This is a genomic window from Pseudomonas morbosilactucae (assembly GCF_023241665.1).
GTDB classification, from domain to species: domain Bacteria; phylum Pseudomonadota; class Gammaproteobacteria; order Pseudomonadales; family Pseudomonadaceae; genus Aquipseudomonas; species Aquipseudomonas morbosilactucae.
On record NZ_JALQCX010000010.1, the window covers coordinates 57,279 to 112,537 of the forward strand.

The following is a 55,259-nucleotide window of genomic DNA, read 5'->3' on the forward strand; positions in this document are numbered from 1 at the left end:
ACCTGATCCAGTCCGAGCTGTTTGGCCATGAAAAAGGCGCCTTTACCGGGGCCCACCAACGCAAGGTGGGGCGCATTGAAGCGGCCCACGGCGGCACGCTTTTCCTCGATGAAATCGGTGACCTGCCCCTGGAGCTGCAAGCCAACCTGCTGCGTTTCCTCCAGGAAAAACACATCGAGCGGGTCGGTGGCAGTCAGCCGATTCCGGTGGATGTGCGGGTGTTGGCGGCCACCCATGTGGATTTGGAGGCGGCCATCGGCAATGGGCGTTTCCGTGAGGACCTGTATTACCGCCTGAACGTGTTGCAGGTGGCCACCGCGCCGTTGCGCGAGCGCCATGGCGACCTGGGCATGCTGGCCAACCACTTTTCCCATTTCTACAGCCAGGAAACCGGGCGCCGGCCGCGCAGTTTCAGTGAGGACGCTTTGGTGGCGATGGGTAAGCACGAGTGGCCGGGTAATGTCCGTGAGTTGGCCAACCGCGTACGCCGTGGCCTGGTGCTGGCCGAGGGGCGGCAGATCGAGGCCCGTGACCTGGGCCTGCAAGGGCAGCAGGGCAGCAGTGCGCCCATGGGCACCCTGGAAGACTACAAGCACCGTGCCGAGCGCCAGGCCCTGTGTGACGTGCTCAACCGTCACAGCGATAACCTCAGCGTCGCCGCCCGGGTATTGGGAGTCTCACGCCCGACGTTCTACCGTCTGCTGCACAAGCATCAGATCCGTTAGGTTTCCCCAGGCCAACGTACAAGGCCCGCCGCGAGGGTGATCGCAGCGGGCCTTGTGCGTTGTAGCGCGAGCGTTAGAAGTAGTAAGGGAATTTCAGGCTGAAGGTAAAGTCCGGGGCATCCTCGGTGAGCCCGATGGACAGGTTGGGCACGATGGTCAGGTTGTCGCTGGCAGCGATGGTCATGCCGACGTTGAAATAGCCGGCGTTGGCGTCGCTGGACACCACCGATTGCCAGTCGCCACCGTCTGGCTTGAGCTTGCTGCGGCGCTGGATCAGGTCAGAGACCGAGAACGACATACTCATCTTCTCGTTGAGGGCGAAGGCTACGCCGGCGCCGATCTGATAGCTGTCGCCCAGTTGCACCTTGCCGCCGACCTTCTGGTCGACCCGGGAGCTGATGTCGTCGAAGGACTCTTCGAGGTTGTGGGTGTAGGACAAGGTCCCGAAAAGCACCGCCGGGTCGAAGGTCTTGACCAGGGAAATGCCCGGGGTGATGGACCAGACGCCGTTGCCGGTGGGTAGGCTTTCCGGCACGTAGAGGTTGGTGTTGGCAGCCGATTGCACCAGCTTGATGCCAAACGGCTCCTTGCCCGTCGGCGCCTTGATGCGCAAGGTGACCACGGCATCCGGCAGGTACGGGGTTTCGTCGAGGAACTTGTAGGCCACCCCAAAGTTGACGTCACCCAAGGTTGGATCGCGGGTCACGGTTTCTTCGGTGGTGGCGCCATCGGCCCCGCCGCCCGACTGATAGGTCGACTCGCGGTAGATCACCGGCGCGTTGATGTCGAACTGCCAACGGTTGTCGAGGTTGTAGCGACCGGTCAGGTCCAGGGTCCAGTTGTCCGCCTTGATGCGGTCCAGGTTGATGCTGCCGAGGAAGATCGAGTCCAGGGCCAGGAAGCCGTTGACCGTCAACTGGCGAGCGTCGTAGCGGGCGTAGGTAATCCCGGTTTCAAAACTGAACTTGCCGCCGCCAAAGAAGCCGCTGGCCTCGTCATAGAGGTTGCTGACGCTCTGCGCCGGTTCCGAGTCTTCTTTGAGCGACTGGCCGTAGCCGCCACCCCCAGCAGCGCCCCCGGAGGCCGCAGCAGCACCGGTGCCGGCGACCGGCTGATAGCCTTTCATGTCTGCTGGCGACTTGGCCAGGCGCTTGGGCGGCGGTGCGGCAGGCTGATCTTCGACCTGACGGACTCGTTGTTCCAGTACCGCAAGGGCTTTCTGTTGTACTTCGTAGCGTTGTTTCAACTCCAGAAGTTCCTGTTTCAGGGTCTCCACGTCCGGGTCAGTGGCGGCTTGCAGCGCCACTGCCGGAAAAAGAGTGCTCAAACACACGACTGCGCGTAGTGGAACAGATCGATACATGAAATAAACCGTCCCTTGTGAACCCAATGGTCGAGAGTCAGCGTAGTTCAATATCCCAGGTTGCGAAGGCCCTTCAGGCTGGTCAGGTTGCAGTCCAGAGCGCCGGTGCTGGGGCCGTTATTGCCGAGCACTACATTGAGCTGGGTGATGTTGTTCACCATGTTGCTGTTGCCCAGCAGGCTGGTGTTCTGCATCAGGTTGCCCTGGGCGACTTGCTGCAGGGTGTGGCCCTGGTTGTTGTTGGCCAGGATGGCCATCTGGATCCCGCCGTTGACCGCCGATACCGCCACGCTGCCCGCGGCACTGGTGCCGGTGACGGTGCCGCCGTTGAGCAGGACCTGGCCCACTTGCGGCCCTTGGGCCGGTGCATGGTTGCCTTCCGTGACGTTGATGGCGATGTCGTTGTAGGCGCTGTTGCCGTCACCGGCCGCACGCACCGTTTGGGTAATGCCCTGGGTGGTGCCCAGGCCTGCGCCACCCACTACGTTGCCGGTGCCGGTCGTTGGCGTGCTGCCGTTACCGGTCTGGCTGAAGGTGGTGACGTAGAATTGCGGCTTGACCGTGGATTGCTGCACCTGCAGGGAGGTGCTGGCACCGATCACGTCGCCGCTGGCGTTGCGCCAGGTGCTGCTCATGACGATGCCGAAACTGATGATGCGTCCCGGCATCACGTAACGGCCGCGAAGTTGCGACAGTTCGTCGTCCTGAATTTCGATGGGGTTGAAACCAGCATGGGCTGGAAGAGCTGCTACCAGGCAGGCGGCTGCCAGCCAGTATGAGGTTTTCATCTGCTGCTCCCGGGGCATCCAGCCCCATTATCATTGTTTGGCTGCTAGAAAAAGTCGCTCTGGATAAATCCAAAGTCCAACAGTTCTGCGTCCTGGACCGGGCTGAAGGAATCCAGCTTGTTACGTGCGGTCAGGGGATCTGGCGGGGCGAGCAAGGCATTGGTCTTGTCGTAGCCAGGGCCGATGATGGCAAACACGATGCCGTTCCAGCCTTTGATAAATTCATCGTGGGTGTAGCGTTTGTGGCCCAGTACCGGGTCAGCGATGTAGACCCAGTCTTTCTTGGCGCGCTGCATGACCACGAAGTGCTTATAGCCGCGAATTTCCATCAGAACCACCACCGGAATGGTCACCGCGTCCAGTTTTTCCGCTGGAATTCGATAACCCCGGGCCCGCATGCCGATGCTTTCGATGTAGCGCTTCATGTCGAGCATGGAGAAACCCTGGGTGCGGACCAGATTGTGGTCGGCGTTAACCAGCATGCCCTTGATGACGTGGTCCTCATCGACATCCAGCCAATAGGCTTGGCGCAGCACCGTGGCCAGTGCGGCGGCGCCGCAGCTGAAATCGGTTTTCTGCTCGACGATGTCGCTGAACTTGCGCTCGCGCACGCTTTGCACCTTTTTGTAGATCAGGTTGCCGCCTGGAAGGCCGGCGACCGCCATCTGAGCCGCTTGGGCCTGGCCGGTGAAGCCGGGCAGGCCAAAGAGGCACAACACTAGGGTGTAGAGAGCGATACGCATGATCGAGACGCCTGGTGAGCCTGTGGAAAAGCCCCGTTTCCGGGGCTTTCGTTTCGATCGCGATTACATGCAGACTTTGCAGCCGGCAGCGATGGACAGCGAGTTGCTTTGTTGGTTGCCCACACCTGCCGAGACGTTGGCTCCGCCGTTGCCGGAGAAGTTGTTCATCGAGCTGCTCATGGTGGCGTTGTTCACCACTGGGTTTTTCCAGCCGTCTTTGGTCAGCACTTGCTGGGTCCAGTAGCCGGCCAGTTGGACGGTGCCTTGTTCGGTGAAGGTGAAGCTTTGGTCGTCGTTGCCGCCGCCATTGCCACCACCGTTGCCGCCGCCATGACCGCCACCGTTGTTGCCACCGCCGTTACCGCCGAAGCTGTTGCCGTGGTTGTTGCCGCCACCGCTGTGGCCGCCACCGCCATGACCTTCATCGCCTTCGATGGTGCCTTGGCCACTGCCGCTGTAGCTGCCGTAGGCTACGAAGCCGCCCGACAGGGTGTCTTTTTTGTAGGCCTGCACGCCTTTGTTTTGCACGTTCAGGTTGGTGGTGCTTTGGTTGGCCGACGCGGCAGCGGTGGCTACACGGCCCCCGGAGACAGCGATTGCCAGGTTGTTTTTCTGTTGGTTGAAGTTGCCGGCGGTGACGTTGATCCCCATGTTGCCGGAACCGTTGTTACCCGAGTTGTTGAGGGTGGCGTTGTTCTGGGTCGAGTAGTTTTTAACGGTGTTGTTGGCGTTCACTTGGGTGGCGCTGGACGCGGCCACGGCGCTGCCGAAGATGAAGCTTTCGTCGGCGGTGGCCAGGGCGGCGGCGTTGTCTTGTTGGTTGCCGTCACCAGCAGCCACGTTGGCGCCCATGTTGCCGTTGGAGCCGTTCAGCGAGTTGTCAGCCTTGGCATTGTTGTTGGTGCCTTGGTTTTTCACGTAGTTGCCGGTGTTGGTCTGGACGTCGATCACTGCAGCACCGGCCCCAGCGGTGATTTGCAGCAGAGTACCGAGGTCTGGGCCTTGCTGGTGGCCGCCATTGCCGCCGCCATGGCCGTTACCGTTGCCGTGACCATTGCCATTGCCATGGTCGTTATCGTTGCCATTAGCCTGTGCAGCCATTGCCATTACGGCGGCCAGGGCGAAAACCAGTGGTTTGAGAGCCATTGTAGGTTTCATGGTGTTTCTCCGGTGCTTATTAGTTGGTTAAGTGTTGGTACTTTCTAATCGCACTACGTGTTCGGGTCAGTCTGCGACCCGGATGCTCAGGGTGTTAGCCATGCGGTTCCCCACCCCAGCACTCTGGTTCACCTGAATCACTCCCCGGCTGCCGGTGAAGGCCTGGTCGCTGGTAACGACCTGGCGGCTGCCTTGTTGAGCGTCAGTTGCTCCTGAGCTTGGTACCAGCGTCACGTTCTGTTGGGACAGGACGCTGTCGTCGATGCTTTGCGGTTTGGCACTGATGCTGATCCGCATGGCATTGACCATTTGATTGTTGGCCCCGGAGGACTGGTTGACGCCCAGGACCCCATTGCCGTTGCTGAACGAGTTGCCGCCGATGGTGCTGCTGGCGTTGACCGAGCGGTCGGCGGGTGTGTCGAGTTTCTGGGTCACGCGGGTCACGGCCTTGGCTTCAGTGCCGATGGCAATGGCGCGAACGTTGGTTTGCTGTTGCTGGTCGCCGGCTGCCTGGTTGAGGTTCAAGCCACCGGTGTAGCCGGCGCCGGAGTTGACGATGGTCGAGGTGTCGGTCACCGGGCCGGCGCTGTCGGCCATGGCCGAGGAGCAAGCGAGCAGGGCGAGCAGCAACAGGGAAGGTTTCATCTCACTGGCCCCCAATGTTATTCAGTGGCGCCAAGCCGGTGCTCAGCGAGCGATTGATCGAGCCGGAGATCGAGCCGCCCGAGCCACCGCCGTGACCGCTGGCCATGCCGGGCAAGCCATTGGGATTGGTCACCACATTCATGCCTGCACTGGAGCCGCCGGGAATCACTTGGTTGCGGATCAGCGCGCCGCTGCTCACCCCGGCAATGTCGCCGTCGCTCAGTTCATTGCCGGTGCTACCGGTGATCCGGCTGGAGGGGTTGGCGTTGACAGTGATCGGATTGGGGTCGGGTTGCAGCGCTGAGCGGCCGTAGGGGTGAGCTTGCACGGTACGGTTGAGGACAATCACACCGTTGCCTTCGGCCTGGGCCGTCAGGCTGTACATCGCGCTGACGGCACAGCCGATCAGCAGGAGGCGGGTCAAACCTTGATTGATGTTCCCCACGGCGTTGTTCCTTATTCTGTTCGTTGGCCCTAGCCAGCGATGAACAAGAGAGAGCAGAAGCCGTGCCGCTTTTTGTTTTCATATTGAATTCAACACGTTGCAGAAATAGATCGGAGGGCAGGGGGCGAACTGTTTCAAATCTGAGACGCGGTTCGCGGGTGGCAACCGGGGGAAGGCGAGCGAATGCTTTAAGTCATGGGCTTGCGGCAAGCTGTATCAGCCGCGTAACAGATTGCCGGCCAGGGCCGATCACCCCGGTAGCTAGAGCGTTTTGAGCGTCAATGAGTGTTTCAGAAATGGACAGTTTTGCCCCGGAACCGGGTTAAAGCGGGGCAAATGGCCCATCAGCGATCAAGCAGCGCTGTCACCTGGGCGAAGGCCAGTTGCCGACGTTGCGACCAATCGCCGGCGACCACCTGAAACGGCTGGTGGTGAGCTTCCAGCCACTGCCGGGTGGCGCTGAAGAATGCCTGGCGTTCGCTCAGGTCCGGCTGGCAACGCTGGCCATCGTCGCACCAGCCCACGCCTTCGGGCGCCAACAGCAGGTGCAGATCGTAATGACGGGCCAGCAACGCCTGCTCGATCCAGGCCGGGCAGGCGCCAAACAGGGTCTGGCTCCAGAGGATATTGCTCAGCAAGTGAGTGTCGAGGATCAGCAGTGGCGGCTGCTGCGCCCGGGCAGCGTCTTCCCAGGCCAGTTGCCCCTGGGCGATCTCGGGGATGTCCGCCAGGGTGGTGTCGCGGGGGTTCTGCTCGATGAAGTGACGCACGTATTCGCCGACCTGCACGCCACCAAAGTGCGCTTGCAACTCGCCGGCCAGCCAGCTTTTACCGCTGGACTCGGGGCCGGTCAGGACCAGGACCTTCATGCCCGCAACGCCGGGTCGGCGCGCCATTGGCGCCAGCCCTGGATCGCCAACAGGGTGAACAGGGCATACAGCGCGGCGGTCAGGTGCAGGTCTTTATAGATAAACAGGCCGACGTAGATCACATCCACGGCGATCCACAGCGGCCAGCATTGCACGCGTTTTTGCGCCATCCACCATTGGGCCACCAGGCTGAAGCCCGTGAGTGCCGCGTCCAGCCAGGGTTGCGCGGCGTCGGTCCAGTGGGCCATGGCGGCGCCGAGCAACAGGCTGCCAAGGGCCCCCAGGCTGAGGCCCTTGAGGATTGCCGGCAGCGGCAAGTGGCTGACTGTGCGGCCCTGATGCTGGGCGCCACCCCGGGTCCATTGCCACCAGCCATAGACTTGCAGGCCGGCGTAGATCACCTGCAGCAGCATGTCGGAATAGAGTTTGACCTCCAGGAAGACCCAGATGTAGAGCACCACCATCACCAGGCCGATGGGCCAGCACCAGGGGTTCTGTTTGACGGTCAGCCACACGGCGATCACGCCGAGGGCGGCGGCGAACAGTTCAAGCCCGGACATGGAGAATCCTTGGGGAAGTGCAAAAGGGCGCCGATTGTAACCACAGTGGCGCGCCGCGCGTTAGTCCGCGGCGAGCCCTGGCCGGGGCTTGGAACCCCGGCTCGGCACGGGTTTAGACGCGGAACTGACGCAGCAGGCTGTTGAGCTGCTCGCTCAGTTGTTTCAGGTGGCGGCTGGCGACGCTGGACTGCTCGGCCGCCAGGGCCGTGCTGTGGGACAGACCGGCGGCCTGGGTGACGTTCTGGTTGATGTCTTCCACCACGTGAGCCTGTTGCAGAGTGGCGCTGGCGATGGAGGCGTTGAGGCCATTGAGGTTGCGCAGGGCCTGGCCGATGGCGTTCAGGCTTTCTCCGGCCAGGCCGGCCTGTTCGATGGTCAGTTGGGACGCGCGACTGCTGTCGCCGATGACTTTTACTGCGGCTTCGGAGTGGGTTTGCAGGCGTTCGATCATCGACTGGATTTCCGCAGTCGATTGCTGGGTGCGCTGGGCCAGCAGCCGCACTTCGTCGGCGACCACGGCAAAGCCACGGCCTTGCTCGCCGGCTCGGGCGGCTTCAATCGCCGCGTTGAGGGCCAGCAGGTTGGTCTGTTCGGCAATCGAACGGATCACTTCCAGCACGCTGCCGATCTGGGTGCTTTCGGCGGCCAGGGTGCGGATTACTTCCACGGCCTGGTCGATGGTCCCGGAGAGCCGGTCGATCTGTTGCAGGCTGCCGTCGATGTTGACCTGGCCCTGCTCGGCCTGGCTCTGTGCGTCGCGCATTTCACTGGCGGCGTGTTCGGCGTTTTTCGCCACGTCCTGCACGCCGTAGGTGACTTCATTGATGGCGGTGGCCACCAGTTCCATCTGTTGCGATTGCTGCTGGCTGCGCTCCTGGGCTTGGCTGGCATTGTCGCCCAGGTCCGCCGAGGACTGTTCGAGGGCCGTGGCGCTGACCTGCAACTGGCCGACCACGCCGCGCAGTTTGGCGCTGAAGGCATTGAAATGCCGGGCCAGCTCGGTGACTTCGTCCTGGCCGTGGGTATCCAGGGCTCGGGTCAGGTCGCTTTCGCCGCTGGCGATGTTAGCCATGGCGTGCACGGTCTCGCGCAGCGGGCCGACGATGCTGCGGGCAATCAACACCACCAGCAGGGCCATGACCACGGCAATCACCAGGCCGAAGGACGAGGCCTTGATCAACTGGCCGCGGAATTCGGCCTGCAGGTCGTCGATGTAAACCCCTGACCCGATGATCCAGCCCCAGGGCTGGAACAGTTGCACGTAGGAGGTCTTCTGCACCGGTGCTTCGGCGCCCGGCTTGGGCCAGCGATAGTCGACCATGCCGGCGCCCTTGCTTTTGGCCAGGGCCACGAACTCGTTGAAGATCTGGACGCCGTCGGGGTCCTTGATCGCCGAGAGGTTCTGCCCGTCCAGCTTGGGGTTGGTCGGGTGCATGATCATCACGGGCGTCAGGTCGTTGATCCAGAAATAGTCGTCCTTGTCGTAACGCAGGCCGCGGATAGCGCTCATGGCCTGGGTTTGCGCGGCTTCGCGGCTCAGGGTGCCGGCGGTTTCCAGGCCGTGGTAGTACTTCAGCACCCCGGCGGCGGCCTGTACCACGTGCTGGGTTTTCTGCGCCTTGGCGTGATAGAGGTCCTCATGAATCTGCTTGAGCATCAACACGCCCAAGGTCAGGAGCATCAGCACAGCCACTATCAGGATGAGCCACAGACGACGGCTGATCGACACATTGCGCAAGCTGTTCATAACCCGTCACTCCGATTCTTGTTCTTTTTAAGCGCCGTTGCCGGCGTGCAGCCTGCTGATCCCTGGCGGCCCAATGGCCTGTCACCAATAACGCAGGGCGTTATCCGGGACTGTCTGATAGGATTTCGGCCCGGTTAGGGAAAACCTGAGTCGAAGTTGAAATTTCACAGAATTTTCATCGGTTTGTGTTGATCTTATGGGCGCTGAAATTTCAGTTGTGCTCGTTGCAGCGAATAAAAAATAGTCAATAAGGCATGCCCGGCGCATGGCTTTATGGGGGATTGATGGATCTTTGGACCGCCGCTCAGGCATTGATACTTGGCGTTGTGGAAGGGCTGACAGAGTTTTTGCCCATCAGCAGCACCGGGCACCAGATTATTGTGGCCGACCTGCTGGACTTCGGTGGTGAACGGGCGATGGCCTTCAATATCATCATCCAGTTGGGGGCGATCCTGGCGGTGGTCTGGGAGTTTCGCCGGAAGATTTTTGATGTGGTCGTGGGCTTGCCGACCCAGCCTGGCGCCCGGCGCTTCACTGCCAACCTGTTGATCGCCTTCCTGCCGGCCGTGGTGCTGGGGGTGATTTTTGCCGACCTGATTCATGCCTACCTGTTCAACCCGATCACCGTGGCCACAGCGCTGGTGGTGGGCGGGATCATCATGCTCTGGGCCGAGCGCCGCGAGCATGTGGTGCACGCCGAAAGCGTCGATGACATCACTTGGAAGGACGCGCTGAAGGTCGGTTTTGCCCAGTGCCTGGCGATGATCCCCGGCACGTCCCGCTCCGGCTCGACGATTATCGGCGGCCTGTTGTTCGGCCTGTCGCGCAAGACCGCCACCGAGTTTTCATTCTTCCTGGCGATGCCGACCATGGTCGGCGCAGCGGTGTATTCCGGCTACAAGTACCGTCACCTGTTCCAGCCTGATGACCTGCCGGTATTTGCCCTGGGGTTCGTCACGGCCTTTATCTTCGCGATGATCGCGGTCAAGGGCTTGCTCAAGTTCATCGCCAGCCACAGTTACGCGGCGTTCGCCTGGTACCGCATTGCCTTTGGCTTGTTGATCCTCGCCACCTGGCAGTTTGGCTGGGTGGATTGGGCGGCTGCCCAGTCGTGAGGGCGACGCGGGGCAAACCGGAGGCCACAGGCCAAACCGGCGGTGGCGTGCGTCACCTGCGCTTGAAGCTGGTGCTGTGGCTGCTGCTGTGCAGCGTGCCGCTGTACGGTGCACTGTCCATGGGCTGGCAGGGCATTTCGCTGATTCCCCTGGCGGCCTATGGCGCAGTCAGCCTGTTGACCCTGCTGCTGTACTGGCACGACAAGCGCCAGGCCCGCAATGGTGGGCAGCGCATTCCGGAAAAGGTCCTGCACGCCCTGGAGCTGGCCGGCGGCTGGCCCGGGGCACTGTTGGCGCAGCAGGGGTTTCGCCACAAGACCCGCAAGGTGTCCTACCAGGCCCTGTTCTGGCTGATTGTGGTTCTGCACCAGGTGTTCTGGATCGACCGGCTGTTTCTGCAGGGCAGTCTGTTGGCGCTGGTTTAAAGCAGCAGGCCGACTTGCGTGCGTTTCGGCAGCTTGCTCACCACCAGTTGGTGGGAGCGCTGCAGCAAGCCCCGAAGCTCGTCGGCGGCCAGCGGGTAGGGCACCTGCACGATGACCCAGTGGGCCCGGGCCAGGTAGGGCGCGGGGCCGATGCCCGGGCGGTCGACGTGGCCCAGAAACAGCTCTTTGTCGACCTTGAACGCCAGGGAGTCGCCCCGCAGCCCCTGTAGGGCAAACATCTTGTTGCCGGCGATGGAGAACACCCGCACACCGCCCCATTTGTAGTCTTCCCGGGCCCCAGGCAGGGCCAGGCAGAATTGCGCCACATCGTCTTCGCTCAGGGTCTTGGGGTTCACAGCAGTCGGTCTCCACAACGATTGAAAGATTCGGTCAGGTGTTCGATCCAGGCCCGCACTGCCGGCAACACGCCGCGCCGGTGCGGGTAGACCGCTTGCAGCCAGCCACCGGGCAGTGACCACTCTGGCAACAGTTGGAGCAGTTGGCCGTTCGCCAGTTCTTCCTCGCAATACATCATCGGCAGCACGGTAAAGCCCAGGCCCGCGAGGGCACAGGCGCGACGCACGATAAAATCGTCGATGCCCAGGCGCGCTTCCAGGCTCATTTCAATGGCGTTGCCGTCGCCGTCGAGCATGCGTAAATGAACCAGGCGATCAGCCTCCAGGGCCCCCAATACCGGCACTTGGCGCAAGTCTTCGGGGTGCTGGATATGGCGCTCGGCAAGGAATCCCGGGCTGGCGACGATCACCGTTTGCGCTTGGCGCAGGCGGCGGGTGACCAGCAATGGGTCCTCGTCCCCTAGCTCGCGAACCCGCAACGCCACGTCAATGCCCTCGGTAATCACGTCCACCCGACGGTTGAGCAGTTGCAGGTCCAGTTGCACCTGGGGGTACTTTTCCAGGAAGCGGCTGATCACTTCCGGCAGCATTTGGTGGGCCAGCCCCACCGGGCACGAGACCCGTAAGCGGCCCCGAGGTTCGCTGGACATGCTGGCCACGGCTTCGTCGGCCATTTCCGCCTCCAGCAGCATGGCTTGGCAGTGGCGCAGGTAGCGTTCGCCCACCGCCGTCAGCTTCAACTGCCGGGTGGTGCGTTGCAGCAAGCGGGTATTGAGGCGTTCCTCCAGCTCGGCAATACGCCGCGACAGGCGCGACTTGGGAATGCCCAGCAAGCGCCCGGCCGCCGCAAAACCGCCGGCTTCCACCACCTTGGCAAAGTAATAAAGATCGTTGAGGTCCTGCATGAGCTGACTCGATTGTTCTACTGGTGGGACGAACTATCGCATTTATGCCGACTAATCAGCTATTGATTTCATCGGTAGGATTGCACCCACTTGATCGCCTGGTGGCGGTCCTCACTTGGAGATCCCCCCATGAAGCTTTTGCACATCGATTCCAGCATCCTCGGCGACAACTCGGCTTCCCGTCAGTTGAGCCACAGCGTGGTTGAAGCCTGGAAAGCCGCCGAGCCAGAAGCCGTGGTGACTTACCGCGACCTGGCCAGCGACGCCATCAGCCATTTCTCCGCCGCGACCCTGGTGGCCGCCGGCACCGCCGCCGACCTGCGCAACGCCGCGCAACAGCACGAAGCCGACCTCAGTGCATCGACCCTGGCCGAGTTCCTCGCTGCCGACGCCGTGGTGATCGCCGCGCCGATGTACAACTTCACCATCCCGACTCAGCTCAAGGCCTGGATCGACCGCATCGCCGTGGCCGGCCAGACCTTCCGCTACACCGAAGCCGGCCCCGAAGGCCTGTGCGGCAACAAGAAAGTGGTGGTGGTCTCCACCGCCGGCGGCCTGCACGCGGGCCAGGCCAGCGGCGTGGCCCACGAAGATTACCTGAAGCTGCTGTTCGGCTTCCTTGGCATCACCGACATCGAGTTCGTCCGTGCCCAGGGCCTGGCCTACGGCGAAGAAGTGCGCAACAAAGCCATGAACGATGCTCAGGTACAGATCAGCGAGCAGTTGTTCAGCGCCGCGTAATACTTATGTAAAGACGCCGCGCAAGCACCGTCAGCGCTTCTAAACTCTGTATTCTGTTCACCGTTAAAGGTGAGTGGAATACGGAGTTTTTTGTTGTTGTCTTTCAATGTTCTGGCCCGGGTTATGCAGAGACACGAGCACTGCTCTGATTCTGTGCGCCCTGCAATGCGTGGCCAGAGGTGCTTCAAGGCCTTGGTGGCAAGGGATGGCAGGTATCAAGGGCTTTGCCGATCCAGCCGCAAAGGTGGGCGTGTCATGAAACGTCTCTGTGCACTGTTACTGATTTGCCTGCTCAGCAGCCTGATTTCAGTGCACGCCGCGCCTGGGCCACACCCTCACTGGAGTGTCGGCTTTCATGAACTGAGCTTTCTCGATCCCCTGGATTTGCAGCCGATGCACGCCATCGCCTTTTATCCTTCAACGGGCATCGAACACAGCAGCAAACTCGAGGGTTACCAGATTGCCGCGTCCAAGGATGCGAAGGTCGCCATCGGTCGTTTCCCGATGCTGATGCTGTCCCACGGCAACACCGGCACGCCCCTGGCCCTGCACGACCTGGCCACGTCCCTGGCCCGCCAGGGGTTTGTCGTGGTGGCGGTGATTCACCCCGGCGACAACTACAAAGACCACAGCCGCCTCGGCACCTTGAGCAACCTCTATGGGCGGCCAATCCAGATTTCCGAAGCCATCACCGCGACCTTGAGCGACCCGATGCTCTCGCCCTTCGTCAACGCCGAACAGGTGGGGGTGATCGGCTATTCCGCCGGCGGCGAGACCGCGCTGATTCTCTCGGGGGCCACCCCGGACCTGGATCGCCTGCGGCGTTATTGCCAGGAGCGGCCGGATGACCACGACGCCTGCAACACCCAGGGTGAACTGGTGGTGGACCGTGACGACCTGCAGCCGGTGCCCGATCCCCGGGTGCATGCACTGATGCTGATGGCGCCCCTGAGCCTCAAGTTCGGCCGCCAGACCCTGGCCGATGTGCATGTGCCCGTGCTGCTGTACAGCGGTGACGGCGATCAGTTGGTGGCGGTGGACAAAAATGCCGCCGCCCTGGCGCGCAAGTTGCCGGTGGCGCCGAACTTCAAGCTGTTGGCGGGGGCCGGGCACTTCGTGTTCCTGGCACCGTGCAGCCCTGAACAACTGACGGCAATGCCCGCACTGTGCACCGATGCCGATGGCGTTGACCGCGTAGACATCCATCGCACCCTGATTTCCGAAGCCGGCAAGTTTTTCGCCAGCACCCTGGGCAAGCCGAGCCGCGCCGGCATGCAGACCGCCGATCAGTGACTCAGGCGCCGGCCCGCTGCTTGAGCAGCAGGGTCAGGCCCAGGCCGGTGATCGACAGCAAGGCCGCGCAGAAAAAAATCCACGCATAGCCCAGGTTCAGCGCCACGGCGCCCATCAAGGGCCCGGCAATCGCCAGGGCCAGGTCGAAGAACACCGCATAGGCACTCAAGCCGGCACCGCGACTGCTGCTGGGCACCTGTTTGATCGCCTCCACGCCCAGGGCCGGGTACACCAGGGACAGGCCGACACCGGTCAGTCCGGCACCGAGCAGGGCGAAAGCGGTGGAGGGCGCCAGCCACAGCAGGGCCAGACCCAGGGTTTCGATGATCATGCAGGCGATGGCCGCGCGAAAACCGCCAAAGCGGCTGATGCTGGAGATAAACAGCAGGCGAGCGCAGATAAAACACACGCCGAACATCGTCAGGCAGTACGCCGCACCGACCCAGCCGCGGTCCAGGTAGAACAGGGTAATAAAGGTGGTCAGGGTGCCGTAGCCGATGGAGGCCAGGCTCAGGCTCACGCCGAAGGGCGCGATACGCCCGAACACTGCCCAGAACGGCAGGCGCTCGCCGCGCACCACCGGCACCGAGGGCTTGTTGCGGATCAACAGCAACGCCAGGGCCGCCAACAGCGACAAGGCCAGGCCCAGGCTGGCAAACCCCAGCGTATCGACCATCACCACACCCAGCGGTGCGCCGATGGCAATGGCGCCGTAGGAGGCGATGCCGTTCCAGGAAATTGACCGGGCCGTGTGCTCGGCACCCACCTGGCCCATGCACCAACTGATGGTGCCCACCCCGATCAGGCCCTGGGCCACGCCCAGCAACAGGCGGCCGCCGATCAGCACCGTCAGGCTCAACAGCGGCAGGCTGTCGAGCAGGGTGGAGAGCAGGGTGAGCAGGCCGCTGAGGAAGATGCCCAGTAGCCCATAGATGATGGCGCGCTTGGTGCCGACGTTATCCGACATGCGCCCGGCCATGGGCCGGCTGAGCAGGGTCGCCAGGTATTGGGAGCCGATGACCAGCCCGGCCACCACCGCGCTGAAGCCCAGTTGCTCATGCACATAGCCGGGCAGCACGGCGATCGGCAGGCCGATGCAGATAAAGGCAATAAAGGTATAGAAGACGATAGAGACGATCTGCAGGGTGATCGTCATGGAGTTGGGCACGGGCTGTTCTTGCGCAGACATGGGGGCTCGTTCGCGGGCGGGCGGTCCCGCATCATGGCGCGCCCGGAAAACAAAAGAAAGCAGGCTAACTATTTATCTGCGGCCTTGTTTCATTCCTTGGCAACCCCCTCACCTGGCTACCCGTACGGCATAAAAAAGCCCCGTCACCAGGACAGGGCTTTTACTTACCGCTTGCCGCTAACCGCTCGCAACGCCCTTAAAACACCACGCCTTGACTGCGCAGGTAGTCGTCATAGGTGCCGCTGAAGTCGATCACACCGGTCGGGCTCAGCTCGATGATGCGCGTGGCCAGGGAGGATACGAACTCACGGTCGTGGCTGACGAAGATCAGCGTGCCCGGGTAGTTCTCCAGGGCCAGGTTCAGCGCTTCGATGGATTCCATGTCCAAGTGGTTGGTCGGTTCGTCCATGATCAGCACGTTGGGCTTTTGCAGGATCAGCTTGCCGAACAGCATGCGGCCTTGCTCACCACCGGAGATCACCTTGACCGACTTGAGAATCTCGTCGTTGGAGAACAGCATCCGGCCCAACGTGCCGCGGATCATTTGCTCGCCCTGGGTCCACTGACCCATCCAGTCGAACAGCGTGACGTCGTCTTCGAAGTCGTGGGCGTGATCCTGAGCGTAGTAGCCCAGCTCAGCGGCGTCGGTCCACTTGACGCTACCGGCATCCGGGGTCAGTTCGTTGACCAGGGTGCGCAGCAGGGTGGTCTTGCCGATGCCGTTCGGGCCGATGATCGCTACGCGCTCGCCCGCTTCAACCTGGAAGCTGAAGTCCTTGAACAGCGGCTTGCCGTCGAAGCCTTTGGCCATGCGCTCGACGATGACGGCCTGGCGGTGCAGCTTCTTGTTCTGTTCGAAACGGATGAACGGGCTCACACGGCTCGAAGGCTTGACCTCGGCCAGTTGGATCTTGTCGATCGCCTTGGCGCGGGACGTGGCCTGCTTGGCTTTCGAGGCGTTGGCCGAGAAGCGGCTGACGAAGGATTGCAGTTCCGAGATCTGCGCTTTCTTCTTGGCGTTGTCCGACAGCAGTTGCTCGCGGGACTGGGTCGCCACGGTCATGTACTCGTCGTAGTTGCCCGGGAACAGGCGCAGCTCGCCGTAGTCCAGGTCAGCCATGTGGGTGCACACGCTGTTCAGGAAGTGACGGTCGTGGGAGATGATGATCATCAGGCTGGAGCGCTGGGTCAGAATGTTTTCCAGCCAGCGGATGGTGTTGATGTCCAAGTGGTTGGTCGGTTCGTCGAGCAACAGCACTTCAGGATCGGAAAACAATGCCTGGGCCAGCAATACACGCAGTTTCCAGCCTGGCGACACTTCGCTCATCGGGCCGAAATGCTGTTCCAGGGGAATACCCAGGCCCAGCAGCAGCTCACCGGCGCGGGATTCGGCGGTGTAGCCGTCCATCTCGGCGAACTCGGTTTCCAGCTCGGCCACGGCCATGCCGTCTTCTTCGGTCATTTCTGGCAGCGAGTAGATACGGTCGCGCTCAGCCTTGACCTTCCACAGCTCCTCGTGGCCCATGATCACGGTGTCGAGCACAGTGAATTCTTCGTAGGCGAACTGGTCCTGGCGCAGCTTACCCAGACGCACATTCGGCTCCAGCATGACCTGGCCGCCGGACGGATCGAGGTCGCCACCGAGGATTTTCATGAAGGTCGACTTGCCGCAACCGTTGGCACCGATCAAACCATAACGGTTGCCTGCGCCGAACTTGACCGAGACGTTCTCGAAGAGCGGCTTGGCGCCGAACTGCATGGTGATGTTAGCTGTGGAGATCAATTACGTTACCTATCAATAGCTTAGAGTGCGCGTATTTCGGCTGGGATCCGTTTTTGGCCCATTTGAAGCGTTTCGATTTCGCTCCAACCTGAGCTTGAGCTGATCCATCGCGCATAATTCGAGAGCAGCATCTGCACACTATGGCCGAGCTGCTGGGAGATGAATGCGGGGGTTCATGCCAGAACTGGCGCGCATTGTCGCATAGGTGTGACGACAGTTGTATGGCGGACGGTGATGGATACCCAGCTTTCGCAGGGGCGGACCTCAATGTATATGCATGCCTGACGTCTGTTTGATGCGTTCGATCATCGGGGTAGGAGAGGATGCGCCGATCTTCGCGGCCCCACGGTTCTGCGTTTTTCAGCCCTGACCTCGTTCTTGGCCGCTGCCGTGTTGGCCTTCATGATTAAATAGACGTCATTTTTAAAGGGAGTGTTCGCGTCATGGAAAACACATTCAAGCAGCCCCTGTTTGTAGTAGGCATGCCTCTATTTGTTATAGGTATTTGCATTGCAAGCCCTGGCTTCTGGATCCCAGGGCTGGTCTTTATGGTGATCGGTTTTTCGCAACGCACGAAGGGTTGAGGGTTGCTTCCACGACGACATGTCAGTGGCTGAGTCCTGGTTTCTGACTGTTCCGGGCCTGCGCCGTTAGAGTCGAAGTGCGTTAAAGGTGGGCAATCAGTCGCTGGCAATATCCGCTTTCTTCCATCAGGGTCGGGTATCTGCTGTCATCGATCAGTGAGCGCAATTGCTGTGAGTGACTGGATTGCCGAAATGCGACCTGGCATTCGGCGGCATCAAAAAAAACGCCTCAGGTGCGGCAGAGCCAGCGGGAGTAGGCCGAGCTCAACTTTCAACGAGGCGGTCACAATATCCAGTTGATCGTCCAGGTCCCTGTACAGATTGATCACCAGGAAACTTTCATTTTCTGCCGACGCGTAGAGGTGTACATCACCCTCGCCGACGGGCGTGTCGTCGAAGTAGGTGTTGTACAGCTCGGTAATATCGAGCGCGATTCCCATGGCGTTCAACGCCGCTTCCAGATCAGCATTGGGTGTGTGTTGGTCTTCTACCCATTCGACGAAGTCAGGCATTGAGACGCAGATGTCGAACTCATTGGCGCAGATGATAGGCGTCACTGAAAAGAGATCCTCGCGGTGTCAGTTGGATGTGGGTGTGTATCACTCAAAGGTTTGTTGCATGGCGGTGCGCACAAGTTCAATGCAGCGTTTTAGTTCGGCGGCTCTCGCCAATTCTTATCCGGTCCAGGGCTCGATTGAGCGCGTCCAAGGCGCTGAGCAAGGCCTGGGCCTCCGCTTCACGGCCCTCTCCCCAAAGACGTTCAGCCATCTTGTTCAAGGCCAGGATGGATTGCTCGATATCAGCAGCCGTTGCCGTCTTGGTATCCGCTGGCTGTTTCTTGGTCATTGAATCTCACTTTCGCAGCGTATTGGTTGGATGCTGGGCGATCAGGTCGTTGTCGTCGGCATGATCTCAGGTATCAAACAGCGTGGTCTCGATTGATTCAGTACGCCGACAAAATGCTTCAAAGCCTGGGGCCAGGCAGCGGGCGTCCTCAAAGCCGAGGTTGCCAGCGGCGGCACCGACAATCGGGTACTCACCGCCTTGCAACGGCTGGCGAACGTCGAGCAGGGCGAAGTTACCGGCGCCATCCAGCCCCAGCGGGATGGCCAGGGGCATGTATTCGGGAATCTGGTAGGCCAGCAGGAACTCCCGGATATCAGCCGCGCCAAAAAAGCAGAATTCCATTTCACCGTTCGTCACCAGGCCGCCGTTGGACCACGCCAGGAACTCCAGCCAGCGGGGTGGCAGTGTTACGCCGGGCATGGGCCAGGCCGTGGGGTCGATGGGTGACCAGCTTGCGTGAAGCGTGTGCTGGGTTGGCCAGGGGTTGCTTTGCGAGTCGATGATCGAGCGGCATTCGCTGGGCTGTACGGGCCGTGACAAATCCTCGATCAAGCGTTCGATGTCATCGCGAGTCGCCGGGGCCTGACGTTCGCAATGGGCAAATAGGGTGTTCCAGTCGATTGTCATGGGGGGCTAAACCTGAGGTCGGTTAATCAAGGGGGGCGTTACTGTTCAGCCCAGGGCTGCGGGCGCCTCAGGTAACTGACTGCACAAAACGCAGCAACTGGTGCGCCGCCTCGTTCGGGGCCGCCTGCAGCAGGCAGTGTGGGCCGTCGAGGGTGACGACTTGTGCATCCGGTCTAAGCCTTGCCACCTGTTCGCCGGCACTGGCTGGCACCAGCACGTCCTGGCGGGCTCGCAGGTACAGCAGGGGCATGCGGCTGGCGAGCAGTGGCTGGCTGACGTCCACGGCGACCACCGCCTTGAGCCGGGCCTGCATGACCCGCGGTGCGACTTGGCGCACCGCATGGGCCAGGGATTGGCGCAGGGCCGGTTTGGCAAAGGTGCCGAGCAAGGCTTTGCTGATCGGGCCCAGTGGCGGTCGGGCCAAAGGCAGCAGGTTGAGTAGAAAGCTCAGGCGCCCCAAGCGCGGTCGTGGATTGCGTACAAAGCTGCAGCACAGCACCAGGCCCTTGAGCTGTGCAGGGTTGGCGGCGGCGATGGCCACCGCAATCGGCCCGGAGAACGACTCGCCCAGTAGCACAAACGGCCGCTCGGCGGGCAGCGCCTGATGCACCAGGGACTCCAGCGCCTCATAGCCCAGCGGCCGGTCTGTCGGGTAGCGCAGCACGACCAGGTCCAAGCGCCCTTCCAGGGCGGCAATCAGCGGTTGGAAAAGCTCACCGGTGCCGTCCATTCCGGGCAGCAGGACCATTACCGGCGCGGTTGTTTGACTCATGGGTTTTGCTGTCCTTGGCAGGTGCTCGATGCTTGGTTCGGGTGCGGACCTCGATCGCGCGCAGCATAGCAGCCCGAAAAGCCCGAGGGGCGAGCAGGCTGACCTCCGGCAACGACTGGGCCAGAGCCTTGGCGTCTTGTGCAGGGGCGCCGCTGATTGGCACACGATGAGCACAGGAATTCACAATTTTGAGTTAACTTTTGGTTACAAACTGTGGCTAAAATGCCATCCAACGGCCAGATGCCGAAAAGCGGGCTGCCCAGGGACGTGCCATCCAGGTTCCGCTGTGACGAATTTGAAACGCTGCCATTTGCCGCCGGGCCCTCGGGTCTTCGACGGCGCAGCCTGTTTTTTACTGACCTGTGACGATTTCCGTGAAACTCATCATTGCTGCTGTGTACCTGCTGTCCATTGCCTACGTGCATCTGCGTGGGCGCGTACGCCACAAGTTGGGTCGTCAACTGAGTGACCACTCGACCTTCCTGGCGCCGATCAACTGCTTCCTCTATCTGTTCTCCAAACAACCCAATCGCCCCTACCTGGACCCGGCCCAGTTTGCCGAGCTGAGCACGCTGCAAGAGCACTGGCAGGAAATTCGCGCGGAAGGGCAGAACCTGATGCGTGCGGGCGCCATCAAGCGCTCCGAGCAATACAACGACGTGGGTTTCAACTCCTTTTTCAAAAGCGGCTGGAAGCGCTTTTACCTGAAGTGGTACGGCGACAGCCATCCTTCGGCGATGAAGCTCTGCCCGCGTACCACCGAACTGGTGCAGGGCATCGGTTCGATCAAGGCGGCGATGTTCGCCGAGCTGCCGCCAGGCTCCAAGCTGGTACGCCACCGCGACCCGTACGCGGGCTCCTATCGCTATCACCTGGGGTTGGATACGCCCAACAGCGAAGGCTGTTACATCGAGGTGGACGGTGAGCGTTACTTCTGGCGCGACGGCGAGGCGGTGATGTTCGACGAGACTTACATCCACTACGCGGAAAACACCACGGAGCAGAACCGCATCATTCTGTTCTGCGACGTCGAGCGGCCGATGAAGTACCGCTGGGCCACGGCGTTCAACCGTTGGTTCAGTCGCCACGTGATGGCGGCGGCCGGTTCGCCGAACGAGGCGGGCGACAAGACCGGTGGCCTGAACCGCGCATTCAACAAGCTGTACAAGATCCGTTTGCGTGGCAAGGAGCTGAAGAAGCGCAATCGTGCACGTTACTACCTGGAAAAGTGGGCGATCTTTGCGGCTTTGCTGTTGCTGTTCATCCTTATCTGACGCCTACGATTTAACCTCCCGACGGCGATGACGGCACCCGTGCCCGTTATCGCCGCTGCGCTGCCAAAACCGGCCTTTCCTCGCTGCCCACCTCCCGCTCCAGCCCGTCCTACGCGCCTTGCCGATAACTCGTGTTACATGTTCCGACTGATAATTTAATTAACAAAGCCGAACCCTGGGCGTAGCGTGAACTCGAATTCGATATCCCGTTGCCACCCACAGAGGATCGTCATGAACAGTCTGGCTCGCGGCTTTGCCATGTTCGCGCTACTGGGGGCCGTTGCCATCGGCGCCCAGGCCGCACCTGTCGACCTCGACGCCGGCGCGCCGGGCTCACCCATGCTGCTGGCGCAAAACCTGCCCAACAGCAACAACAACCCCTATAACAGCCCGACGCGCCGGGCCAACCCCAACAGCATGCAGGGCACCCAGCCCAGCACGCCGCCAGTGCGTGGCCCTACGACGGCGCCCACGCCGCGGCGCCGACCCTGGAAAACGGCGGCATCGGCAATGGCTACCCGCGCAACACCACGCCACCCAAGGCGATCGACCCACGCCCAGTCACACCGCCCCGGGATTCCAACACCCGCTGAGTCACCTTTTAACCGACAGAAGGATTGATGCATGTTGCGTAAAACCCTCCTGGCCACCCTGTGTGCCAGCGCTTTCCTGAGCAGCCCGCTGTATGCCGCCCCACAGTCGTTGCAGAGCGAGCAGGGGCGTCTGAGTGTGACCCCGATTACCCAAGGCCTGGATCACCCCTGGGCCCTGGCCTTCCTGCCGGATAGCCGGGGCATGCTGGTCACCGAGCGCCCAGGCAACCTGCGCCTGGTCAGTGCCGATGGCAAGCTCTCGGCGCCCTTGAGCGGGGTGCCGAAGGTCTGGGCCAAGGGGCAGGGCGGCTTGCTGGATGTGGTGCTGTCGCCCGACTTCAAGCAGGACCGCATGGTCTACCTGTCCTACGCCGAGGGCGGTGGCGAAGGCGGCACGGCCGGCACCGTGGTCGGGCGCGGACGCCTGGCGGATGACTTGAGCGGGCTCAAGGATTTCAAGGTGATTTTCCGTCAGGAACCCAAGCTGTCCACCGGCAATCACTTCGGCTCGCGCCTGGTCTTCGACCGTGACGGTTACCTGTTCATCACCCTGGGGGAAAATAACGACCGCGCCACCGCCCAGGACCTGGACAAGCTGCAAGGCAAGATCGTGCGCCTGTACCCGGACGGCCGTGTACCCGACGACAACCCCTTTGTCGGCCAGTCCGGCGTGCGCCCGGAAATCTGGTCCTACGGCCATCGCAGCCCCCAGGGTGCGGCGCTGAACCCCTGGAGCGGCACCCTCTGGGAGAACGAACACGGGCCCAAGGGCGGTGACGAGATCAATATCGTCGAGCGCGGCAAGAACTACGGCTGGCCCCTGGCAACCCACGGCATCAACTACTCCGGGGCGCCGATTCCCGAAGCGGTGGGCCAAACCGCCCAGGGCACCGTGCAACCGCACCATGTGTGGGAAAAGTCCCCCGGGATCAGCGGCATGGCCTTCTATGACGGCGACCGTTTCAAGGCCTGGCAGCACAACGTGTTTATCGGTGCCCTTGCCACCAAGGAACTGATCCGCCTGCAGTTCGACGGCGACAAGGTGGTGCACGAAGAGCGCCTGATGGGTGAACTCAAGGAACGCATCCGCGATGTGCGCCAAGGCCCCGACGGTTACCTGTACGTGCTGACCGACGAGGACAAGGGCTCGCTGTACAAGGTGGGGCTGGAATAACCCGCGCGCGACTCATCACCGGTCCGCCCCGGACGAATAGGTGCGGGGCCCGACCGGCCAACTGCGTGCGGTCAATGGCTATCGGTCGCTGGATACAGGATCACCGCCGCCCGCAACTTGCTGCTGCCAAAACTGCACATTTTGTCGAAGGCTCCGTGGCTGACCGGCAAGTGCTGGCAATCCATGGGCTGACGGTGCTGGCTGTGATCCACATCCGGGTCGTGCAAGTAGACGAAGTCCTCGTCGCAATCGGTGACCATCACCCAATGGGGCGCCTTGGAGCGGGTCAGGCGGTAACTGCTGATCAGCACCAGGGGCCGCCCCCCGTCATTCAACAAGCGCTGCAGGTGCAGCGGCCCGCCGAGTACTTGCTGCACATCCGAGGCATCCAACTCGCGACAGAACTCTTCATGGACCAAACGCATGACGTCTTTTTTATGCTCGTCACGCACGCCGTTGAGCAAAAGCGGCCCGCTGCTGTTGACCTGTAACCGCACCTTGTAGCCTCTGCGCCACGCCGCCAGTGCCAGGCCCTGGGGGCTACAGCCACCGTGGCCCGAGGTCATGAACACGGTGGTCGCTTCGCGCCAGATCTGCAGCTCTTCGCGTCGCTCCAGCCGCCGTCCGGGGTGCAGGGCGCCCATGGCCATCAGCAGGCAGGCCGGGCCACACGTGAACGCCGTGGTCTGCGGGTAATAGGGCACATGGACACTGCGTTGTTCCCGGTGCTGGAGAATGCGCTTCTCTAGGCGTAGCGCCTCCGCGTGGTCCTCGTAGTAGTCGTGGATCCGCGCAAAACGCCGGTAGCCGTTGCGTTCGTAGAGGTGGATGGCCGCAGGATTGTCGCTGCGCACTTCCAGGCGCAGGTACGCACAATCATGCTCCAGGGCGCATTGCTCGATCTGTTCCAGCAAGCGCTGGCCCAGCCCCAGGCCGCGTGCTTCGACAGCGATGGCGATCGAATACAGGCGTGCCAGGCTGGTGCCTCGGTGGAACAGCACCAGGGCGTAGCCCAGTACCTGTTGTTGGCGCTGCACCAGGATCAGGCGCCCATGGGCGCGGCTGATCATCCATTGAAAGCTGCGGGGTGTCAGCCGGTCGGTGGTGAAACATTGCTGTTCCAGGGCCACCAGGGCCGGCAAGTCATCAGGTGTCGCTGTGCGAAAGACAAGGTCCATATAACCGCCGTAAAAGTTGCGTAATGAAACGGGACTTTTAAAAAACACAGTGCTTAATAGAAGAGGTCTAGTTCTTCAACGGATCAAACACTATGTCAGCGGTACAAGGTCATTGGCGCGAAGTATCAGAGCAAATTGTCTCGGAAACAATCACTACCCGCGACTATTTTTCCACGCCGGGAAGTGCCTCCAATCAGTGGTTGATTATTGTCGAGCGCAAGGAAGACTGGGCGTCTTACTTTCCTAGCGACAGCATGCTCAGTGCTCAGGAATACCTGGAGAATCCCCCGGGTAACGTTGCCGGCAAACGGGTCCAAGTGATTAACCTGTGCCGCAGCTACAAGTACCTGGGCCACGGCTATTACTGCTCGCTGCTGGCCGAAGCCCGTGGGCACAAGGTGATTCCTTCGGTGCGGACCATCAGCGAACTGACCCGCAAAGCCCTCTACGGGCTGGTACTGGATGACCTTGATAAAACCCTGGAAAGTGCGTTGAGCCATCACCTTTACAGCGACACTGAAGGTTTCACACTAACCCTGTATTTTGGCAAGACCCATATTGAACCCCTGCAAGATCTGGCTCGCCAGTTGTTCGAACTGTTTCCCTGTCCGATTTTGTTAGTTGACTTCAAACGCACTAACGGTTGGCACATCGACGGGGTGAAGTCCGGGGCCTTGCATAAGTTGCGTGAAGATCAGGAAGATCAATTCGCCCACTCTCTGGACAGTTTCAGTCGCAAGATCTGGCGCCAGCCGCGTTCCCGGCGCTTGGCCCGTTATGACCTGGCGATTCTTCATGACCCCCAGGAAAAGTTTCCGCCGTCCAACCCCAGGGCGCTGGAGGGGTTTATCCGTGTGGGGCAGCGCCTGGGCATCGATGTCGAACTGATCGAGAAAAAAGACTACTCGCGCCTGGCCGAATACGACGCCTTGCTGATCCGCGAAACCACCAGCGTCGACAACCACACCTACCGCTTTGCCAAGAAGGCCGAGAGCGAGGGCCTGGTGGTGATGGACGACTCCACCTCGATCCTGCGTTGCACCAACAAGGTCTACCTGACGGACCTGCTCAACAGCCATCAACTGGGCATGCCCGCCACCGAGATCCTCTACAAGGAACGACCGGAGGATTTTGAGCGAGTGGGTGAGCGCCTGGGTTTCCCCCTGGTGCTGAAAATCCCCGATGGCTGTTTCTCCCGCGGGGTGATCAAGGTGGAAAGCCAGGAGGCGTTGCTGCAGGCCACTGCCGAGTTGTTCGAACATTCGGTGCTGTTGCTTGCCCAGGAGTTTTTCTACACCGAGTACGACTGGCGCATCGGCGTGCTCAATCGCAAGCCGATCTTTGCCTGCCAGTACTTTATGTCCAAAGGCCATTGGCAGATCTACAACCACAAGGCCCAAGGCCAGGACATCAACGGTGAATGCCGCACGCTGGCGGTCCACGAGGCGCCGCGGGCAGTGGTGGAGCTGGCGGTGAAAACCGCCAACCTGATTGGCGACGGCCTGTACGGCGTAGACCTCAAGCAGTCCGGCGAGCAGGTGGTGGTCATCGAAGTCAATGACAACCCCAACCTCGACGCCGGCATTGAGGACGCCTACCTGCAAGACGATTTGTATGCCCTGATTCTCGAAGAGTTTGTCCGTCGCCTGGAACTCAAGCGTCGCGGGCAAGCCTGGTGAACCGCCCATGATCCAGAGCTATCAACTGCGTCATGGCGCCTTGCAACCGGCACCGCAGCAGGACGCCGAGGTGTTGTTGTTCAGCGCCCCGGACGCCGCCGAGCGCGATCTGCTGCGCAGCGATTTCAAGCTCGACGAGCACGCCCTGGCATCGGCCCTGGACCCGGACGAGGTATCGCGCATTGAGTTTCACCCGGACAACCTGTTCCTGATCTGGAAGCGGCCGGAGAATTATTCCGGCGGCGGCAGCCTGTCATTTGAAGTGGCGTCCTGCGGTTTGCTGTTCTCGCCCCAGCGCCTGTTGGTGATCGCCACCGATGACAACCAACTGCGTGGCCTCGGCGCGCGTCAGGCCCTGAATACGCCGCTGGATGTGTTGCTCGACTTGCTGCTCAACAACATTCACCACTACCTGGGGCACCTCAAGGTGATCAAGCTGGTCGCCCGGGAGTTGCAGCAGCAATTCAACGCCTCGATGGAAAATCGCCACCTGGTGCAGATGTTCAACCTCAGCGAGAGCCTGATCTATTACCTCAATGCCCTGCACAGCAACGGCGCGGTCTTGAGCCGCCTGCGCAATCATGCCGAAAAAGAGCATTTCGGCAGCGAAGCCCTGGGCCTGATCGACGACCTGATCATTGAAAACAACCAGTGCTACAAACAGGCGGAAATCTACTCCACGGTGTTTTCCGGGCTGATCGACGCCCGGGGGAACTTGATGAACAACAACATGAACAAGCTGCTGCGCAAACTGACGCTGATCAACGTGGTGTTCCTGCCGCTGAACCTGATCGCCAGCATCGGCGGCATGTCGGAGTTCAGCATGATGACGGCGGGCATCCCGTGGTGGGTGTCTTACCCGCTGTTTCTGCTGACGATGCTGGTGGGGGCAGGGGGGATGGTTCTCGGTCTGCGGCGCCTGGCCGGTGCCAGTGCCAAGGCCGGCTGAGGGTCACGGCGTCTGCAAAGTGAGCACTTCGAAGCCATCGCGGGTCACGGCAACGGTGTGCTCCCACTGGGCCGAGAGGCTGTTGTCGCGAGTGACCACGGTCCAGCCGTCCTTGAGGCCACGGGTACGCGCCGAACCCTGGTTGAGCATCGGCTCGATGGTGAAGACCATGCCTTCACGCAGTTCCAGGCCGGTGCCGGGGCGACCGAAGTGCAGAATCTGCGGTTCTTCGTGCATCTGCCGGCCGATGCCGTGGCCGCAGTACTCGCGCACCACGCTGTAGCCGTTGCTCTGCGCCAGGCTCTGGATGGCATGGCCGATATCCCCCAGGCGCGCACCGGGCCTGACCACCTTGATCCCGGCCCACATGGCCTCGAAGGTGATCTCCACCAGGCGCTGGGCCTTGGGGGCGACCGGGCCGATCAGGTACATCTTGCTGGAGTCGGCGATAAAGCCGTTCTTCTCCAGGGTGATGTCGATATTGACGATGTCGCCCTCCTTGAGGATCGCCTGGGCATCGGGCATGCCGTGGCACACCACTTCATTGATCGAGGTGTTGATGCAGTAGGGGTAGTCGTACTGGCCTTTGCTCGCCGGGCGTGCGGCCAGGTCCTGGCGGATCAAGCGTTCCACCGCGGTGTCCAGTTCCAGGGTCGATTGCCCGGCGGCGACAAAACCGTCGAGAAAGTCGAACACTTTGCCCAGCAGGCGCCCTGATTCACGCATCAGCGCCAGTTGTTCGGGAGTTTTGATCAGCGCCTGGCTCATGCGGTGTGCCCTCTGATGAGGTCGCTCTTGTTCAGCAACAGTTTGTGGATCAGGTCGTTGTAGGCCAGGTGCGGATTGAGCTCGGCCAGCAGGCCGATCTTGATCCAGAACTCGGCCTGGGCGTTGATCGAGCGATCCATGGTGGCGCTGGCCATGCGGATCTGCTCATGCAATTGGTCTGAAATCTTGACGATACCCATGGAGCGGCCCTTGGTTGGAAATATACGAATCATATATGTTTCGTATATTGATCGCCAAGAGCCTCCGTGTTGCACGCGGTCTTGACGCCTCGGGGGCGACGCGGTTAATTTCGCCCCATGACTTCCCCCGCATTCCGTTCCCAGCCAAGCATTATTACCGCCATGACTCATTGGCGGGCTTGCTGACGACTGCACCCAACCCGCCCTGGAGGCGGGTTTTTTCTCTCTGTCTCCCGGGCACCGAACACCGCCAGGAGAGACCCATGCCCACCGCCAGCCGCTGTACCTCCTCCACGCCCGAGCTCGGGTTGCTGGAGCACTACGTGAAGAAAATCCTCGCGGCGCCGGTCTATGACCTGGCCGTGCACACGCCATTGCAGGGCGCGCCGGGCCTCTCGGCGGCCCTGGGCAATCAGGTCTTGCTCAAGCGCGAGGACCTGCAGCCGACCTTTTCCTTCAAGGTGCGCGGCGCCTATAACCGATTGGTACAGCTCAGTGAAGCGCAGCGGCAACGCGGGGTGATCACGGCGTCTGCGGGCAACCACGCCCAGGGCGTAGCGCTGGCCGCCCGCGAGCTGGGCATCAAGGCAACCATCGTCATGCCCCGCAGCACGCCTGAGCTCAAGGTACAGGGCGTGCGCAGCCGGGACGCCGAAGTGCTGCTGCATGGCGAGAGCTTCCCCTTTGCCCTGGCCCATGCCCTGGCGTTGGCCCAGCACAATGGCCAGACCTTCGTTTCACCGTTTGACGACCCCGAGGTGATTGCCGGGCAGGGCACCGTGGCCATGGAAATCCTGCGCCAGCAGCCAGGGCGCCTGGACGCGATCTTCGTGCCGGTAGGCGGCGGTGGGCTGATCGCCGGTATCGCCGCCTACGTCAAATACCTACGTCCGGAGGTGCGCATCATCGGTGTCGAATCCGAACACTCCAACTGCCTGCAGCAAGCCCTGAAAGCCGGCGAGCGGGTGCTGCTGCCCGAGGTCGGGACCTTTGCCGATGGGGTCGCAGTGGCTCAGGTCGGGGCCCATTGTTTTGAGATCTGTCGCCATCACGTGGATCAGGTGCTGACGGTCAGCAACGACGACCTGTGCACGGCCATCAAGGCGATCTACGACGACACCCGCTCCATCACCGAGCCTTCGGGGGCGTTGGCGGTGGCGGGCATTCAGCAATATGTGGCCAGCACCGGCGCCCGGGGGCAAACCCTCGTGGCAATCGACTCTGGCGCTAACATCAATTTCGCTACTCTGGCCGAGGTCGCCAAACGCCTCGAGCCGAGTCTCTAGGCGCTGGCCGGTAGGCACCGGCCAATGCCTCAGGGCAGCAGGGGGCGCAGGAAGCTGCGTTCGTAGCTGAGGATGAATTTCTTCTCCACCACCGCGGCCACCAGGGCCACGCTTTGCGGGTCGCTCAAGGCTAGACGACGGTAGTTTTCGTAGTCCGCCAATGAGGGAAAGCTGAACAGGCAGTAGGCGATATTGCTGGCGCCTTCCGAAGGCAGGAAATACCCATGGTGCAGGCCGCCCAGGCGCTGGACCACTTCGATCCACTCCAGGGAGTAGGCCTCGAACGCGGCCAGTTGATAGGGATCGATCACATATTTGACGTGGCAGGTAATCATTCGGGTCTTCCGCTGAGGTGTGCGGCGCATTCTTGCCGGGGCGTGTGCGCATTGCAAACCGACGGCCTTGCGTCGGGTGTTTTGCAAGGCGAGGGGTGCGGTTTTTTGCAAGTTGCACGACGGCGCCGAGGCCAGGTCTCGATTTGCCTGGGCCAAACGCCCGTCGCCTGCGGGCACGGTTAATGCTGAGTAAACAGTGGAGCCTGCATGTCGCGGCGTCGCGCAAAGCCCTTCAAGCGTCCAGCGAGCGGACAGGCCCAGCCCGTAACGGCCATCGATCAGTCACGACAAAAAGTGCGCAGCTCAGTGCGAAAAAGAATTTAGCGGTATTGGGAAAGGGGCCTAGTCTTAGAGGTGGCCCGGTCTCCATGGAAGAAGCGAGCCGGAGTCACCCGCTTTCGAACGTGCCCGTTCTCTAACCTGAAAATCTGCACCGCGCTGTTGTCGATTTGCCTTGAACGATTGGCCGCCTCAAATAAAAGGAGAGAGTCGCCATGTTTTTATCTGCCCTGGAACTACGCAACATCATTGAAAGCAGTTTTCTACCCAAACGTTGCCAATGCACCTTGAGCCCGGATTTGTCGATGACTGTGAAAGTCTTTGGCGACCATCAAACCGACCGGCTGGACCTTATGGTCACCGGTATTGACGCGTCCCGCCTCAGCGGCAGCCGCGCCATCAATGAGCTGATTGCCGAATTGCGTTACGACCTGGCCCACAACCCCAGCCAGGACGTGCCCTTGAAACGGGCGTACTAGTCGCAGCGGGCGGTTCAGTCCCGCGCCGTCGCCCATTCGTCCCGCGTTCCCTTGGCCCGCAGAAACCCCAGGCCAAGGGCCGCTTCGACCACCACAGCCAGCAAAATGCCTGGCCCTGCGTTGCCGTTCAGCCATTCCCCCAGGCCCAGCAGGGCCAAGCCGAAACACCCCACTATAAAACCACTGCTCAATGCATTCCGGGCCACCCCGGCGGGTGCCGAGCGAGCGCTGAAGAACATCACCCCCAAGCCCAGGAACAGCACCGCACTGCGCCGTGCGACAAAGCCGGTGGAGGCATAGAAGTCCACGCTGCAGAACGCCAGTAACCAGCGTGGCGCCAGCCCCCAGGCCAGGGCGAGGGCGAAACACAGCAGGGCGGTGAAGGTCGACAGGCGCCGAAACGATACGTGCATGGCCAATCCCTATGGCAGTTCGAGACAAGCGCCAGAGCATACGCCGGGCTCTGGCACAGGCATACCGCTGGATTGTCACAGCCTTGTCAGGAAATGGCGACGCAACGGCGCCGTAGCGGCGTTGGCGTTTTTGCCGGGTCAATCCTGGGTGGAGCAAGCATCCGAAAGCTTGCTGTAGCTGATGGTTTCCAGCCGGCCGGCCGGATCGACGAAGGCCATTTGCGCCGTGACCACTTTGCATTCCTGGGTTGCCGGTTCGCTCATCGATACCACTCGGGCTACATGCAACGGCATGCCGTAGTGATAAGGCACGGGGGCTGCCGAAGGGCTTTGGGCCAGGGCCAGGGTGCTGAAGGCGAGCAGGGCGCAGGCGCTGCCGATCAGTTTGATATGCAGGTTCATGAGGGTTCTCCGGTAGGCAACGATCAACCGGGCCCATCGGGGCCCGGCCCGCCGCGGAGGTCATCAGAATATTCTGAGCGAGCGCGGTCCATCACACTCTTGGACGCAGGCATTAACCGACGATTAAGCACGGGTTGATGATGCCCACTGGACGACGAAGTGCCGGCTGGCCGGGCGCAATAGGCTCGTGTTGGCCATCGGTCAGCCGTCCGCGAAGCGATTTCAATTCTGCTGGTGACAGGCGTCGGCCAGCTTGCGATAGGAAATGTGTTGGCGATCGCCCGCCGTGTCGATGTATTCCATGTGAGCGGTGATCACCTCGCAGTGGCGGGTGTCCTGCTCGCTCATGGAAATCACCTTGTCGATCTGCAACGGCATGCCGTAGTGATAAGGCACTGGCTCCAGCGGCTGGATATCCGCCAGGGCCAGTTGGCTGAAGCCGGTGAGGGCCATGGCCCCCGTGATCATGATGTGGCGCAGTTTCATACGTACTCTCCGATACCGATTGAATCCGGCCCAGTCGCTGACGGGGCCGAGCGGCCAGCACCGTCGTCGAGACAGTGAGTGGCGCGGTCCGGGGCACTATTGGTTTTTTCGATTAACCGACGATTAATGGTTGATTCGCTGTATGAGGGGCCAGGGAACGGTCGAAATTGGCTTGGGGAAGAGGCCTGGTGGTGCGCTGAGAGCCCCGTTTTTCCGGGGCTGCGCAAGACAGAGAACTGATGTTGATTGCCTTCAATACAGCGGATTTCCCGAGGTTGGGAGCAACCCCGGGTCATGCAGCATTACAACTTCGTGGTTATTTGTGCTGTTCAGCGTAACTGCTGACGATAGGGCAAGTCCGGCCCGGTCTTGCCGCAGGTCAGCGCAGCGGCGGCCACGGCGAACTGCAGTTGGGCGTCGATCTGTTCCCGGCTCAAGCTCTGCAGGCCCTCGATGGAGTCCAGGCCCTGCTCGGTGAGCCAGGCGATCAGCGCGGCCTGGAAGGTGTCGCCCGCGCCCACGGTGTCGGCAATCGTTACCTTGCGCGCTGGCACCGACCAGCTGCCATGGGCCCGGCTGAACACCGTGGCGCCCAGGCCGCCCCGGGTCAGGAACACCAATTGGCAACGCTGCTGCAACCAGCCGCCAATCACGCTTTCGACCGCTTGCCCGGGGTAGAGCAGGCTCAGGTCCTCATCGCTGACCTTGATCAGGTCGGCATAGGCCACCAGTTCGCCGATCCGTTGCCGCCACAGGTGGATATCCGGCTGGGGGTTGAGCCGCACGTTGGGGTCGAGGCTGATCAGGCGCTGCCCGGCCTCGCGCTGGACCAGGGCCAGCAAGGTGTCGGCGATGGGTTGCACCACCAGGGAAAACGAGCCGACATGCAGCCCGCGTACCTCAGGGCCCAGGGTCGGCAGATGCTCCCGTTGCAGTTGCCGGTCGGCGCAGCCTTCGCCGCGGAAACTGTAATGGGGCGATCCGTCGGCACCCACGGCCACCATGGCCAGGGTGGTGGGCGCGCTGAAGGTCCACAGGTAGTCATTGCGCACGCCTTCGTCCTGCAACACCTGGCGCAGGCGAGCGCCGAGAAAGTCTTCGGACAGCCCGGCGAACAGGCCCGCGTCCACCCCCAGGCGCCGCAGGCCCACGGCCACGTTGAACGGCGAACCGCCGGCAATCGCCCGGTAATTAACCTTGGCCGCCTGGGGGATTGCCTCTTCACTGCTGAAAAAATCGAACAGCGCCTCACCACACACCAGATACATAGTCATTCGCTCTTCAAAGGGTTGCGACATGTTGTCGATAACGTTCATACGCCGTTTGATAGGCCGCCACATTGGCCGCGATCGGCCGGGTCAGGCTGGCCGGGTCGAGGCTGACGCAGCGTTCGCACAGGGTTTCCAGGCTCAAGGCCTGTCCGCTGTGGCGGGCCTGGCACCAGGCGGCCTGGATCGCCGCGCCGAGGGCGGCGGCCTCGCTGTGTTCGGTGCAGACCACCTCGGTGTGCATGATATCGGCGACCATCTGTCGCCACTGCGGACTTTTCGAGCCGCCGCCGATCAAGCGGATGCTGCGGCTCTGCAAACCGTTCTCCCGTAGCAGGTCCAGGCCGTAACGCAGGCCGAAGGTGGTGCCCTCGACCGCCGCCCGGCACAGGTTGGCCCGGGTCAGGTTGTCCAGGGTCAGGCCCAGCAGACTGCCGGTGGCATGGGGCAGGGCGGGCACCCGTTCGCCATTGAGGAAGGGCAGCATGCACACGCCGTCGGCGCCGATGGGGGCGGTGGCCAGCAGTTGATTGAAGGCCGCCAGGTCGAGGTCGAACAGCTCGCGCACCAGGGTCGTGACATTGGTCAGGTTCATGGTGCAGATCAGTGGCAGCCAGCCGCCGCTGGACGAGCAGAACGTCGCCACCGCGCCCTGGGGGCTGACCCGGGGTGCGGCGTCGAAGGCATAGACCGTGCCCGAGGAACCCAGGCTCATGGTGATCACCCCCGGCTGGATATTGCCGGTGCCGATGGCCCCCATCATGTTGTCGCCGCCCCCACTGGCCACCAGCGCCTGGGGGTTGAGGCCCAGCAGTTGGGCGATTTCGGGCCGCACCGTACCCACGGCCTGATCGGCTTCCAGCAACGGCGGCAGCGCGGCCACCAGGCGGCCGCTGGGGTCGATGTGTTGCAGCAGCGCCAGGTCCCACTGCCGGCTGCGCACGTTGAAATACCCACTGCCCGAGGCGTCGCCGTATTCGCTGCAGGCGCGGCCCGTGAGCCAGAAATTCAAATAGTCATGGGGAAGCAGAATGTGCGCGATACGCGCGAAGACCTCGGGGTGCTGCTCCCGGGTCCAGAGCAGTTTCGACAGGGTATAGCCTGGCGCGATCACCACCCCAAGGCGCTCCAGGGAGCCGGGCTCGCCCCCCAGGTCATCCAACAAACGCTGGTTCTGTTCGCTGGACTCGGTGTCACACCAGAGCTTGGCCGGGCGCAGCACCCGGCCTTGTTCGTCCAGAAGCACCAGGCCGTGCTGCTGCCCGGAGACGCCGATGCCGAGGATCTCCTGGCCGCTGACGCCGGCGGCTTGCAGGGCCTGGGCCGTGGCGCTGGCAAAGGCCTGCAGCCACTCTTCTGTGTCCTGTTCGCGACGGCCATTGGCGCCGCTGATCAGGCTGTGGGGCGCCGCGCCCTGGCCCAGCACCCGGCCATTGGCGGGGTCGAGGATCAGCGCCTTGGTGCCTTGAGTGCCGCAGTCGATACCAAGAAACAACCCGTGTGTACTCATGGCACCTCCTGCCCACAATGCCCGTGCCGGCCGCTCACTGGGGGCGCGCCAGCAGCCGCTCCAGGGTCCCGCTCACGCCGTGCTCGCGCAGGCTGGCGAGGCAGCGTTCGAACGCCGCGACAAATGTCGGTGATTGCACAAGGGCGGTGCCGAAAATCTCTTCCACCCCCAGCAGGCGCTGGGTCAGCAGTTGATCGTCGGCCACCAGCGCCTGGCAGAACTCGGCCCGTGGGTCAGGGATGCTGTAGTGCTGGCCTTGTTCGTCCACGCCCTTGAGGTACAGGGCCCAGGCCGCCACGACGAGAGCTGCGCGCTCGGTGTCGCGGCCGTCGGCAATCAGGCGGTTGAGGGTCGGCACGGTGAACTTGGGAAACTTCGACGAACCGTCGGAACAGACCCGCTCCAACTGGTCGGCAATCGCCTGGTTGGAAAAACGCTGGACCAGGGTGTTCTTGTAGTCCGTCAGGTCAATGCCCGGCACCGGCGCCAGTTGCGGGGTCACGTCGAGGTCCATGTAGGCGCGCATATAGGCGACAAACAGCGGGTCGTTCATGGTCTCGTGGACAAACCGGTAGCCCTTGAGAAACCCCAGGTAGGTCAGGGCCAGGTGGCTGCCGTTGAGCAGTTTGATCTTCATCTCTTCATAGGGCGTGACGTCATCGGTGAACTGCACGCCGACTCGCTCCCAGGCCGGGCGACCGCTGACGAATTTGTCCTCCAGTACCCATTGCACAAAGGGTTCGCAGACCACCGGCCAGGCGTCGTCGATGCCGTGCTGGTCGTGCAGTTGCAGGCGATGGGCGCCACTGGTCATAGGGGTGATGCGGTCGACCATGGCATTGGGAAAGCTCACATGGGCGGCGATCCAATCGTGCAGGTCGGCGTCGCGCCGGGCAGCGAAAGCCAGCAGCGCCTTGCGGGTCACCGCGCCGTTGTGCGGCAGGTTATCGCAGGACATCAGGGTAAAGGCCGGGGTCCCGGCGGCCCGGCGCTTGGCCAGGGCCGCGCAGAGAAAGCCGAATACCGTCTGCGGCTGGTTGGGGTGGGCCAGGTCATGCTGGATCTGCGGCAGGTGGGCCATGAACTCGCCCGTGCTGTCGTCGATGCAGTAGCCACCCTCGGTGATGGTCAGGGAGACGATGCGGATCTGCGGGCTGGCCAGCTTGTCGATCAGCGCCTGGGCGCCGTCGGCCGCCAGCAGCATGTCGCGGATGGCGCCGATCACCCGAACCTCGGTGTCATCGCCGTCGCCCAGTTCAAACAGGGTGAACAGGTGGTCCTGGCCGGCCAGGTCGTCCCGGGCGCGGCGGTCCTCGGCGCGCAGGCCGATGCCGCAGATGCTCCAGTCCAGGCCTTCGCCGGTGTTCATCAGCGCGTCGGTGTAATAGGCCTGGTGCGCCCGGTGGAACCCGCCGACGCCGATGTGGGCGATGCCTTGTCGGGTATCGGCCAGGGCGTAGGCGGGCACTTTGACTTCAGGGGCCAGGTGGCTGAGGGTGCGTTGGTTCAATTTCATCGTCAGGGCTCTCGACAATCAGGCGGCGGCGCGCAGGGGCCGAGCCACCGCCACGCCGTCGGCATCGAATAAATGGCAGTGGGCGGCGTCCAGGTGCAGGTTCAACTGTTCGCCGTAGCGGCTGGCCAGATCACCGCGGATCCGCAGGGTCAGGGCCTCGCCGGAGGCGGTGCGCACGTGGCAGAAGGTGTCGCTGCCCAGGCGCTCGCTGACGTCCGCGGTGACCGCCAGGGTGCATTGCCCGGGCGTGGCCAGTTCCAGGTGTTCGGGGCGGATGCCCAGGGTCACTGGGCTGCCGACACTCAGGCTGGCGCCGCTTTGTTCCAGGCGGATACGGGTGCCGGCATCCAGCTCCACTTCGCAGCCCTGGCTGTCCACCCGGCTGACCTTGCCGCTGAGGAAGCCCATTTTCGGCGTACCGAGAAAGCCTGCGACAAACAGGTTGGCCGGGCGGTGGTAAAGCTCCAGCGGCGAGCCCACTTGCTCCACCCGGCCGCCGTTGAGCACCACCACCTTGTCCGCCAGGGTCATGGCCTCCACCTGATCGTGGGTCACGTAGATCATGGTGGCCTGCAGCTCCTTGTGCAGGCGTGCCAGCTCCAGGCGCATCTGCACCCGCAAGGCGGCGTCGAGGTTGGACAGCGGTTCGTCGAAGAGGAAGATTTTCGGGTTGCGCACAATGGCCCGGCCGATGGCCACGCGCTGGCGCTGGCCGCCGGACAATTGCTTGGGCTTGCGCTCCAGCATGGGCCCCAGCTCGAGGATCCGTGCCGCCTCGTTGACCTTCTTCTCCACCTCGGCCTTGACCACGCCGGCCAGGTCCAGGGCAAAGGACATGTTCTTGCGCACACTCATATGCGGGTACAGGGCGTAGGTCTGGAACACCATCGCCAGGTCGCGCTTGGCCGGGCTGACTTCGGTGATGTCGCGGCCGTCCAGCTCGATGGTGCCACCGCTGACTTCTTCCAGCCCGGCAATCAGCCGCAGCAGGGTCGACTTGCCGCAGCCCGAAGGGCCGACGAACACCACGAACTCTTTGTCATTCACCTCAAGGTCGATGCCCTTGATGATGGAAAAACCCTCGAAGCCTTTTTGCAGATTCTTGATTTTCAGGTTGGCCATGATGAGCCTCCACTTGTCTTATTCAGGTTTAACCCGGCGGGTTCACTTCACCGCGCCAAACGACAGCCCGCGCACCAGCTGTTTCTGGCTGATCCAGCCAAAAATCAGGATCGGCGCGCAGGCCAGGGTCGAGACCGCCGACAACTTGGCCCAGAACAGCCCCTCGGGGCTGGAGTAGGACGCCACCAGGGCGGTCAACGGCGCGGCATTGGCCGACGTCAGGTTCAGCGACCAGAAGGCCTCGTTCCAGCACAGGATCAGCGACAGCAGCACGGTGGAGGCCAGCCCGCCCTTGGCGATCGGCAGCAGCACCCGAACCATTTCCTGCCACAGGGTGGCGCCGTCCAGGCGCGCGGCCTCGAGGATGTCCCGGGGGATGTCCTTGAAGTAGGTGTAAATCATCCACACCACGATGGGCAGGTTGATCAGGGTGTAAATCACGATCAGCGCCAGGCGCGTGTCCAGCAGGCCGAAGCTCTTGGCCAGCAGGTAGATGGGCATCAGTACCCCCACCGGCGGCAGCATCTTGGTGGAGAGCATCCACAGCAGGGTGCGCTTGGTGTTGCGGGTTTCATAAAAGGCCATGGAGTAGGCCGCCGGCACCGCAATCAGCAGGCTCAGGGCGGTGGCGCTGAACGAGATCACCACCGAGTTCCAGGCAAAGCTGGTGTAGTTACTGCGCTCGTTGATGTGCAGGTAGTTCTCCAGGGTCGGGCTGAAGATGAACTGCGGCGGTGTGGCGAAGGCGTCGATTTCGCTCTTGAAGCTGGTCAGCACCATCCAGAAGATCGGGAAGAAAATCAGGATCGCGATGGCCCAGGCCAGGGTGCCCAGCAGCAGGCTCTGCAGGCGTCGGGATTGTTGAAGCGTCATGGGGCGCACCTCAAGGCTGGTCAGTCAGGTTTTTGCCGATCATCCGCACCAGGATGATTGCCGCGATGTTGGCGATCACCACGGCGATCAACCCGCCGGCCGAAGCCATGCCGACGTCGAACTGCACCAGCGCCTGGTTGTAGATCAGGTAGGCGAGGTTGGTCGAGGCGTAGCCGGGGCCGCCGTTGGTGGTGGTGAAAATCTCGGCGAACACCGACAGCAGGAAGATGGTTTCAATCATCACCACCACGGCGATGGGGCGGGCCAGGTGGGGCAGGGTCAGGTGCCAGAAGATCGCTATGGGCCCGGCACCGTCCAGGCGCGCGGCTTCCTTCTGTTCCTGGTCCAGGGACTGCATGGCGGTCATCAGGATCAGGATCGCGAAGGGCAGCCATTGCCAGGACACAATGATGATGATCGACAGCAGCGGGTAATGTGCCAGCCAGTCCACCGGCTCGGCGCCAAAGAGCTTCCACACGGCGGCGAGAATCCCCGACACCGGATGGAAAATCAGGTTCTTCCAGATCAGCGCGCCCACCGTGGGCATGATGAAAAACGGCGAGATCAGCAGCACCCGCACGATGCCCCGACCGAGGAATTCGCTGGCCTCCAGCAAGGCACTGATCAGCACCCCGAACACCACGCTGATCAGCAGCACGCTGCCCACCAGCAACAGGGTGTTGGTGGCGCCGGGGAGGAACCCGGAGTCGGTGAGGAAGTAACTGAAGTTCTCCAGGCCGACGAATTCATTTTCACCGGGGTAGAGCAGGTTGTAGCGGATCAGCGAGAAGTACAGGGTCATGCCCAGGGGCACGATCATCCACAGCAGCAACAGGGCCACCGAGGGGCTGACCAGGAACCAGCCGGGGTTGGCCAGGCGACTTTTACGCGCCTTCTCCGGGGCAGTTGTTTGCACATGGGCAGTGGAAGTATTCATGGTGATCAGGACCATTCAGAGACAAGTTCGAGCGCGACAAGCCCACCCGTTAGGGCCGGTTGGCCGGCGATAAGCCCCGGGGTTTCAATGCAAGGTTTGGGGACCGATCGCCGGCAAGCCAGCGCCTGCAACAGCAGGGTTACTTGGGGTAGCCCGCGCGCTTCATTTCACGCTCGGTGGTGGTCTGGGCGGCGGTCAGGGCCTGGTCCACCGTCTGCTGGCCGGTCAAGGCGCCGGAGAAGAACTTGCCCACCTGGGTGCCGATGGCCTGGAACTCGGGAATGGTCACCAACTGGATACCGATGTAAGGCACCGGCTTGAGGGTGGGTTGGGTCGGGTCTGCGACTTTCAGTGATTCCAGGGTCACCTTGGCGAAGGGCGCGGCCTTCATGTACTCATCGCTGTAGGTGGATGTGCGGGTGCCGGGCGGCACGTTGGCGATACCGTCGGTCTTGGCCACCAACTGGCTGTATTCCTTGGAGGTTGCCCAACTGGTGAAGACCTTGGCCGCGTCTTTGGCCTTGGAGCTGGTGGGGATGGCCAGGCTCCAGGAGTACAACCACGAGGTGCCTTTGTCGGTCTTCTCGTGGGGGGCGAAGGTGAAGCCCACGTGGTCGGCGACCTTGCTCTGGGTCTTGTCGGTGACGAACGAGCCGGCCACGCTGGCATCGACCCAGATCGCGCACTTGCCGCTGTTGAACAGCGCTAGGTTTTCGTTGAAACCGTTGCTGGAGGCACCCGGCGGGCCGGATTTCTTCATGTTGTCGACGTAGAAGGTCAGCGCTTCTTTCCACTCGGGGCCGTTGAATTCCGGCTGCCACTTCTCATCGAACCAGCGCGCACCGTAGCCGTTGGCCAAGGTGGTGATCAGCGCCATGTTCTCGCCCCAGCCGGCCTTGCCGCGCAGGCACAGGCCGTATTGCTCTTTGCTCTTGTCGGTGAGTTTTTCCGCGAATTCGCCAATCTGGCTCCAGGTCGGGTGCTCGGGCATGCTCAGCCCGGCGTTCTTGAACAGGTCGCTGCGGTAATAGGTGATGGAGCTTTCAGCGTAGAACGGCAGGGCATACAGCGAGCCCTTCACAGACAGCCCGTCACGCACCGAGGGAAACACATCCTCCAGGTCGTAGGACGCCGGCAAGTCCTTCATCGGTTCCAGCCAGCCCTTGGCGCCCCAGAGTGCGGCTTCGTACATGCCGATGGTGAGCACGTCGAACTGCCCGCCCTGGGTGGCGATGTCGGTGGTCAGGCGTTGGCGCAGGACGTTTTCTTCCAGTACCACCCAATTCAGCTTGATGTCCGGGTGCTCGGCCTCGAAGGTCTTCGAGAGCTTTTGCATGCGGATCATGTCGCTGTTGTTGACGGTGGCGATGGTCAGGGTTTGCGCGCCGAGGCTGACGCCGCTGAAGGTGATGCAGGTGGTGACGAGCAGGGCTTTTACGCTGGGTTTCATCGTGCACTCCTCTTCCGGGCCCAGGGGGCGACAGAAGGACGGTTATTGTTTTTGTGTCTTCCGGAGGTAGGAAGAATGTGCGCTGATTACAGACCTCAAAACGCGGTCTGACAAATCATCCGTGACACTTGATCCGATACTTTTTTGCACTCATGGCGCCGCGGCCCATTCCGAAGATTGTCTGTCTGAAGCGGCTTGGCCAGAGAAAACCCGGGCGTGGGGGCGAAAAATCCGTATTGGTTTAGGTCCGATTCCTTGAGCCAATAGGACAGGGGAAAAAGCCCACTGGATTTTTCCCCGGCACTGCCTAAGATGGCCCACCAGACCACTGATGCGCAGGACGTACTGAACCTCGATGTCGGAAAAAGACACCATCTCCATGCACCTGGTGCGCGAAGCACTGCTGCAAAGCTGTGCCCCGGGCGCGGCCAGCGATGAAGTGCTGCACAAGGTCGGGATCGACCCGGCCTGGCTGCAGCAGGGCGACGTGCGGGTGCCGGCCACGGCCTATGCGCGGCTCTGGCGGCTGCTGGCTCGGCGCCTGGACGACGAGTTTTTCGGCATGGACCCGCGCCGCCTGAAGTCCGGCAGCCTGGCGTTTCTGTGTCGTTCGTCCATGGCCCAACCGGACGTGGCGTCAGCCCTGGAGTCGGGGTTGGGGTTTCTCTCGCTGATGTTCGAGCGCCTGCCGGCACAGCTGGTGCGCCAGCAGAGCCTGGCGGAAATTGTCTTGCTGGAAGAACACCCCGAGCCCTGCCGGGCGTTTACCTACTTCACCTACTGGATGATCGTCCACGGCGTGGCCTGTTGGCTGGCGGGGCGGCGCATTCCGATCCTGGCCATCGAGCTGCGCGGGCCCCAGCCGGACTTCTGCGACGATTACCGGGTGATGTTTTCCGAGAACCTGCGCTTTGACCGGCCGCGCACCCGGATGATCATCGCCGCCGATTGCCTGGACGTGCCGGTCAAGCGAGCCCGGAGGAGCTCAAGCGTTTCCTGGCCCAGGCACCGGCCAATATCCTAGTCAAATACCGCGACCCGGAGAGCCTGGCCAGCCGCATCAAACACGACCTGCGCCAATTGCCGGCCGAGCACTGGCCGGAATCCGAGAGCCTGGCCCAGCGCCTGTGCATGTCGGCTTCGACCCTGCGCCGGCGCCTGGCGGAGGAGGGCCAGAGCTACCAGGGCCTCAAGGACAGCGTGCGCAAGGAGCTGGCGATCGTCTGGCTGGCGGAACCGCACATCAGTTTTGCCGAGATCGCCACGCGCCTGGGGTTTGCCGATACCAGCTCGTTCTACAAGGCCTTTCGCAAGTGGTCGGGGTCCAACCCCGGGCATTACCGCAGCCTGATCCTCAACGACCCCGAGTAAGGCCGATGCCCATCGCCGGCCAGCCGGCGGCCATATGCGGGCAGGGCGAGCCACGGCGTGACCATGGCCAAACCGGTCACGCAACTTGAAAACTTTGACCATTGCCGCGCCAGGCGTCTAGCGCCAGTATTTCCCCGGTTTCATGAGGTTCCCATCCTAATAAGAACAGTGAGGGATTCTGGCGATGCGCGACTATCTGTCTGCTACCACCCAGTTCGATTTTCAACACACCGTCGACGCTGCCCTGAGTGGCAACCTGTCGGCGCTCAATGCCTGTGTCGAATGCTGTGACCGTCATGCCTTGCCAGGGCGCATCGCGCTGTTCTGGGAAGGCCGCGACGGCAGCAGCGCCACCTACACCTTCAGCGAACTCCAGGACAAGGCCGCGCGCTTTGCCAACTTCCTGCTGGCCCAAGGGGTGCAAAAGGGCGACAAGGTTGCCGGCCTGTTGCCACGCAACGTCGAACTGTTGATCACCGTGCTCGCCACCTGGCGCATCGGTGCGGTCTACCAGCCGCTGTTTACCGCTTTCGGCCCCAAGGCCATCGAGCACCGCCTGGGCAGCTCCGGGGCCAAGGTGGTGGTCAGCGACGCGGTCAACCGGCCGAAACTCAATGAAGTGGCCGACTGCCCGATCATCGTCACCGTCGGTGGCGCCAAGGGCCAGGGCATCGTCCGTGGCGACTTCAGCTTCTGGGCCGAACTGGCCAACCATTCCAACGACTGTGAACCGGTGCTGCTCAGCGGCGAAGACCCGTTCCTGTTGATGTTCACCTCGGGCACCACCGGCCCATCGAAAGCCCTGGCAGTGCCCCTCAAGGCAGTGGTGGCCTTCCAGAGTTACACCCGTGACGCCGTGGACCTGCGCCCCGAAGACGCGTTCTGGAACGTCGCGGACCCGGGCTGGGCCTACGGCATCTACTTCGGCGTCACCGGGCCCCTGGGCCTGGGCCACCCGATCACCTTCTACGATGGCCCTTTCACCCTGGAAAGCACCTGCCGGGTGATCAACAAGTACGGGATCAGCAACCTCACCGGTTCGCCCACCGCTTACCGTTTGCTGATCGCCGGTGGCGATGAATTCGCCCGCTCGATCAAGGGCAAGCTGCGCATTGTCAGCAGCGCCGGCGAGCCGCTGAACCCGGAAGTGATCCGCTGGTTCGCCGACAACCTCGGCGTGGTCATTCACGACCATTACGGCCAGACCGAACTGGGCATGGTGCTGTGCAACCACCACGGCCTGGAGCATCCGGTGCACGTGGGCAGCGCCGGCTTTGCCTCGCCGGGCCATCGCATCGTGGTGCTGGATGAGCAGTACCAGGAACTGCCGGCCGGGCAGCCGGGGATCCTCGCCATCGACCGCAAGCAGTCGCCGATGTGCTGGTTCAATGGCTACGAGGGCGCACCGACCAAAGCCTTCGTCGGTGACTACTACCTCAGCGGCGACACCGTGGAATTGAACCCTGACGGCAGCATCAGCTTTGTCGGCCGCAGCGACGACGTGATCACCACCTCCGGCTACCGTGTGGGCCCGTTCGACGTCGAAAGTGCGCTGATCGAACACCCCGCGGTGATCGAGACGGCAGTGATCGGCAAGCCCGACCCGGAGCGTACCGAACTGGTGAAAGCCTTTGTCGTGCTCAGCGCTCAGTACCGTGCCTCGCCGGAACTGGCCGAAGAGCTGCGCCAGCACGTGCGCAAGCGCTTGGCGGCGCACTCGTACCCCCGTGAAATCGAATTTGTCAGTGAATTGCCGAAAACCCCTAGCGGCAAATTGCAGCGCTTTATCTTGCGCAACCAGGAAATCGCCAAGGCTCAAGAGGCCGCGGCGCACAAGGCTTCAGCTTGAATCCAAGGAATCCGTGATGCAGATCGAAAACAAGGTATTTATCGTCAGTGGCGGTGCGTCGGGCCTGGGCGCCGCCAGCGCTGAAATGCTCGTGGCGGCCGGCGCCAAGGTGATGCTGGTGGACCTCAATGCCGAGGCCGTGGCGGCCAAGGCGCAACAGTTGGGTTGCCAGAGTGTGGTGGCTGATATCAGCCAGGAAGCGGCGGCCGAAGCGGCGGTGCAGGCGACGCTCACGGCTTTTGGCGGCCTGCACGGGCTGGTCAACTGCGCGGGCATCGTGCGCGGCGAGAAAATCCTCGGCAAGCAGGGCCCCCACGGCCTGGCCAGCTTCAGCCAGGTGATCAACGTCAACCTGATCGGCAGCTTCAACCTGCTGCGCCTGGCCGCCGCGGCCATTGCCGAGGGCCAGGCCGATGCCGGTGGCGAGCGCGGGGTGATCATCAATACCGCCTCGGCTGCCGCCTTCGACGGGCAGATCGGTCAGGCGGCCTATGCGGCCTCCAAAGGTGCCATCGCCAGCCTGACCTTGCCCGCCGCCCGGGAACTGGCGCGCTTCGGCATCCGCGTGATGACCATCGCCCCGGGCATTTTCGAAACCCCGATGATGGCCGGCATGACCGATGACGTTCGCGCCGGTCTGGCCGCTGGCGTGCCGTTCCCGCCGCGCCTGGGCAAACCTGCCGAGTACGCGTCGCTGGTGCGGCATATCATCGAAAACAGCATGCTCAACGGCGAGGTGATCCGTCTCGACGGCGCCTTGCGCATGGCCGCCAAGTAAGGAGGATTCATCATGTCCATTGCCCACGATCCGATTGTTATCGTCAGCGCCGTCCGCACCCCCATGGGCGGTTTCCAGGGGGACCTGAAAAGCCTAAGCGCCCCGCAATTGGGGGCCGAAGCCATTCGCGCCGCCGTGCAGCGTGCCGGGATCAGTGCTGACGGCGTGCAAGAAGTGCTGTTTGGCTGCGTGCTGTCCGCCGGCCTCGGCCAGGCCCCGGCCCGTCAGGCGGCCCTGGGCGCCGGGCTGGACAAAGGCACCCGCTGCACCACCCTGAACAAAATGTGCGGCTCGGGGATGGAAGCCACCATCCTGGCCCACGACATGCTTCTGGCCGGCAGCGCCGAGGTGGTGGTGGCCGGCGGCATGGAAAGCATGTCCAACGCCCCGTACCTGCTGGACCGCGCCCGCAGCGGCTACCGCATGGGCCATGGCCGGGTGCTGGACCACATGTTCCTCGACGGCCTGGAAGACGCCTACGACAAGGGCCGCCTGATGGGCACCTTTGCCGAGGATTGCGCCGAAGCCCATGGCTTTACCCGGGACGCCCAGGATGCCTTTGCCGTGGCCTCCCTGACCCGCGCCCAACAGGCGATCAAGGACGGTCTGTTCAAGGACGAGATCGTCCCGCTGCAGGTGACGGTCGGCAAGGAATCCCGGCTGATCAGCGACGATGAGCAGCCGCCCAAGGCCAAGCTGGACAAGATCGCCAGCCTCAAGCCGGCGTTCCGCGAAGGCGGCACGGTGACGGCGGCCAACTCCAGTTCCATTTCCGATGGCGCCGCAGCCTTGGTGCTGATGCGCCGCAGTGAAGCGCAAAAGCGCGGCCTCAAGCCCTTGGCGGTGATCCACGGTCACGCGGCGTTCGCCGATACCCCAGGGCTGTTCCCGGTGGCCCCGGTGGGCGCCGTACAAAAATTGCTGAGTAAAACCGGTTGGTCCCTGGACGAAGTGGACCTGTTTGAAATCAACGAAGCCTTTGCCGTGGTCAGCCTGGTGAGCATGAGCAAGCTGGAAATCCCCCACGCCAAGGTTAACGTTCACGGCGGTGCCTGCGCCTTGGGCCACCCGATTGGCGCGTCCGGCGCACGAATTCTGGTGACCTTGCTCTCGGCCTTGCGCCAACGCGGCGAAAAACGCGGCATCGCTGCCATCTGCATCGGTGGCGGCGAAGCCACTGCCGTGGCTGTTGAATGCCTGTACTGAGGAGTTGCCATGCTGCCCAATGACGAACAATTGCAGATCAGCGACGCCGCCCGGCAGTTTGCCCAGGAGCGGTTGAAGCCCTTTGCCGCCGAGTGGGACCGGGAACACCGGTTTCCCAAGGAAGCCATCGCCGAGATGGCCGAAATGGGCTTCTTCGGCATGTTGGTGCCGGAGCAGTGGGGCGGTTGCGACACCGGTTACCTGGCCTATGCCATGGCTCTGGAGGAAGTGGCAGCGGGTGACGGGGCCTGCTCCACCATCATGAGCGTGCACAACTCGGTGGGTTGTGTGCCGATCCTCACGTTCGGCAACGACGCGCAGAAAGAACGCTTTCTCACGCCCCTGGCCAGCGGCGCCATGCTCGGCGCCTTTGCCCTCACCGAACCCCAGGCCGGCTCCGACGCCAGCAGCCTGAGCACCCGGGCCCGTCGGGACGGCGATCACTACGTGCTCAATGGCTGCAAGCAGTTCATCACCTCCGGGCAGAACGCCGGGGTGGTGATTGTGTTCGCGGTGACCGACCCGAGTGCCGGCAAGCGCGGCATCAGCGCCTTTATCGTGCCCACCGACTCACCGGGCTACAGCGTGGCCCGGGTCGAGGACAAGCTCGGCCAGCATGCGTCCGACACCTGCCAGATCCTTTTTCAAGACCTGCGGGTGCCGGTCGCCAATCGTCTGGGCGAGGAGGGCGAAGGCTACAAGATCGCCCTGGCCAACCTTGAAGGCGGCCGCGTCGGTATCGCCTCGCAGTCGGTGGGCATGGCCCGTGCGGCGTTCGAGGCGGCCCGGGATTACGCCCGGGAGCGGCAAAGCTTCGGCAAACCGATCATCGAACACCAGGCCGTGGCGTTCCGTCTGGCCGACATGGCCACCCAGATCGCCGTGGCCCGGCAGATGGTGCACTATGCGGCGGCGCTGCGTGACAGCGGCAAGCCGGCACTGGTGGAAGCTTCCATGGCCAAGCTGTTCGCTTCGGAAATGGCCGAGAAAGTCTGTTCCGCAGCATTGCAAACCCTGGGTGGTTACGGTTACCTGAGCGACTTTCCCGTGGAGCGCATCTATCGCGATGTGCGGGTTTGCCAGATCTACGAAGGCACCAGCGACATTCAACGGCTGGTCATTTCGCGCAATCTTTGAGAAGGAGCTGCTACATGAGTTACGAAACCATCGTGCTGGAGATCAAGGACCGAGTCGGCCTGATCACCCTCAATCGCCCTCAGGCCTTGAACGCCCTCAACGCGCAGATCGTCAGCGAGTTGAACCAGGCCCTGGACCGCCTGGAAGCCGACCCGAAAATCGGCTGCATCGTCCTCACCGGTTCGAAAAAAGCCTTTGCCGCCGGCGCCGACATCAAGGAAATGGCCGAGCTGACCTACCCGCAGATCTACCTCGACGACCTGTTCAGCGACAGCGACCGTGTGGCCAACCGCCGCAAGCCGATCATTGCTGCGGTCAACGGTTTTGCCCTGGGTGGCGGCTGCGAACTGGCGCTGATGTGCGACTTCATCCTGGCCGGTGACAACGCCAAGTTCGGCCAGCCGGAAATCAACCTCGGCGTGCTGCCGGGCATGGGCGGCACCCAACGGCTGACCCGCGCCGTGGGCAAGGCCAAAGCCATGGAAATGTGCCTGACCGGGCGTTTTATCGATGCCGTGGAAGCGGAACGTTGCGGCATCGTCGCACGCATCGTGCCGGCCGATGAGCTGCTGGACGAAGCCCTGAAGGTCGCCACCCTGATCGCCGGCAAGTCGATCCCGGTGAGCATGATGATCAAGGAAAGCGTGAACCGCGCCTTTGAAGTCAGCCTGTCGGAAGGTGTGCGCTTCGAGCGCCGGGTATTCCACGCCGCCTTCGCCACCCACGACCAGAAAGAAGGCATGGCCGCTTTTATCGCCAAACGCGACGCCCACTTCAAAGACCAATAAACCCATGCCCACGGTAGGCGCTGGCGTGCCAGCGATCGCCATTTCAAGGGCGCCGTCCAGCCTGTTCCTGCAGAGACAAAAAATCGCAGCGTGAGCTGCGATTTTTTTTGCCTGGGCTGCACCTATGGCCGCACGGAGCCCTGTAGTCTGGGCACCTTTTATGGCTGATCTGTAACGGCAACTGACTGCCGTCGTGTCGAAGACCCGAGTCAAAGGGAGTGGACTGTTCTGATGCACCGCATACTGTTGTTTATTGGCTGCTTGCCGCTACTCAGCCACTGGGTTCAGGCCGCTGAGCCGCCCCTGAATTCGGGTCGTTGCTTTGCCAGTGCCGCCACGCCCGTGACGGCCTATACCTCAGCCAGGAAGGCGTCCGCCATGACCGTTGACCCTCGCTACCGAGCACCCACTGCTTCGCCTCGATTGGAAACCCTGGATGTGCTCAGTATCGGCCTGAGCCTGGATGTCTTTCGGCAGGGGCAGGTTTGGCAGGCGTTGCAGGAACAGAGTGGCAAGCAGGCACAAGCCCGGCAGGTAGGCAGCATCCTGCCCATGGACCCGCAGAAATACCCTCAGACCGCTGATGACAAGGACATGGCCTATGAAAAACGCCAAGCAGACGCATTGGAGTTGGGGTTAAGGGACTTTCTGGAGAAGTGGCCGATTCCCACGATAACGGTGGTTCGAGGGTGGGACCCTCAAGCCCCGAACCTGCGCTTTGCGCCTGAAAGAACGCGAAACAGTTTGTCTGTCATGGTCAATCACCTGCGACCAACTGCCGGGCTCCATTGGCATCGTATTCGTAATCTTCAGGACGGCATCCTGTGCACCGACACCCCGGAAGGGTTGATAGAAAACCTGTTCCAGCTGTTCGAACGTTACCCTGACCTGCCGGCTGTTTTGGTGTACGTCAAAGAAGGCTTCAGCATGTCGTACGCACTCTCCGCCAGAGGGGCTCCTCTGATCGGGGGGCCAGGGCCGCGTAAACCAGGCGAACTCACCGACTCGATGGTCGCGCTGGTCGTAGGCCGTCCCGAGCGTGTCGAGTGGCTGCGCTATTACGCCCCCTTCACCCAGGTCAACAAGAACAAAATCGATCCCGAATTCACCGGTTGGGGCTGGCGCAAACCTGCTGTCGAGTTTCAGCCGTCGGAGTTCATCCCGCAGCCCTGGACCGAGCGCGCCTTTGAGCAATGGGACGCCTTGCCGGTACTGGCCAGGATTCATCGCCCGGTCACGGTTTCCCTGCTGCGACCCGACAACGGCGAGCGCCTGAAACACGAAGCCGTGACCGCACAACTGGCCGCTGGTTGGAAAAAAGCCACTGAAGCCGTTGCGCCGGCACCGGCCCGGGTGTTTTACGACGGCGGCCCGAACAGCACGCCACTGGCCGAGTTGGTTCCCGCTCTCGGCGTCGCCCATGTCTCCCTGGACCTGCTCAATTCCGGCCAGAGCTACGACCTCAGCCAACGCCTGGGCGATACCGGCGCCGCTTCACCGTTCGTGGGCATTGCGCTGGCCACCATGGCCAGCTACCAGAATGCCGACACCAGTGTGGTGATGCCCCTGCGTCGCAAGAGCCAAGCGACGATCATCAGCGTGACCTCGCCAACCCCGGGTAAAAAGCCCGTGGGCAGTCAGCACTTTGCGGTGAAGTTACAGCCATAAATCGCCGCTCCCTGCCAAACGGGGCTGTGTAGGAGCTGGCTTGCCAGCGATGGCGTCCCTAAGTGCGACACCAGGCTCAGAGGCTTCATCGCCGGCAAGCCGGCTCCTACGGGTAGCTGTACGCAAATAAAGCGATCTTCATCACAGCTGATAATGCTTCAACTCGCGGGCAATCAGCAGGCGCTGAATTTCGCTCGACCCTTCATAGATCTGGGTAATCCGTGCGTCGCGGTAGTAACGCTCCACCGGATAGTCTTCCAGGTAGCCATACCCCCCATGGATCTGCATCGCCGAGGAGCAGACCTTCTCGGCCATTTCCGAGGCGAACAGCTTGGCCTGGGAGGCTTCCGACAGGCACGGCTTGCCAGCGCTGCGCAGGCGTGCGGCGTGGAGGATCAGCAAGCGCGCGGCGTTGAGCCGGGTGTGCATATCCGCCAGCAGGTTGGCAATGCTCTGGTGCTCGATGATTGGCTTGTCGAACTGCACTCGCTCGCGAGAGTAGGCCAGGGCCGCTTCAAAGGCCGCGCGGGCGATGCCCAGGGCCTGGGCGGCGATGCCGATGCGCCCGCCTTCCAGGTTGGACAGGGCAATGGCCAGGCCCTTGCCGCGCTCACCCAACAGGTTGGCCTCGGGAATGCTGCACTGGTTGAGGGTCACGGCGCAGGTGTCGGAGGCGCGAATGCCCATCTTGTGTTCAGTACGGTCGACGATAAACCCGGGCGTGTCGGTGGGCACCAGGAACGCCGACAGGCCTTTCTTGCCCAGCTCCGGGTCGGTCACGGCGAATACGATGGCCAGCTTGGCGCGCTTGCCGTTGCTTACAAACTGTTTGGCGCCGTTTAGCACCCACTGGCCGTCCCGCAACTCGGCGCGGGTGCGTAGGTTGTGGGCTTCGGAGCCCGCCTGGGGTTCGGTCAGGCAGAAGCAGCCGATGGCGGCGCCGCTGGCCAATTGCGGCAGCCATTCCTGCTTTTGCGCCTCGGTGCCGTAGTTGAGGATCGGCCCGCAGCCCACGGAGTTGTGGATGCTCATCAAGGCCCCGGTGGCACCGTCACCGGCGGAGATTTCCTCCACCGCCAGGGCGTAGGCGACGTAATCCATGTAGGTGCCGCCCCATTCCTCGGGCACCACCATGCCCAGCAGGCCCAATTCACCCATCTTTGCCACCAGGCCATCGTCGATCCAGCCGGCTTTTTCCCAGGCCTGGGCGTGGGGGGCGATTTCGCCCCGGGCAAAATCCCGGGCCATGTCGCGGATCATTACTTGTTCTTCGGTCAATTCGATATCGTGCATGGCTCAGCTCCCGCTGTGGTCGAAGCCGCTGAAGAAACTCGCCACGTGCCCGGCATCCAGGGCCGGCAACGTGGGCGGATTCCAGCGCGGGGTCTTGTCTTTGTCGATGATCAGGGCGCGCACGCCCTCCATCAGGTCGCCGCGCTCGAACCATTGGCGGTCCAGGTGCAGCTCCAGGGCGAAGCATTGTTCCAGGCTCAACTGGCGGCCGCGCCGCAGCATTTCCAGGGTCACGGCCATGGCCAGGGGCGAGCGGGTCTGCAGCAGGTCGGCGGTGCCGATGGCCCACTCACGGCTGTCGCCCAGGCTCACGGCACGCAATTGCTCAACGATGCTTGGCACATCGGGCAGCGCGAAGAAGTGATCGATGGCCGGGCGCAGCTCGGCAAGGGGCGCGTCGGGCAGGTGTTGCACTCCCAGCTTGGCCAAGACGCCCTGCAGATCCTTGAGGGGCGCATCGCCCCATTTCAGGCCGTCCAGGCGCTGGTCCAGCAAGGCCAGTTTGTCGCTGTCCAGGTACCAATCGGCGAGGCCGCAGTACAGGGCGTCAGCGGCGCGGATCTGCACACCGCTGACCCCCAGGTAAATGCCCAGCTCGCCGGGTACCCGGGGCAGAAAGTAACTGCCGCCCACATCCGGGAAATAACCGATGGCCACTTCCGGCATCGCCAGGCGGCTGCGTTCAGTGACCACCCGCAGGTCGGCGCCTTGCACCAAGCCCATGCCGCCGCCAAGGACAAAACCGTCCATCAGTGCCAGCACCGGCTTGCGGTAATGGTGCAGGGTCAGGTCGAGGGCGTACTCCTCGACGAAGAAGTCTTGGTGCAGGGTCTGGCCGTTCTTGAAACTGTCGTACAGCGAGCGAATGTCGCCACCGGCGCAAAACGCCTTCTCGCCGGCGCCGCGCAGCACCACGGCATGCACGTGCGGGTCCAGGGCCCAGGCGTCGAGCTGGCGTTGCAAGCTGCGCACCATGGGCAGGGTAATGGCATTGAGACCGGCGGGGCGGTTGAGGGTCAGGTGACCGATGTGGTTGCGGACCTCCACCAGCACATCGTCGTCGGCGGTGCGGGTGGCTGTCGCTGGGGATGAAACCTGAGCAGTCATCACTAACTCCCTGCTTTTATTGTTCTTTATGGAAAAGCTCGCGCGCGAACCTGGCCGGATCGTAACAGTGCAAATTTGTCCCTTACAACCCCGAAACCTGCAGGTCGGCTGTGCATTTTTGCATGGTCGGCACGGGTAAAGCGTAGCGCTTGCTCGCTCCAGGCCCTGTTTCAGACGCCTGACGACAGAATCGGCTGCCGAGGAGCCGTTATCAGCCGATCCGGGCTGTTTCGGCGGCTGCTTACGACACCTGAGGGGGGGCGTCTGTTGGCATTCTGGCACCGCGTTGCAAGGCGCATGCAACGTGCTCTGAACCTAACAAGAACCCTGTTGCGGCCAAAGCCGCATGAACTCTCTGCCCCTGTCAAAAGTGCGGCCGGGCCCTTGGGCCAGTCGCTATAACTCCAAATAATCCGGGACTCTGAAGATGAATAATAAATGGCTGGCTTTGCCGGTAATGGCGTTGGCGTTGTGCTCCCAAGGCGCTGTCGCCAAGGAGTGGAAGGAAATCCGTTTTGGCGTCAACCCCAGCTACCCGCCTTTTGAATCCACCACCGCCGATGGTGGCGTGCAAGGGTTTGGCGTGGACTTGGGCAATGCCATCTGCGTCGAGCTCAAGGTCAAGTGCGTGTGGGTCAGCAATGACTTCGACGGCCTGATCCCTGCACTCAAGGCCGGCAAGTTCGACGCCATCGAATCCTCGATGACCGTCACCGACGCGCGCAAAAAACAGATCGACTTCACCGACCGCCTGTACGCCGGCCCGACCGCCATCGTCACTCGCAAGGATTCGGGCCTGGAGCCCACCGGTGAGTCCCTCAAGGGCAAGACCATCGGCTACATGCAAGGCACCATCCAGGAAACCTACGCCAAGGCCAAACTGGGCCCGGCCGGGGTCAAGCTGCGGGCCTACCAGAACCAGGATCAGGTTTACGCCGACCTGGTCTACGGGCGCCTCGACGCCTCGATCCAGGACAAGCTGCAAGCGCAGATGAGCTTCCTCACCTCGCCACAAGGTGCGGATTTCCAGAACAGCCAGGGCATCAGTGACCCGCTGGTACCGTCGGAAATCGCCATTGGCATCCGCAAGGACCAGGACGAGCTCAAAGGCATGCTCAATGCCGCCATCAAGGCCCTGCACGAGAAGGGCATCTACGCACAGATCCAGCAGAAACACTTCGGCGATCTGGACCTCTACAACAACTGATGCCCGACGCCGCCCCTGGATCGCTCGACGATCCAGGGTTTGGTGTGCGGCGCATTCAAGGTGATTGGCGTGAATACCTTCCTGAATTTTATCGGCCTGGACCTCTCGGTCTTGCAAGGCTATGGCCCGCTGTTGCTGCACGGAACCTGGGTCACCCTGAAACTCTCGGCCCTGTCACTGCTGGTGAGCATGCTCCTGGGCCTGCTGGGGGCGGCCGCCAAGCTGTCGCCGTTGCGCCTGCTGAACCTGCCCGCGACCTTCTACACCACGCTGATTCGCGGGGTGCCGGACCTGGTGCTGATGCTGCTGATTTTCTACAGCCTGCAAGGCTGGCTGAGCAGCCTCACCGAGTTCATGGGCTGGCCCTTCATGGAAATCGACCCTTTTGTGGCGGGGGTCATCACCCTGGGTTTTATCTACGGTGCCTATTTCACCGAAACCTTCCGTGGCGCCATCCTCAGTGTGCCCCGGGGTCAGCAGGAAGCCGCGGCGGCCTTCGGCCTCAATCGCTGGCAGCGCTTTCGCTTCGTGGTCTTCCCGCAAATGATGCGCTTTGCCTTGCCGAGCCTGGGCAACAACTGGCTGGTGCTGCTCAAGGCCACGGCGCTGGTGTCGATCATCGGCCTGTCGGACCTGGTCAAAGTGGCCCAGGAAGCCGGCAAGAGCACCTTCAACATGCTGGATTTCCTGCTGCTGGCCGGCGCCCTGTACCTGCTGATTACCAGTGCGTCGAACTACGGGCTGCGACGGCTTGAACGGCGTTACAACCAAGGTGTGCGAGGACTGTCGCGATGATCGAATTGATTCAGGAATACTGGCGTCCCTTTCTGTTCAGCGACGGCGAAAGCCTGACCGGGCTGGCCATGACCTTGTGGCTGCTGGTGGCGAGCATCGTCCTGGGGTTCTTCCTCTCGTTGCCCCTGGCGATCATGCGCACCTCGCGCTGGGCCCTGGTGCGCTGGCCGGTGCAACTGTTCACCTACGTGTTTCGTGGCACGCCGCTGTATATCCAGTTGCTGATTTGCTACAGCGGCCTCTACGGCATGGCGGCGATCCGCTCTCAACCGCTGCTGGAAGCCTTTTTCCGCGATGCGATGAACTGCACCTTGCTGGCCTTCACCCTCAATACCTGCGCTTACACGGTGGAGATTTTTGCCGGGGCCATCCGCAGTATTCCCTACGGTGAAATCGAAGCTGCCCATGCCTACGGTCTGAGTGGCTGGCGCCTGTACTGGCGGTTGATCCTGCCGTCGGCCTTGCGCCGGGCGCTGCCGTTCTACAGCAACGAAGTGATCCTCATGCTGCACGCCACCTCCGTGGCCTTCACCGCGACCATTCCCGACATTCTCAAGGTGGCGCGGGACGCCAATGCCGCGACCTTCATGACCTTTCAGGCGTTCGGCATCGCCGGGCTGCTCTACCTCGGGCTGTCCTTCGCCCTGGTCGGCGGCTTTCGTCTGGCGGAGCGGCGCTGGCTGAGCTTCCTCGGGCCTGCCCACTGAGTGCGTTCCACTTCCCTTATGTCTATCCAGAGCGCCGCCGTGGCCGGTGAAGCGCCAGGAGTGTTGCATGTACAAATTGACCGTTGAAAATCTCTACAAGCGCTTTGGTGACAACGAGGTGCTCAAGGGCGTCTCGCTAAAGGCGCGGGCCGGCGACGTGGTGAGCATGATCGGCGCCAGTGGTTCGGGTAAGAGCACCATGTTGCGTTGCATCAACTTTCTCGAACGGGCCGATGAGGGCTTGATCGAACTGGACGGTGAGCGCATCGCCACCCGTTCCGCCCCCGGCGGCATGCGGGTCGCCAGCCCGGCGCAACTGCAGCGCCTGCGCACGCGCCTGGCCATGGTGTTCCAGCATTTCAACCTGTGGAGCCATCTGACGGTGCTGGAAAACATTATCCTCGCGCCGTGCCGGGTCCTGGGTGTCAGCCGCAAGGCGGCCGAGGAGAGTGCCCGGGCCTACCTGGACAAAGTCGGCTTGCCGCAGCGGGTGGCCGAGCAGTACCCGGCGTTCCTTTCCGGCGGCCAGCAACAGCGGGTAGCGATTGCCCGGGCGCTGGCGGTGGAACCGGAGATCCTGCTGTTCGACGAACCGACCTCGGCCCTGGACCCGGAACTGGTGGGCGAAGTGCTCAAGGTGATCCAGGCACTGGCGGAGGAGGGGCGCACCATGCTGATGGTCACCCACGAAATGGGTTTTGCCCGCCAGGTGTCGAGCCAGGTGCTGTTTTTGCACCAGGGGCGTGTCGAGGAACAGGGCGACGCACGCATACTTGACCAGCCACAAAGTGAACGTTTGCAGCAATTTTTATCTGGCCGTTTGAAGTAAAGGAAGGCATCCATGGCGGACATCCGCGACCTGTCGATTGTGCTTGATCGGATCGATCAAGCGATCATCGAGGTGTTGCGCCACGAAGGGCGCATCACCTACCAGAAACTCTCCGAGCGCGTGCACCTGACCCCCAGGCCTTGCCTGGAGCGGGTGCGCAAGCTCGAACAGCTCGGGGTGATCCGCGGATATGGCGCGATCCTCGATGAAAAAAAGCTCACCCCGGGCCTGTCGTTGCTGGTGCTGGTGGCCTTATCCAACCAAAGCGGGCGCGCGGCGCAAAAGGCCTTCGAGGCCAAGGTTCGTGGCTGCCCGCAAGTATTGGAGTGCCGCCTGATCAGCGGCGCCTTCGACTACAGCCTGCGCATGCGCTGCCGTGACATGGAGCATTACCGCGTGCTCACCGAAGTCTGGTTCGACGACCCCGACCTGCACATCGACAAGCTGGTCAGCCATCCGGAACTGGCGATGGTCAAGACCACCATGGAATAACCCGCCCGCAGGCCCTGCTCCTACAAGATGAAATCGTTTGTAGGAGCCGGCTTGCCGGCGATAGGTCCGCCGAGTTTTGCATTGCCCTCAGGATTGCAATCGCTGGCAAGCCAGCGCCTACCGTTATCAAGGCCCTAATCACCCGCAAGGCTGTGTTCCCTGAAGACGCCTGCGTGCACGCC

54 protein-coding genes and 4 pseudogenes (1 of these 58 only partly in view) are annotated in these 55,259 nt (G+C 62.3%); 24 read left to right on the plus strand and 34 right to left on the minus strand.

The genetic code is table 11. From position 1 onward, the window contains the following. A protein-coding gene (locus tag M1B35_RS06035) for a sigma-54 dependent transcriptional regulator (protein ID WP_268261473.1) crosses the window boundary here: on the plus strand, positions 1 to 725 show its 3' portion. 601 nt of this gene lie to the left of the window's left edge; the window shows 725 of its 1,326 coding nt (coding positions 602–1,326); the start codon falls outside the window, past its left edge; its stop codon occupies positions 723 to 725. A gap of 73 nt (positions 726 to 798) precedes the next feature. Here M1B35_RS06035 and M1B35_RS06040 read toward each other — a convergent pair whose 3' ends face one another. From M1B35_RS06040 to M1B35_RS06080, 9 genes are all read right to left on the minus strand, one after another. Next, positions 799 to 2,088 carry a hypothetical protein gene (locus M1B35_RS06040; RefSeq protein WP_268261474.1) on the minus strand — a complete coding sequence of 430 codons (1,290 nt, stop codon included), beginning with the start codon at positions 2,086 to 2,088 and terminating at the stop codon, positions 799 to 801. Positions 2,089 to 2,135: 47 nt separating this feature from the next. After that, a complete protein-coding gene (locus M1B35_RS06045; RefSeq protein WP_268261475.1) occupies positions 2,136 to 2,876 on the minus strand; it encodes a hypothetical protein in 741 nt (246 codons plus the stop codon). A 44-nt stretch (positions 2,877 to 2,920) separates the two neighbouring features. Continuing rightward, positions 2,921 to 3,619, minus strand: a complete 699-nt coding sequence (locus tag M1B35_RS06050; protein ID WP_268261476.1) for a C39 family peptidase — start codon at positions 3,617 to 3,619, stop codon at positions 2,921 to 2,923. 63 nt (positions 3,620 to 3,682) lie between these two features. After that, complete coding sequence (locus M1B35_RS06055; protein WP_123332864.1) at positions 3,683 to 4,777, minus strand: heme utilization protein; 1,095 nt, start codon at positions 4,775 to 4,777, stop codon at positions 3,683 to 3,685. Between the two features lie 66 nt (positions 4,778 to 4,843). Then, positions 4,844 to 5,422 carry an adhesin gene (locus M1B35_RS06060; protein WP_123332866.1) on the minus strand — a complete coding sequence of 193 codons (579 nt, stop codon included), beginning with the start codon at positions 5,420 to 5,422 and terminating at the stop codon, positions 4,844 to 4,846. 1 nt (position 5,423) lies between these two features. Next, on the minus strand, positions 5,424 to 5,867 hold the full coding sequence (locus M1B35_RS06065; protein ID WP_268261477.1) for a hypothetical protein: 444 nt from the start codon (positions 5,865 to 5,867) through the stop codon (positions 5,424 to 5,426). Between the two features lie 344 nt (positions 5,868 to 6,211). Continuing rightward, entirely contained in the window at positions 6,212 to 6,736 is a 525-nt protein-coding gene (locus tag M1B35_RS06070) for an AAA family ATPase (protein ID WP_268261478.1), read from the minus strand. Continuing rightward, positions 6,733 to 7,296, minus strand: coding sequence for a nicotinamide riboside transporter PnuC (gene pnuC / locus M1B35_RS06075; RefSeq protein ID WP_123332872.1), 564 nt, complete (start codon positions 7,294 to 7,296; stop codon positions 6,733 to 6,735). Before pnuC ends, M1B35_RS06070 begins: the two co-directional genes overlap by 4 nt. Before the next feature lie 112 nt (positions 7,297 to 7,408). After that, complete coding sequence (locus M1B35_RS06080) at positions 7,409 to 9,043, minus strand: methyl-accepting chemotaxis protein (protein WP_268261479.1); 1,635 nt, start codon at positions 9,041 to 9,043, stop codon at positions 7,409 to 7,411. 284 nt (positions 9,044 to 9,327) lie between these two features. Between M1B35_RS06080 and M1B35_RS06085 the strand changes: the two genes are divergently transcribed. Further along, the gene (locus M1B35_RS06085) at positions 9,328 to 10,158 is read left to right on the plus strand and encodes an undecaprenyl-diphosphate phosphatase (protein ID WP_268261480.1); all 831 of its coding nucleotides are present in this window, start codon (positions 9,328 to 9,330) and stop codon (positions 10,156 to 10,158) included. A 47-nt stretch (positions 10,159 to 10,205) separates the two neighbouring features. Next, on the plus strand, positions 10,206 to 10,583 hold the full coding sequence (locus tag M1B35_RS06090) for a DUF1294 domain-containing protein (RefSeq protein ID WP_259740386.1): 378 nt from the start codon (positions 10,206 to 10,208) through the stop codon (positions 10,581 to 10,583). On the opposite strand, the gene M1B35_RS06095 is transcribed toward M1B35_RS06090, so the two are convergent. Together M1B35_RS06095 and M1B35_RS06100 are read right to left on the minus strand one after the other, a co-directional pair. Then, positions 10,580 to 10,924 (minus strand): MmcQ/YjbR family DNA-binding protein, encoded by a 345-nt coding sequence (locus tag M1B35_RS06095; RefSeq protein WP_123334433.1) that lies wholly within the window; start codon positions 10,922 to 10,924, stop codon positions 10,580 to 10,582. The genes M1B35_RS06090 and M1B35_RS06095 overlap by 4 nt on opposite strands. Before the next feature lie 11 nt (positions 10,925 to 10,935). Beyond that, on the minus strand, positions 10,936 to 11,844 hold the full coding sequence (locus tag M1B35_RS06100; protein WP_268261481.1) for a LysR substrate-binding domain-containing protein: 909 nt from the start codon (positions 11,842 to 11,844) through the stop codon (positions 10,936 to 10,938). A 129-nt stretch (positions 11,845 to 11,973) separates the two neighbouring features. Between M1B35_RS06100 and M1B35_RS06105 the strand changes: the two genes are divergently transcribed. After that, on the plus strand, positions 11,974 to 12,585 hold the full coding sequence (locus tag M1B35_RS06105; RefSeq protein WP_123332880.1) for an FMN-dependent NADH-azoreductase: 612 nt from the start codon (positions 11,974 to 11,976) through the stop codon (positions 12,583 to 12,585). 255 nt (positions 12,586 to 12,840) lie between these two features. Beyond that, positions 12,841 to 13,878 (plus strand): alpha/beta hydrolase family protein, encoded by a 1,038-nt coding sequence (locus M1B35_RS06110; protein ID WP_268261482.1) that lies wholly within the window; start codon positions 12,841 to 12,843, stop codon positions 13,876 to 13,878. A gap of 1 nt (position 13,879) precedes the next feature. Here M1B35_RS06110 and M1B35_RS06115 read toward each other — a convergent pair whose 3' ends face one another. From M1B35_RS06115 to M1B35_RS06145, 7 genes and pseudogenes are all read right to left on the minus strand, one after another. Then, positions 13,880 to 15,067, minus strand: coding sequence for an MFS transporter (locus M1B35_RS06115; RefSeq protein ID WP_268261483.1), 1,188 nt, complete (start codon positions 15,065 to 15,067; stop codon positions 13,880 to 13,882). Positions 15,068 to 15,263: 196 nt separating this feature from the next. Then, complete coding sequence (locus M1B35_RS06120; RefSeq protein WP_123332886.1) at positions 15,264 to 16,850, minus strand: ABC-F family ATPase; 1,587 nt, start codon at positions 16,848 to 16,850, stop codon at positions 15,264 to 15,266. Between the two features lie 20 nt (positions 16,851 to 16,870). Then, a pseudogene (locus M1B35_RS06125) lies at positions 16,871 to 17,168 on the minus strand (site-specific integrase); the annotation flags it as partial. A 481-nt stretch (positions 17,169 to 17,649) separates the two neighbouring features. Continuing rightward, a complete protein-coding gene (locus tag M1B35_RS06130; protein WP_268261484.1) occupies positions 17,650 to 17,991 on the minus strand; it encodes a hypothetical protein in 342 nt (113 codons plus the stop codon). 79 nt (positions 17,992 to 18,070) lie between these two features. Continuing rightward, entirely contained in the window at positions 18,071 to 18,280 is a 210-nt protein-coding gene (locus tag M1B35_RS06135) for a hypothetical protein (protein ID WP_123332890.1), read from the minus strand. 66 nt (positions 18,281 to 18,346) lie between these two features. Next, positions 18,347 to 18,907, minus strand: coding sequence for an SMI1/KNR4 family protein (locus M1B35_RS06140; protein WP_268261485.1), 561 nt, complete (start codon positions 18,905 to 18,907; stop codon positions 18,347 to 18,349). Between the two features lie 67 nt (positions 18,908 to 18,974). Next, positions 18,975 to 19,679, minus strand: a complete 705-nt coding sequence (locus tag M1B35_RS06145) for an alpha/beta fold hydrolase (RefSeq protein ID WP_268261486.1) — start codon at positions 19,677 to 19,679, stop codon at positions 18,975 to 18,977. A gap of 374 nt (positions 19,680 to 20,053) precedes the next feature. Between M1B35_RS06145 and lpxO the strand changes: the two genes are divergently transcribed. The 3 genes and pseudogenes from lpxO (at position 20,054) to M1B35_RS06160 (ending at position 22,720) form a co-directional block, all read left to right on the plus strand. Further along, a complete protein-coding gene (lpxO, locus tag M1B35_RS06150) occupies positions 20,054 to 20,953 on the plus strand; it encodes a lipid A hydroxylase LpxO (protein ID WP_123332896.1) in 900 nt (299 codons plus the stop codon). A gap of 231 nt (positions 20,954 to 21,184) precedes the next feature. Beyond that, positions 21,185 to 21,546, plus strand: a pseudogene (locus tag M1B35_RS06155) (hypothetical protein). 31 nt (positions 21,547 to 21,577) lie between these two features. Next, positions 21,578 to 22,720, plus strand: coding sequence for a PQQ-dependent sugar dehydrogenase (locus tag M1B35_RS06160; RefSeq protein ID WP_268261487.1), 1,143 nt, complete (start codon positions 21,578 to 21,580; stop codon positions 22,718 to 22,720). 71 nt (positions 22,721 to 22,791) lie between these two features. On the opposite strand, the gene M1B35_RS06165 is transcribed toward M1B35_RS06160, so the two are convergent. Next, positions 22,792 to 23,898, minus strand: coding sequence for a GNAT family N-acetyltransferase/peptidase C39 family protein (locus tag M1B35_RS06165; RefSeq protein ID WP_268261488.1), 1,107 nt, complete (start codon positions 23,896 to 23,898; stop codon positions 22,792 to 22,794). A gap of 254 nt (positions 23,899 to 24,152) precedes the next feature. Here M1B35_RS06165 and M1B35_RS06170 point away from each other — a divergent pair, with 254 nt between their 5' ends. Next, positions 24,153 to 25,577 (plus strand): RimK family protein, encoded by a 1,425-nt coding sequence (locus M1B35_RS06170; protein WP_425273394.1) that lies wholly within the window; start codon positions 24,153 to 24,155, stop codon positions 25,575 to 25,577. Between the two features lie 7 nt (positions 25,578 to 25,584). Beyond that, positions 25,585 to 26,526: a magnesium transporter CorA family protein gene (locus M1B35_RS06175; RefSeq protein WP_123332906.1), complete on the plus strand. Its 942-nt coding sequence runs from the start codon at positions 25,585 to 25,587 to the stop codon at positions 26,524 to 26,526. Between the two features lie 3 nt (positions 26,527 to 26,529). Here the strand turns inward: M1B35_RS06175 and map are convergent, their stop codons facing one another. Together map and M1B35_RS06185 are read right to left on the minus strand one after the other, a co-directional pair. After that, complete coding sequence (gene map / locus M1B35_RS06180) at positions 26,530 to 27,294, minus strand: type I methionyl aminopeptidase (RefSeq protein WP_123332909.1); 765 nt, start codon at positions 27,292 to 27,294, stop codon at positions 26,530 to 26,532. Further along, positions 27,291 to 27,494 (minus strand): ParD-like family protein, encoded by a 204-nt coding sequence (locus M1B35_RS06185; protein ID WP_123332911.1) that lies wholly within the window; start codon positions 27,492 to 27,494, stop codon positions 27,291 to 27,293. The genes map and M1B35_RS06185 overlap by 4 nt, the downstream gene beginning before the upstream one ends. 263 nt (positions 27,495 to 27,757) lie before the next feature. On the opposite strand from M1B35_RS06185, the gene ilvA reads away from it, so the two are divergent. After that, entirely contained in the window at positions 27,758 to 28,780 is a 1,023-nt protein-coding gene (ilvA, locus tag M1B35_RS06190; RefSeq protein WP_268261490.1) for a threonine ammonia-lyase, biosynthetic, read from the plus strand. Between the two features lie 29 nt (positions 28,781 to 28,809). Here ilvA and M1B35_RS06195 read toward each other — a convergent pair whose 3' ends face one another. After that, on the minus strand, positions 28,810 to 29,115 hold the full coding sequence (locus M1B35_RS06195) for an NIPSNAP family protein (RefSeq protein WP_123332915.1): 306 nt from the start codon (positions 29,113 to 29,115) through the stop codon (positions 28,810 to 28,812). A 494-nt stretch (positions 29,116 to 29,609) separates the two neighbouring features. On the opposite strand from M1B35_RS06195, the gene M1B35_RS06200 reads away from it, so the two are divergent. Continuing rightward, a complete protein-coding gene (locus M1B35_RS06200) occupies positions 29,610 to 29,873 on the plus strand; it encodes a DUF1652 domain-containing protein (protein ID WP_123332917.1) in 264 nt (87 codons plus the stop codon). Between the two features lie 14 nt (positions 29,874 to 29,887). On the opposite strand, the gene M1B35_RS06205 is transcribed toward M1B35_RS06200, so the two are convergent. From M1B35_RS06205 to M1B35_RS06250, 10 genes are all read right to left on the minus strand, one after another. Then, the gene (locus tag M1B35_RS06205) at positions 29,888 to 30,286 is read right to left on the minus strand and encodes a hypothetical protein (RefSeq protein WP_268261491.1); all 399 of its coding nucleotides are present in this window, start codon (positions 30,284 to 30,286) and stop codon (positions 29,888 to 29,890) included. Positions 30,287 to 30,424: 138 nt separating this feature from the next. Further along, positions 30,425 to 30,688: a DUF2790 domain-containing protein gene (locus M1B35_RS06210; protein ID WP_268261492.1), complete on the minus strand. Its 264-nt coding sequence runs from the start codon at positions 30,686 to 30,688 to the stop codon at positions 30,425 to 30,427. 222 nt (positions 30,689 to 30,910) lie between these two features. Next, a complete protein-coding gene (locus M1B35_RS06215; RefSeq protein WP_268261493.1) occupies positions 30,911 to 31,174 on the minus strand; it encodes a DUF2790 domain-containing protein in 264 nt (87 codons plus the stop codon). A 329-nt stretch (positions 31,175 to 31,503) separates the two neighbouring features. Continuing rightward, complete coding sequence (locus M1B35_RS06220; RefSeq protein ID WP_268261534.1) at positions 31,504 to 32,442, minus strand: carbohydrate kinase family protein; 939 nt, start codon at positions 32,440 to 32,442, stop codon at positions 31,504 to 31,506. A gap of 13 nt (positions 32,443 to 32,455) precedes the next feature. Then, positions 32,456 to 33,952 carry a xylulokinase gene (gene xylB, locus M1B35_RS06225; protein ID WP_268261494.1) on the minus strand — a complete coding sequence of 499 codons (1,497 nt, stop codon included), beginning with the start codon at positions 33,950 to 33,952 and terminating at the stop codon, positions 32,456 to 32,458. A 34-nt stretch (positions 33,953 to 33,986) separates the two neighbouring features. Further along, positions 33,987 to 35,468, minus strand: coding sequence for a mannitol dehydrogenase family protein (locus M1B35_RS06230; protein ID WP_268261495.1), 1,482 nt, complete (start codon positions 35,466 to 35,468; stop codon positions 33,987 to 33,989). Positions 35,469 to 35,486: 18 nt separating this feature from the next. Next, the gene (locus tag M1B35_RS06235; RefSeq protein ID WP_123332930.1) at positions 35,487 to 36,590 is read right to left on the minus strand and encodes an ABC transporter ATP-binding protein; all 1,104 of its coding nucleotides are present in this window, start codon (positions 36,588 to 36,590) and stop codon (positions 35,487 to 35,489) included. A gap of 42 nt (positions 36,591 to 36,632) precedes the next feature. After that, positions 36,633 to 37,463, minus strand: a complete 831-nt coding sequence (locus M1B35_RS06240) for a carbohydrate ABC transporter permease (protein ID WP_123332932.1) — start codon at positions 37,461 to 37,463, stop codon at positions 36,633 to 36,635. A gap of 10 nt (positions 37,464 to 37,473) precedes the next feature. Then, positions 37,474 to 38,400, minus strand: a complete 927-nt coding sequence (locus M1B35_RS06245) for a carbohydrate ABC transporter permease (RefSeq protein WP_123334435.1) — start codon at positions 38,398 to 38,400, stop codon at positions 37,474 to 37,476. A 139-nt stretch (positions 38,401 to 38,539) separates the two neighbouring features. Beyond that, the gene (locus M1B35_RS06250; protein ID WP_123332934.1) at positions 38,540 to 39,850 is read right to left on the minus strand and encodes an ABC transporter substrate-binding protein; all 1,311 of its coding nucleotides are present in this window, start codon (positions 39,848 to 39,850) and stop codon (positions 38,540 to 38,542) included. Between the two features lie 355 nt (positions 39,851 to 40,205). Between M1B35_RS06250 and M1B35_RS06255 the strand changes: the two are divergent. From M1B35_RS06255 to M1B35_RS06285, 7 genes and pseudogenes are all read left to right on the plus strand, one after another. Continuing rightward, positions 40,206 to 41,221 (plus strand): annotated as a pseudogene (locus tag M1B35_RS06255) (AraC family transcriptional regulator). A gap of 184 nt (positions 41,222 to 41,405) precedes the next feature. Then, positions 41,406 to 43,070: an AMP-binding protein gene (locus tag M1B35_RS06260; protein WP_268261496.1), complete on the plus strand. Its 1,665-nt coding sequence runs from the start codon at positions 41,406 to 41,408 to the stop codon at positions 43,068 to 43,070. 16 nt (positions 43,071 to 43,086) lie between these two features. Then, positions 43,087 to 43,848, plus strand: coding sequence for an SDR family NAD(P)-dependent oxidoreductase (locus M1B35_RS06265; RefSeq protein WP_123332940.1), 762 nt, complete (start codon positions 43,087 to 43,089; stop codon positions 43,846 to 43,848). A gap of 12 nt (positions 43,849 to 43,860) precedes the next feature. Beyond that, positions 43,861 to 45,054 carry an acetyl-CoA C-acyltransferase gene (locus M1B35_RS06270; protein ID WP_268261497.1) on the plus strand — a complete coding sequence of 398 codons (1,194 nt, stop codon included), beginning with the start codon at positions 43,861 to 43,863 and terminating at the stop codon, positions 45,052 to 45,054. A 9-nt stretch (positions 45,055 to 45,063) separates the two neighbouring features. Further along, complete coding sequence (locus tag M1B35_RS06275; protein ID WP_123332944.1) at positions 45,064 to 46,191, plus strand: acyl-CoA dehydrogenase; 1,128 nt, start codon at positions 45,064 to 45,066, stop codon at positions 46,189 to 46,191. Positions 46,192 to 46,205: 14 nt separating this feature from the next. Then, positions 46,206 to 46,979 carry an enoyl-CoA hydratase gene (locus tag M1B35_RS06280; RefSeq protein WP_123332946.1) on the plus strand — a complete coding sequence of 258 codons (774 nt, stop codon included), beginning with the start codon at positions 46,206 to 46,208 and terminating at the stop codon, positions 46,977 to 46,979. A gap of 231 nt (positions 46,980 to 47,210) precedes the next feature. Further along, positions 47,211 to 48,644: pseudogene (locus M1B35_RS06285) on the plus strand (type VI lipase adapter Tla3 domain-containing protein); the annotation flags it as partial. Between the two features lie 144 nt (positions 48,645 to 48,788). On the opposite strand, the gene M1B35_RS06290 reads toward M1B35_RS06285, so the two are convergent. Next, complete coding sequence (locus M1B35_RS06290; RefSeq protein WP_268261498.1) at positions 48,789 to 49,940, minus strand: acyl-CoA dehydrogenase family protein; 1,152 nt, start codon at positions 49,938 to 49,940, stop codon at positions 48,789 to 48,791. A gap of 3 nt (positions 49,941 to 49,943) precedes the next feature. Further along, positions 49,944 to 51,047: an enoyl-CoA hydratase/isomerase family protein gene (locus M1B35_RS06295; RefSeq protein WP_268261499.1), complete on the minus strand. Its 1,104-nt coding sequence runs from the start codon at positions 51,045 to 51,047 to the stop codon at positions 49,944 to 49,946. Between the two features lie 427 nt (positions 51,048 to 51,474). Here M1B35_RS06295 and M1B35_RS06300 point away from each other — a divergent pair, with 427 nt between their 5' ends. From M1B35_RS06300 to M1B35_RS06320, 5 genes are all read left to right on the plus strand, one after another. After that, positions 51,475 to 52,254 (plus strand): transporter substrate-binding domain-containing protein, encoded by a 780-nt coding sequence (locus M1B35_RS06300; RefSeq protein WP_268261500.1) that lies wholly within the window; start codon positions 51,475 to 51,477, stop codon positions 52,252 to 52,254. A gap of 69 nt (positions 52,255 to 52,323) precedes the next feature. After that, the gene (locus M1B35_RS06305) at positions 52,324 to 53,049 is read left to right on the plus strand and encodes an ABC transporter permease (protein WP_268261501.1); all 726 of its coding nucleotides are present in this window, start codon (positions 52,324 to 52,326) and stop codon (positions 53,047 to 53,049) included. Continuing rightward, the gene (locus tag M1B35_RS06310) at positions 53,046 to 53,756 is read left to right on the plus strand and encodes an ABC transporter permease (protein ID WP_268261502.1); all 711 of its coding nucleotides are present in this window, start codon (positions 53,046 to 53,048) and stop codon (positions 53,754 to 53,756) included. The genes M1B35_RS06305 and M1B35_RS06310 overlap by 4 nt, the downstream gene beginning before the upstream one ends. Positions 53,757 to 53,823: 67 nt before the next feature. After that, positions 53,824 to 54,585: an ABC transporter ATP-binding protein gene (locus M1B35_RS06315; RefSeq protein ID WP_268261503.1), complete on the plus strand. Its 762-nt coding sequence runs from the start codon at positions 53,824 to 53,826 to the stop codon at positions 54,583 to 54,585. Positions 54,586 to 54,597: 12 nt separating this feature from the next. Continuing rightward, on the plus strand, positions 54,598 to 55,077 hold the full coding sequence (locus tag M1B35_RS06320) for an Lrp/AsnC family transcriptional regulator (protein WP_123332960.1): 480 nt from the start codon (positions 54,598 to 54,600) through the stop codon (positions 55,075 to 55,077). The last annotated feature ends 182 nt before the right edge of the window (positions 55,078 to 55,259 follow it).

What these genes read in the sequence shown, in the direction of transcription:
- M1B35_RS06135 (WP_123332890.1), bottom strand. Translation starts at nt 18,280, where the DNA reads ATGACCAAGAAACAGCCAGCGGATACCAAGACGGCAACGGCTGCTGAT.
- map (WP_123332909.1), bottom strand. Translation starts at nt 27,294, where the DNA reads ATGAGCCAGGCGCTGATCAAAACTCCCGAACAACTGGCGCTGATGCGT.
- M1B35_RS06045 (WP_268261475.1), bottom strand. Translation starts at nt 2,876, where the DNA reads ATGAAAACCTCATACTGGCTGGCAGCCGCCTGCCTGGTAGCAGCTCTT.
- M1B35_RS06145 (WP_268261486.1), bottom strand. Translation starts at nt 19,679, where the DNA reads ATGAGTCAAACAACCGCGCCGGTAATGGTCCTGCTGCCCGGAATGGAC.
- M1B35_RS06250 (WP_123332934.1), bottom strand. Translation starts at nt 39,850, where the DNA reads ATGAAACCCAGCGTAAAAGCCCTGCTCGTCACCACCTGCATCACCTTC.
- M1B35_RS06085 (WP_268261480.1), top strand. Translation starts at nt 9,328, where the DNA reads ATGGATCTTTGGACCGCCGCTCAGGCATTGATACTTGGCGTTGTGGAA.
- M1B35_RS06315 (WP_268261503.1), top strand. Translation starts at nt 53,824, where the DNA reads ATGTACAAATTGACCGTTGAAAATCTCTACAAGCGCTTTGGTGACAAC.
- M1B35_RS06115 (WP_268261483.1), bottom strand. Translation starts at nt 15,067, where the DNA reads ATGTCTGCGCAAGAACAGCCCGTGCCCAACTCCATGACGATCACCCTG.
- M1B35_RS06320 (WP_123332960.1), top strand. Translation starts at nt 54,598, where the DNA reads ATGGCGGACATCCGCGACCTGTCGATTGTGCTTGATCGGATCGATCAA.
- M1B35_RS06100 (WP_268261481.1), bottom strand. Translation starts at nt 11,844, where the DNA reads ATGCAGGACCTCAACGATCTTTATTACTTTGCCAAGGTGGTGGAAGCC.
- M1B35_RS06050 (WP_268261476.1), bottom strand. Translation starts at nt 3,619, where the DNA reads ATGCGTATCGCTCTCTACACCCTAGTGTTGTGCCTCTTTGGCCTGCCC.
- M1B35_RS06270 (WP_268261497.1), top strand. Translation starts at nt 43,861, where the DNA reads ATGTCCATTGCCCACGATCCGATTGTTATCGTCAGCGCCGTCCGCACC.
- M1B35_RS06070 (WP_268261478.1), bottom strand. Translation starts at nt 6,736, where the DNA reads ATGAAGGTCCTGGTCCTGACCGGCCCCGAGTCCAGCGGTAAAAGCTGG.
- ilvA (WP_268261490.1), top strand. Translation starts at nt 27,758, where the DNA reads ATGCCCACCGCCAGCCGCTGTACCTCCTCCACGCCCGAGCTCGGGTTG.
- M1B35_RS06265 (WP_123332940.1), top strand. Translation starts at nt 43,087, where the DNA reads ATGCAGATCGAAAACAAGGTATTTATCGTCAGTGGCGGTGCGTCGGGC.
- M1B35_RS06165 (WP_268261488.1), bottom strand. Translation starts at nt 23,898, where the DNA reads ATGGACCTTGTCTTTCGCACAGCGACACCTGATGACTTGCCGGCCCTG.
- M1B35_RS06040 (WP_268261474.1), bottom strand. Translation starts at nt 2,088, where the DNA reads ATGTATCGATCTGTTCCACTACGCGCAGTCGTGTGTTTGAGCACTCTT.
- M1B35_RS06195 (WP_123332915.1), bottom strand. Translation starts at nt 29,115, where the DNA reads ATGATTACCTGCCACGTCAAATATGTGATCGATCCCTATCAACTGGCC.
- M1B35_RS06215 (WP_268261493.1), bottom strand. Translation starts at nt 31,174, where the DNA reads ATGAAACTGCGCCACATCATGATCACGGGGGCCATGGCCCTCACCGGC.
- M1B35_RS06210 (WP_268261492.1), bottom strand. Translation starts at nt 30,688, where the DNA reads ATGAACCTGCATATCAAACTGATCGGCAGCGCCTGCGCCCTGCTCGCC.
- M1B35_RS06060 (WP_123332866.1), bottom strand. Translation starts at nt 5,422, where the DNA reads ATGAAACCTTCCCTGTTGCTGCTCGCCCTGCTCGCTTGCTCCTCGGCC.
- M1B35_RS06290 (WP_268261498.1), bottom strand. Translation starts at nt 49,940, where the DNA reads ATGCACGATATCGAATTGACCGAAGAACAAGTAATGATCCGCGACATG.
- M1B35_RS06310 (WP_268261502.1), top strand. Translation starts at nt 53,046, where the DNA reads ATGATCGAATTGATTCAGGAATACTGGCGTCCCTTTCTGTTCAGCGAC.
- pnuC (WP_123332872.1), bottom strand. Translation starts at nt 7,296, where the DNA reads ATGTCCGGGCTTGAACTGTTCGCCGCCGCCCTCGGCGTGATCGCCGTG.
- M1B35_RS06080 (WP_268261479.1), bottom strand. Translation starts at nt 9,043, where the DNA reads ATGAACAGCTTGCGCAATGTGTCGATCAGCCGTCGTCTGTGGCTCATC.
- M1B35_RS06170 (WP_425273394.1), top strand. Translation starts at nt 24,153, where the DNA reads ATGCTCAGTGCTCAGGAATACCTGGAGAATCCCCCGGGTAACGTTGCC.
- M1B35_RS06205 (WP_268261491.1), bottom strand. Translation starts at nt 30,286, where the DNA reads ATGCACGTATCGTTTCGGCGCCTGTCGACCTTCACCGCCCTGCTGTGT.
- xylB (WP_268261494.1), bottom strand. Translation starts at nt 33,952, where the DNA reads ATGAGTACACACGGGTTGTTTCTTGGTATCGACTGCGGCACTCAAGGC.
- M1B35_RS06185 (WP_123332911.1), bottom strand. Translation starts at nt 27,494, where the DNA reads ATGGGTATCGTCAAGATTTCAGACCAATTGCATGAGCAGATCCGCATG.
- M1B35_RS06230 (WP_268261495.1), bottom strand. Translation starts at nt 35,468, where the DNA reads ATGAAATTGAACCAACGCACCCTCAGCCACCTGGCCCCTGAAGTCAAA.
- M1B35_RS06175 (WP_123332906.1), top strand. Translation starts at nt 25,585, where the DNA reads ATGATCCAGAGCTATCAACTGCGTCATGGCGCCTTGCAACCGGCACCG.
- M1B35_RS06160 (WP_268261487.1), top strand. Translation starts at nt 21,578, where the DNA reads ATGTTGCGTAAAACCCTCCTGGCCACCCTGTGTGCCAGCGCTTTCCTG.
- M1B35_RS06140 (WP_268261485.1), bottom strand. Translation starts at nt 18,907, where the DNA reads ATGACAATCGACTGGAACACCCTATTTGCCCATTGCGAACGTCAGGCC.
- M1B35_RS06295 (WP_268261499.1), bottom strand. Translation starts at nt 51,047, where the DNA reads ATGACTGCTCAGGTTTCATCCCCAGCGACAGCCACCCGCACCGCCGAC.
- M1B35_RS06055 (WP_123332864.1), bottom strand. Translation starts at nt 4,777, where the DNA reads ATGAAACCTACAATGGCTCTCAAACCACTGGTTTTCGCCCTGGCCGCC.
- M1B35_RS06200 (WP_123332917.1), top strand. Translation starts at nt 29,610, where the DNA reads ATGTTTTTATCTGCCCTGGAACTACGCAACATCATTGAAAGCAGTTTT.
- M1B35_RS06110 (WP_268261482.1), top strand. Translation starts at nt 12,841, where the DNA reads ATGAAACGTCTCTGTGCACTGTTACTGATTTGCCTGCTCAGCAGCCTG.
- M1B35_RS06220 (WP_268261534.1), bottom strand. Translation starts at nt 32,442, where the DNA reads ATGTATCTGGTGTGTGGTGAGGCGCTGTTCGATTTTTTCAGCAGTGAA.
- M1B35_RS06260 (WP_268261496.1), top strand. Translation starts at nt 41,406, where the DNA reads ATGCGCGACTATCTGTCTGCTACCACCCAGTTCGATTTTCAACACACC.
- M1B35_RS06280 (WP_123332946.1), top strand. Translation starts at nt 46,206, where the DNA reads ATGAGTTACGAAACCATCGTGCTGGAGATCAAGGACCGAGTCGGCCTG.
- M1B35_RS06245 (WP_123334435.1), bottom strand. Translation starts at nt 38,400, where the DNA reads ATGAATACTTCCACTGCCCATGTGCAAACAACTGCCCCGGAGAAGGCG.
- M1B35_RS06235 (WP_123332930.1), bottom strand. Translation starts at nt 36,590, where the DNA reads ATGGCCAACCTGAAAATCAAGAATCTGCAAAAAGGCTTCGAGGGTTTT.
- M1B35_RS06105 (WP_123332880.1), top strand. Translation starts at nt 11,974, where the DNA reads ATGAAGCTTTTGCACATCGATTCCAGCATCCTCGGCGACAACTCGGCT.
- M1B35_RS06300 (WP_268261500.1), top strand. Translation starts at nt 51,475, where the DNA reads ATGAATAATAAATGGCTGGCTTTGCCGGTAATGGCGTTGGCGTTGTGC.
- M1B35_RS06240 (WP_123332932.1), bottom strand. Translation starts at nt 37,463, where the DNA reads ATGACGCTTCAACAATCCCGACGCCTGCAGAGCCTGCTGCTGGGCACC.
- M1B35_RS06275 (WP_123332944.1), top strand. Translation starts at nt 45,064, where the DNA reads ATGCTGCCCAATGACGAACAATTGCAGATCAGCGACGCCGCCCGGCAG.